Source organism: Methylocapsa sp. S129 (assembly GCF_009765995.1).
GTDB lineage: Bacteria > Pseudomonadota > Alphaproteobacteria > Rhizobiales > Beijerinckiaceae > Roseiarcus.
In genome coordinates this window covers 45117-102637 of the sequence record NZ_LMUI01000027.1, presented here as the reverse complement: position 1 = coordinate 102637, position 57521 = coordinate 45117, and the positions used below count along the sequence as shown (strand labels likewise).

Annotated in this window: 53 protein-coding genes (1 of these 53 only partly in view); 28 read left to right on the top strand and 25 right to left on the bottom strand. The window is 62.2% G+C overall.

What is annotated here, in order from left to right; all coding sequences use genetic code 11:
* The 4 genes in view from GSQ90_RS16795 to araD1 are tightly spaced (at most 23 nt apart) and all read left to right on the top strand, a layout consistent with a single transcriptional unit that may run on beyond the window.
* Positions 1–593, top strand: partial view of a GntR family transcriptional regulator gene (locus tag GSQ90_RS16795; protein ID WP_158816002.1) — the 3' portion only. 85 nt of this gene lie to the left of the window's left edge; the window shows 593 of its 678 coding nt (coding positions 86–678); its start codon lies beyond the left edge, outside the window; it ends in the stop codon at positions 591–593.
* Between the two features lie 23 nt (positions 594–616).
* Positions 617–2137, top strand: a complete 1521-nt coding sequence (locus GSQ90_RS16790) for a UxaA family hydrolase (protein ID WP_158816001.1) — start codon at positions 617–619, stop codon at positions 2135–2137.
* On the top strand, positions 2113–2826 hold the full coding sequence (locus GSQ90_RS16785; protein WP_246731639.1) for an HAD family phosphatase: 714 nt from the start codon (positions 2113–2115) through the stop codon (positions 2824–2826). The genes GSQ90_RS16790 and GSQ90_RS16785 overlap by 25 nt, the downstream gene beginning before the upstream one ends.
* A 15-nt stretch (positions 2827–2841) precedes the next feature.
* Complete coding sequence (gene araD1, locus GSQ90_RS16780) at positions 2842–3828, top strand: AraD1 family protein (RefSeq protein ID WP_158815999.1); 987 nt, start codon at positions 2842–2844, stop codon at positions 3826–3828.
* Between the two features lie 13 nt (positions 3829–3841).
* On the opposite strand, the gene GSQ90_RS16775 is transcribed toward araD1, so the two are convergent.
* The 11 genes from GSQ90_RS16775 to GSQ90_RS16725 form a co-directional block, all read right to left on the bottom strand.
* The gene (locus tag GSQ90_RS16775) at positions 3842–4786 is read right to left on the bottom strand and encodes a glyoxylate/hydroxypyruvate reductase A (protein ID WP_158815998.1); all 945 of its coding nucleotides are present in this window, start codon (positions 4784–4786) and stop codon (positions 3842–3844) included.
* The gene (deoA, locus tag GSQ90_RS16770) at positions 4783–6108 is read right to left on the bottom strand and encodes a thymidine phosphorylase (protein ID WP_158815997.1); all 1326 of its coding nucleotides are present in this window, start codon (positions 6106–6108) and stop codon (positions 4783–4785) included. The genes GSQ90_RS16775 and deoA overlap by 4 nt, the downstream gene beginning before the upstream one ends.
* Positions 6108–6926: a purine-nucleoside phosphorylase gene (locus tag GSQ90_RS16765; protein WP_158816026.1), complete on the bottom strand. Its 819-nt coding sequence runs from the start codon at positions 6924–6926 to the stop codon at positions 6108–6110. Before GSQ90_RS16765 ends, deoA begins: the two co-directional genes overlap by 1 nt.
* Positions 6927–6935: 9 nt before the next feature.
* Complete coding sequence (locus GSQ90_RS16760) at positions 6936–7352, bottom strand: cytidine deaminase (RefSeq protein ID WP_158815996.1); 417 nt, start codon at positions 7350–7352, stop codon at positions 6936–6938.
* Positions 7336–8307: an ABC transporter permease gene (locus GSQ90_RS16755; protein ID WP_158815995.1), complete on the bottom strand. Its 972-nt coding sequence runs from the start codon at positions 8305–8307 to the stop codon at positions 7336–7338. The genes GSQ90_RS16760 and GSQ90_RS16755 overlap by 17 nt, the downstream gene beginning before the upstream one ends.
* A 6-nt stretch (positions 8308–8313) precedes the next feature.
* Complete coding sequence (locus GSQ90_RS16750) at positions 8314–9441, bottom strand: ABC transporter permease (RefSeq protein WP_158815994.1); 1128 nt, start codon at positions 9439–9441, stop codon at positions 8314–8316.
* The gene (locus GSQ90_RS16745; protein WP_158815993.1) at positions 9438–10982 is read right to left on the bottom strand and encodes an ABC transporter ATP-binding protein; all 1545 of its coding nucleotides are present in this window, start codon (positions 10980–10982) and stop codon (positions 9438–9440) included. The genes GSQ90_RS16750 and GSQ90_RS16745 overlap by 4 nt, the downstream gene beginning before the upstream one ends.
* Before the next feature lie 141 nt (positions 10983–11123).
* Entirely contained in the window at positions 11124–12140 is a 1017-nt protein-coding gene (locus tag GSQ90_RS16740) for a BMP family protein (RefSeq protein WP_158815992.1), read from the bottom strand.
* Between the two features lie 208 nt (positions 12141–12348).
* On the bottom strand, positions 12349–13281 hold the full coding sequence (locus GSQ90_RS16735; protein ID WP_158816025.1) for a ribose-phosphate pyrophosphokinase: 933 nt from the start codon (positions 13279–13281) through the stop codon (positions 12349–12351).
* A 161-nt stretch (positions 13282–13442) separates the two neighbouring features.
* On the bottom strand, positions 13443–13979 hold the full coding sequence (locus tag GSQ90_RS16730) for a hypothetical protein (protein WP_158815991.1): 537 nt from the start codon (positions 13977–13979) through the stop codon (positions 13443–13445).
* Between the two features lie 105 nt (positions 13980–14084).
* Positions 14085–15233, bottom strand: a complete 1149-nt coding sequence (locus tag GSQ90_RS16725; protein WP_158815990.1) for a Xaa-Pro peptidase family protein — start codon at positions 15231–15233, stop codon at positions 14085–14087.
* A gap of 57 nt (positions 15234–15290) precedes the next feature.
* Between GSQ90_RS16725 and GSQ90_RS16720 the strand changes: the two genes are divergently transcribed.
* Complete coding sequence (locus GSQ90_RS16720) at positions 15291–17174, top strand: chloride channel protein (protein ID WP_158815989.1); 1884 nt, start codon at positions 15291–15293, stop codon at positions 17172–17174.
* 34 nt (positions 17175–17208) lie between these two features.
* Here the strand turns inward: GSQ90_RS16720 and ggt are convergent, their stop codons facing one another.
* Positions 17209–18993 carry a gamma-glutamyltransferase gene (gene ggt, locus GSQ90_RS16715; RefSeq protein ID WP_158815988.1) on the bottom strand — a complete coding sequence of 595 codons (1785 nt, stop codon included), beginning with the start codon at positions 18991–18993 and terminating at the stop codon, positions 17209–17211.
* A gap of 117 nt (positions 18994–19110) precedes the next feature.
* Here ggt and uvrC point away from each other — a divergent pair, with 117 nt between their 5' ends.
* Together uvrC and GSQ90_RS16705 are read left to right on the top strand one after the other, a co-directional pair.
* Complete coding sequence (gene uvrC / locus GSQ90_RS16710) at positions 19111–21111, top strand: excinuclease ABC subunit UvrC (protein ID WP_158815987.1); 2001 nt, start codon at positions 19111–19113, stop codon at positions 21109–21111.
* A gap of 21 nt (positions 21112–21132) precedes the next feature.
* Positions 21133–22047, top strand: coding sequence for a 50S ribosomal protein L11 methyltransferase (locus tag GSQ90_RS16705; protein ID WP_158816024.1), 915 nt, complete (start codon positions 21133–21135; stop codon positions 22045–22047).
* 36 nt (positions 22048–22083) lie between these two features.
* Here GSQ90_RS16705 and GSQ90_RS16700 read toward each other — a convergent pair whose 3' ends face one another.
* Positions 22084–22902 (bottom strand): uracil-DNA glycosylase, encoded by an 819-nt coding sequence (locus tag GSQ90_RS16700; RefSeq protein WP_158815986.1) that lies wholly within the window; start codon positions 22900–22902, stop codon positions 22084–22086.
* A 186-nt stretch (positions 22903–23088) separates the two neighbouring features.
* On the opposite strand from GSQ90_RS16700, the gene GSQ90_RS16695 reads away from it, so the two are divergent.
* The 3 genes from GSQ90_RS16695 (at position 23089) to GSQ90_RS16685 (ending at position 27568) form a co-directional block, all read left to right on the top strand.
* Entirely contained in the window at positions 23089–24765 is a 1677-nt protein-coding gene (locus GSQ90_RS16695) for an electron transfer flavoprotein-ubiquinone oxidoreductase (RefSeq protein ID WP_158815985.1), read from the top strand.
* Between the two features lie 152 nt (positions 24766–24917).
* Positions 24918–26675: a tetratricopeptide repeat protein gene (locus tag GSQ90_RS16690; RefSeq protein ID WP_158815984.1), complete on the top strand. Its 1758-nt coding sequence runs from the start codon at positions 24918–24920 to the stop codon at positions 26673–26675.
* A 5-nt stretch (positions 26676–26680) separates the two neighbouring features.
* Positions 26681–27568, top strand: a complete 888-nt coding sequence (locus tag GSQ90_RS16685; RefSeq protein ID WP_158815983.1) for a 4-(cytidine 5'-diphospho)-2-C-methyl-D-erythritol kinase — start codon at positions 26681–26683, stop codon at positions 27566–27568.
* Between the two features lie 8 nt (positions 27569–27576).
* Here the strand turns inward: GSQ90_RS16685 and GSQ90_RS16680 are convergent, their stop codons facing one another.
* Entirely contained in the window at positions 27577–28590 is a 1014-nt protein-coding gene (locus tag GSQ90_RS16680) for a polyprenyl synthetase family protein (protein WP_158815982.1), read from the bottom strand.
* Between the two features lie 150 nt (positions 28591–28740).
* On the opposite strand from GSQ90_RS16680, the gene GSQ90_RS16675 reads away from it, so the two are divergent.
* The 5 genes from GSQ90_RS16675 (at position 28741) to GSQ90_RS16655 (ending at position 34025) form a co-directional block, all read left to right on the top strand.
* Complete coding sequence (locus tag GSQ90_RS16675; protein WP_371418392.1) at positions 28741–28953, top strand: DUF2007 domain-containing protein; 213 nt, start codon at positions 28741–28743, stop codon at positions 28951–28953.
* The gene (locus GSQ90_RS16670) at positions 28946–29779 is read left to right on the top strand and encodes a tRNA1(Val) (adenine(37)-N6)-methyltransferase (protein WP_158815980.1); all 834 of its coding nucleotides are present in this window, start codon (positions 28946–28948) and stop codon (positions 29777–29779) included. The genes GSQ90_RS16675 and GSQ90_RS16670 overlap by 8 nt, the downstream gene beginning before the upstream one ends.
* Positions 29780–29842: 63 nt before the next feature.
* On the top strand, positions 29843–30802 hold the full coding sequence (locus GSQ90_RS16665) for a glycine--tRNA ligase subunit alpha (protein ID WP_158815979.1): 960 nt from the start codon (positions 29843–29845) through the stop codon (positions 30800–30802).
* Positions 30803–30877: 75 nt separating this feature from the next.
* Positions 30878–33391 carry a glycine--tRNA ligase subunit beta gene (gene glyS, locus GSQ90_RS16660; protein WP_158815978.1) on the top strand — a complete coding sequence of 838 codons (2514 nt, stop codon included), beginning with the start codon at positions 30878–30880 and terminating at the stop codon, positions 33389–33391.
* A 166-nt stretch (positions 33392–33557) separates the two neighbouring features.
* Positions 33558–34025, top strand: coding sequence for a DUF995 domain-containing protein (locus GSQ90_RS16655; RefSeq protein ID WP_158815977.1), 468 nt, complete (start codon positions 33558–33560; stop codon positions 34023–34025).
* A gap of 622 nt (positions 34026–34647) precedes the next feature.
* Here the strand turns inward: GSQ90_RS16655 and GSQ90_RS16650 are convergent.
* Entirely contained in the window at positions 34648–34857 is a 210-nt protein-coding gene (locus tag GSQ90_RS16650) for a hypothetical protein (protein ID WP_158815976.1), read from the bottom strand.
* Between the two features lie 37 nt (positions 34858–34894).
* A complete protein-coding gene (gene irrA / locus GSQ90_RS16645) occupies positions 34895–35323 on the bottom strand; it encodes an iron response transcriptional regulator IrrA (RefSeq protein WP_158815975.1) in 429 nt (142 codons plus the stop codon).
* 297 nt (positions 35324–35620) lie between these two features.
* On the opposite strand from irrA, the gene fabA reads away from it, so the two are divergent.
* The 3 genes from fabA (at position 35621) to fabI (ending at position 38286) form a co-directional block, all read left to right on the top strand.
* On the top strand, positions 35621–36145 hold the full coding sequence (gene fabA / locus GSQ90_RS16640) for a 3-hydroxyacyl-[acyl-carrier-protein] dehydratase FabA (protein WP_158815974.1): 525 nt from the start codon (positions 35621–35623) through the stop codon (positions 36143–36145).
* Between the two features lie 61 nt (positions 36146–36206).
* Entirely contained in the window at positions 36207–37433 is a 1227-nt protein-coding gene (fabB, locus tag GSQ90_RS16635) for a beta-ketoacyl-ACP synthase I (RefSeq protein WP_158815973.1), read from the top strand.
* A 37-nt stretch (positions 37434–37470) separates the two neighbouring features.
* Complete coding sequence (gene fabI / locus GSQ90_RS16630; protein WP_158816023.1) at positions 37471–38286, top strand: enoyl-ACP reductase FabI; 816 nt, start codon at positions 37471–37473, stop codon at positions 38284–38286.
* A gap of 647 nt (positions 38287–38933) precedes the next feature.
* On the opposite strand, the gene GSQ90_RS16625 is transcribed toward fabI, so the two are convergent.
* Entirely contained in the window at positions 38934–40709 is a 1776-nt protein-coding gene (locus tag GSQ90_RS16625; protein ID WP_246731636.1) for an ABC transporter ATP-binding protein, read from the bottom strand.
* A 207-nt stretch (positions 40710–40916) separates the two neighbouring features.
* Here GSQ90_RS16625 and GSQ90_RS16620 point away from each other — a divergent pair, with 207 nt between their 5' ends.
* The gene (locus GSQ90_RS16620) at positions 40917–41972 is read left to right on the top strand and encodes a glycosyltransferase family 4 protein (protein WP_158816021.1); all 1056 of its coding nucleotides are present in this window, start codon (positions 40917–40919) and stop codon (positions 41970–41972) included.
* Positions 41973–41986: 14 nt separating this feature from the next.
* On the opposite strand, the gene GSQ90_RS16615 is transcribed toward GSQ90_RS16620, so the two are convergent.
* Both GSQ90_RS16615 and GSQ90_RS32710 read right to left on the bottom strand, forming a co-directional pair.
* Positions 41987–43279, bottom strand: a complete 1293-nt coding sequence (locus tag GSQ90_RS16615) for an MFS transporter (protein WP_158815972.1) — start codon at positions 43277–43279, stop codon at positions 41987–41989.
* A gap of 13 nt (positions 43280–43292) precedes the next feature.
* Positions 43293–43847, bottom strand: a complete 555-nt coding sequence (locus GSQ90_RS32710) for a PRC-barrel domain-containing protein (RefSeq protein ID WP_256366612.1) — start codon at positions 43845–43847, stop codon at positions 43293–43295.
* Between the two features lie 306 nt (positions 43848–44153).
* On the opposite strand from GSQ90_RS32710, the gene GSQ90_RS16605 reads away from it, so the two are divergent.
* From GSQ90_RS16605 to secB, 3 genes are all read left to right on the top strand, one after another.
* Entirely contained in the window at positions 44154–45446 is a 1293-nt protein-coding gene (locus GSQ90_RS16605; RefSeq protein ID WP_246731635.1) for a lytic murein transglycosylase, read from the top strand.
* Between the two features lie 37 nt (positions 45447–45483).
* The gene (locus GSQ90_RS16600; RefSeq protein WP_158815970.1) at positions 45484–46704 is read left to right on the top strand and encodes an SGNH family hydrolase; all 1221 of its coding nucleotides are present in this window, start codon (positions 45484–45486) and stop codon (positions 46702–46704) included.
* Between the two features lie 262 nt (positions 46705–46966).
* The gene (gene secB, locus GSQ90_RS16595; protein WP_158815969.1) at positions 46967–47449 is read left to right on the top strand and encodes a protein-export chaperone SecB; all 483 of its coding nucleotides are present in this window, start codon (positions 46967–46969) and stop codon (positions 47447–47449) included.
* Between the two features lie 67 nt (positions 47450–47516).
* Here secB and dnaQ read toward each other — a convergent pair whose 3' ends face one another.
* The 5 genes from dnaQ to GSQ90_RS16570 form a co-directional block, all read right to left on the bottom strand.
* Entirely contained in the window at positions 47517–48218 is a 702-nt protein-coding gene (dnaQ, locus tag GSQ90_RS16590) for a DNA polymerase III subunit epsilon (protein WP_158815968.1), read from the bottom strand.
* Complete coding sequence (gene coaE / locus GSQ90_RS16585; RefSeq protein ID WP_158815967.1) at positions 48211–48822, bottom strand: dephospho-CoA kinase; 612 nt, start codon at positions 48820–48822, stop codon at positions 48211–48213. The genes dnaQ and coaE overlap by 8 nt, the downstream gene beginning before the upstream one ends.
* Positions 48819–49709 (bottom strand): shikimate dehydrogenase, encoded by an 891-nt coding sequence (locus GSQ90_RS16580; RefSeq protein ID WP_371418391.1) that lies wholly within the window; start codon positions 49707–49709, stop codon positions 48819–48821. Before GSQ90_RS16580 ends, coaE begins: the two co-directional genes overlap by 4 nt.
* Positions 49676–50260, bottom strand: coding sequence for a Maf family protein (locus tag GSQ90_RS16575; protein ID WP_246731634.1), 585 nt, complete (start codon positions 50258–50260; stop codon positions 49676–49678). The genes GSQ90_RS16580 and GSQ90_RS16575 overlap by 34 nt, the downstream gene beginning before the upstream one ends.
* Before the next feature lie 96 nt (positions 50261–50356).
* Positions 50357–51190, bottom strand: a complete 834-nt coding sequence (locus tag GSQ90_RS16570; RefSeq protein ID WP_158815965.1) for a pyruvate, water dikinase regulatory protein — start codon at positions 51188–51190, stop codon at positions 50357–50359.
* 509 nt (positions 51191–51699) lie between these two features.
* Here GSQ90_RS16570 and hemJ point away from each other — a divergent pair.
* The 6 genes from hemJ (at position 51700) to GSQ90_RS16540 (ending at position 57324) form a co-directional block, all read left to right on the top strand.
* Positions 51700–52125: a protoporphyrinogen oxidase HemJ gene (gene hemJ / locus GSQ90_RS16565; RefSeq protein WP_158815964.1), complete on the top strand. Its 426-nt coding sequence runs from the start codon at positions 51700–51702 to the stop codon at positions 52123–52125.
* 329 nt (positions 52126–52454) lie between these two features.
* A complete protein-coding gene (gene rho / locus GSQ90_RS16560) occupies positions 52455–53720 on the top strand; it encodes a transcription termination factor Rho (protein ID WP_158815963.1) in 1266 nt (421 codons plus the stop codon).
* Between the two features lie 79 nt (positions 53721–53799).
* Positions 53800–54642, top strand: coding sequence for a chorismate mutase (locus GSQ90_RS16555; protein WP_158815962.1), 843 nt, complete (start codon positions 53800–53802; stop codon positions 54640–54642).
* A gap of 30 nt (positions 54643–54672) precedes the next feature.
* Positions 54673–55791 (top strand): histidinol-phosphate transaminase, encoded by a 1119-nt coding sequence (hisC, locus tag GSQ90_RS16550; protein WP_246731633.1) that lies wholly within the window; start codon positions 54673–54675, stop codon positions 55789–55791.
* Positions 55781–56743, top strand: coding sequence for a prephenate/arogenate dehydrogenase family protein (locus GSQ90_RS16545; RefSeq protein ID WP_246731632.1), 963 nt, complete (start codon positions 55781–55783; stop codon positions 56741–56743). The genes hisC and GSQ90_RS16545 overlap by 11 nt, the downstream gene beginning before the upstream one ends.
* A gap of 50 nt (positions 56744–56793) precedes the next feature.
* A complete protein-coding gene (locus GSQ90_RS16540) occupies positions 56794–57324 on the top strand; it encodes a gamma-glutamylcyclotransferase (protein ID WP_158815961.1) in 531 nt (176 codons plus the stop codon).
* Here GSQ90_RS16540 and GSQ90_RS16535 read toward each other — a convergent pair.
* The coding region (locus GSQ90_RS16535) for a hypothetical protein (RefSeq protein ID WP_210254914.1) at positions 57306–57521 on the bottom strand (216 nt) is incomplete at its 5' end. The genes GSQ90_RS16540 and GSQ90_RS16535 overlap by 19 nt on opposite strands.

The following is a 57521-nucleotide window of genomic DNA, read 5'->3' as shown; positions in this document are numbered from 1 at the left end:
AGCCAGGGGGTGCGATTGACAAACTGGCGCTTTGCGAGCGGCTCGGCGTATCGCGCTTTCCGGTTTCCTCCGCCATCAGCCGGCTCGCCTATGAACGGCTGGTGACGATCGAACCGCAACACGGATCGTTTGTCGCCAAGATTTCTGTTGACGATGTGCGCGAACGTCTGTTGGTGCGCCGGGCGCTCGAATCCGAAGTCGCGGCGCAGGCGGCGTTACGGATGCCGCGTGAGGGCATCGAGGAACTGGAGCGCAATTTGCGCTACCAGCAAGCGGCCGTCGATGGACACGACGTTGCGGGATTCTACGCATTGGATGTGGATTTTCACCGTTTGCTCCCGTCGTTGCTGGCGCTCGGCCATTGCGGCGAGATTCTCGACGGGCTGCGCTCCCATCTGGAGCGGGTCAGGCGCCTGCTGCTGTCGCCGACGGGGCGCATGCCCAAGACTCTTTCCGAACATAGCGCCATCGCCAAAGCCGTGACGAGCGGCGACGCCGCCGGCGCCCGCGCGGCCATGCATTACCATCTGCAACAAACGACCGATCTGTTCGAGACTTTCGCCAGGGAACGGTCGAGCCTGTTTTCCAAATAATTCTCACCCCTCGGAAGCAAACGATGAACAGCCCACGCGCTTTACGGCTCAACGCCCAGGATAATGTGATGGTCGCCGTCGACGAGATTCGCATCGGCGACAGCCCTGCAGGCGGTCCAAAAGCGTCCGCGCGCGTGCCCAAAGGCCATAAGCTCGCCACGACGCTGATCGAGACAGGCGCGCCGATCCTCAAATTCGGACAGATCATTGGCTTCGCCTCAAGACCAATCGAACCGGGCGAGTGGGTGCATGAACATAACGTCGTCATGCACGAGTTTTCGCGGGACTATCATTTTTCCGAGGGCGCGAGGCCCGAAACCATCCTGCCGTTGTCCCAGCAGGCGACATTCCAGGGTTATCGCCGCACCAACGGCAAGGCAGGCACGCGCAATTATCTGGCGATTCTGACCAGCGTGAATTGTTCGGCAACCGTCGCCAGGCTGATCGCTCGTGAATTCGAACGTTCGGGAAGGCTGGACGACTATCCCAATGTCGACGGCGTTATCGCGCTTGTTCATGGCACCGGCTGCGGCATGGCCGCCAAGGGCGAGGGCTTCGACATTTTCAAGCGCACACAATGGGGATACGCGGGCAATCCCAATATTGCCGGCGTGGTGCTGGTGGGGCTCGGCTGTGAAGTTTTCCAGATCGGCCGCATGAAAGAGGAATACGGCCTCAGCGACGGCGAGCTTTTCCAGACGATGACGATCCAGGCGACGGGCGGCACAAGGAAGACGATCGACGCGGGCGTCGAACGCATCGCCGCGATGCTGCCGATCGTCAACCGGGCACAGCGCGAGACGCTGCCGGCGAGCGAGTTGATGCTCGCCTTGCAATGCGGAGGGTCGGATGGCTATTCCGGCATCACCGCCAATCCCGCGCTCGGCGCCGCCGTCGATGTTCTCGTGCGGCACGGGGGCACCGCGATCCTGTCCGAAACGCCAGAAATCTATGGCGCCGAACATTTGCTGACACGCCGCGCTGCGACGCCGGAAGTCGGCCAGAAGCTTGTCGACCTCATCCATTGGTGGGAAGATTATACCGAGCGCAACCATGGCGAGATGAACAACAATCCTTCGCCTGGCAATAAGGCCGGCGGCCTCACGACGATCCTTGAAAAATCGCTTGGCGCGGCGGCCAAAGGCGGCACGACCATTCTCAACGACGTCTATAAATATGCCGAACGCGTGACGGCCAAGGGCTTCGTCTACATGGATACGCCTGGCTACGATCCCGTCTCGGCGACAGGCCAGGTCGCCGGCGGCGCCAATGTGCTCGCCTTCACTACCGGACGCGGTTCGGCTTATGGCTGCAAACCGACGCCGTCGATCAAGCTCGCGACCAACAGCGACATGTATCGGCGGATGAGCGAGGACATGGACATCAATTGCGGCGATATTCTCGACGGCGTTTCGATCGAAGAAAAGGGCCGCGAAATATTCGAGAAAGTTCTGAGCGTCGCCTCGGGTGAGAAGTCGAAGTCGGAAGCGCTCGGCTATGGCGACGCCGAATTCGTGCCGTGGCAAGTCGGCGCGACGATGTAAGCGGCAATTTCGTGCAGACCGCTCTTTTGTTCGATCTCGACGGCACGCTCGTCGACACCGACGCTCTTCATCTTATCGCCTTTCAAAACGTCCTCGCGGCGCACGGCATAAAGCTGACCAAGGCGCAATATGTCGAGACGATCATGGGCTCGTCCAATGCGATGATCGGCGCAGCGTTCCTGCCGCATCTGTCGCCGGCGGATCGCGACGCGATCCTTGCGACGAAGGAAGCGGCGTTTCGCGACATGCTCGGCGAATTGAAGCCGGTCGCGGGCGTGATGGCTTTGCTTGATTACGCCGACGCGCAGGGCGTCAAATGCGCCGTCGTGACCAACGCCCCGCGCGCCAACGCCAAGGTCGTGCTTGACGCTTTGGGCCTCGCCGCGCGCTTGCCCATCCAGATCATCGGCGGAGAACTCGCGCGTCCCAAGCCGGATCCGCTGCCCTATCTCACCGGCCTTGCGCTGACGGGGGCGGACGCAGCCCATTCGCTGGCTTTCGAAGATTCTCTGTCGGGGCTTCGCGCCGCGGTCGGCGCGGGCCTGACCGTCGTCGGCCTGACGACGACGCTGGACGAGACGACGCTGACGCGCGCGGGCGCGACGATCGCCGCGGCCGATTTCACCGATCCGCGCATCCGCGAATTGATTCGACAAAAGATGATCTATACGAGAAGCAGCGCTCGCTGATTCCAGGAGATTGACATGCGGCTCGCTCAAATCGTCGACGAAAATGACAAGCGCGCGCTTGTCGTCACCGCGCGCGGCGAAAGCCGCCTCGTGAAGGGCGCGCGCACGACCTATGAGCTCGCGTTTCAAGCGATCGCGGCGGGCGAATCGATTCGGAAAATCATCGCCGATCGCGGCATCGGCAAGGTCGTCGACCTTGCGGCGGCTTTCAAAGAGAAGCGCGTGCTCAACCCGATCGACCATAAGGACGCCGCCCATCTGCAAGTGACCGGCACCGGCCTCACGCATCTTGGCTCCGCCGAGGGACGCGACAAGATGCACAAGAATCTGGCCGACGCGGACACGCTGACCGATTCGATGCGCATGTTCAAAATGGGTCTGGAAGGCGGCAAGCCGAAGGGCGCGGCGCAAGGCGTCCAGCCCGAATGGTTCTACAAAGGCGACGGCTCGACGATCGCCGCGCCGGGCGGCGACCTCATCTCGCCGCATTTCGCGCTCGATGGCGGCGAGGAGCCGGAGATCGTGGGCGTCTATGTCATCAGCCCCGAGGGCGCGCCGGTGCGGGTCGGCTTTTCACTTGGCAATGAATTTTCCGACCACGTCACCGAGCGGCAGAATTATCTTTATCTCGCCCATTCCAAGCTAAGGGCCTCAAGCTTCGGGCCGGAACTGTTGCTGGGCGATCTGCCCGCCGACGTGCAGGGCGCTTCGCGCATCCGCCGCGGCAAAGCTGTGCTGTGGGAAAAACCGTTCATCTCGGGCGAACAGAACATGTCGCATACGATCGCCAATCTGGAGGCGCATCATTTCAAATATGATCTGTTCCGCCGCCCGGGCGACGTGCACGTGCATTTCTTCGGCACTGCGACGCTGTCTTTCTCGGACGGAATCAAACCCGAGAAGGGCGATGTCTTCGAGATCGAAGCCGAGGCTTTCGGCCTGCCGTTGCGCAACCGGCTGACAATCGGCAAGGCAGCGAAGGTGAAGGTGCGGGCGCTCTGAGGGAGCGTCGCGCTCAATAGCCCGTCGCCCGGTCGACGACATTGCGCAGCTTCTCGCCGCGCTCATAGGCGGCGATCTGATCCGCGATATAGCGCACGATCGCGTCCGGCGTTGAGACCGCCGCATTATGCGGGCTGATCGTCACGCGGGGATGGCGCCAAAGCGGCGAAGCCTTTGGCAAAGGCTCGACCTCGAAAACATCCAGCGAGGCCGCTTTGAGAACGCCCGTGTCGAGCGCCGCCAGAATGTCCGCCTCGACCTGCAAGCCGCCGCGCCCGGCATTGAGCAGAATAGGCCCGCCAAGGCGGCCGTCCGTCGCCAGTTTCGCAAAAAGAGCGGCGTTGAGAATGCCGCGCGTCTGCGGCGTCAAAGGCAGAAGCGCGACGAGAATATCGGTGCGGGCAAGCATCGCCTCAAGGCCGTCAGCGCCATGGAAACAGGCGATGGTTTCAACATCGCGAGGACTCCGGCTCCAGCCGGCGACGTCAAAGCCGATCGTCGCGAGTTTGCGCGCCGCATCCGCTCCGAGCGCGCCAAGGCCGAGGATTCCGACGCGGATGTCCGCGGCTGCGGGCTGGTCAATATCCTCGTCCCAGATTTGCTGATCCTGCTGCCAGTCGTACATGCGCTGCTGGCGCAGATGGATGAGTGCATGAAGCACGACCCATTCGCTCATCCGGTCGCGCAAATCCGCGTCAACGACGCGCACGATCGGAACATCGGGAAGACCGGAATCGTGAAACACGTGGTCGACGCCGGCGCCGAGCGAAAAGATCGCCTTGAGATTGGGCAGATCAGCGAGCGCGCCCGATGGATGGCGCCAGCTCAGGGCGTAATCGACGGCGGCGCGATCGCCAATCGTCTCCGGCGTGACGATTTCGCGCCCCGGCAAGAGCGCATGCAACCGCGCCAGCCATGGCTGCAGATCCCATCCGCTGACGGCGAGGAGGATTGTCATGGCGTCCCGGCGATACGCTCGACGACAGGATCGCGCGGCGGCGGCGGCGCATCGCCGATGCGGTAGGCGGCTGCAAGCTGCCCCGCCGCCGCCTGGGCGCGCGCGTCGTCTCGCGCGTGAACCAACGCCAGAGGCGCGGCGGCGGAAACCTCGGCGCCAAGTCCTGCAAGCCGCGTGAAGCCGACGGCCGGGTCGATCGCGTCGGCAGCCCGGCTCCGACCGCCGCCGAGGGCGACGACCGCCATGCCGATAGCGCGTGCGTCGATCGCTTCGACAAAGCCGCGGCGCGCGGGCGCGGCGGCGACAATAACCGGCGCGACGGGCAGAAGCTTGGCCGCCTTATCGAGAAAGCCGCTCGGGCCGCCCAACATCGCAACCATGCGCTCGAAGCGCTCGGCGGCGGCGCCGCTCGCCAGCGCGCGCTCCATCGCCGCGCAGCCAAGCGCCGCGCTCTCGGCAAGGCCGCCGAGCGACAGCAATTCCCCGCCGAGCGCGATGGTCACAGCGTGCAACCGGGCGTCGCGCTTTTGCCCGGTGAGATAGTCGACGGCGTTTCGCACTTCGACCGCGTTGCCGGCCGCAGTTGCGAGAGGCTCGTTCATATCGGTGATGAGCGAAGTGGTCGGCAGGCCGGCACCGGTGGCGACGCTCGCAAGGCTTTGAGCAAGATCGCGCGCGCCCGAAAGGCTCGTCATGAAGGCGCCCGAACCGGTCTTGACGTCCATCACCAGCCCTTGCAGGCCGGCCGCCAGTTTCTTCGACAGGATCGAGGCGGTGATCAGCGCGATCGATTCGACCGTCGCAGTGACGTCGCGAATCGCGTAAAGGCGTTTGTCGGCGGGAGCGAGATCGGCGGTTTGGCCGATGATCGCGCAGCCGGCCTCTGCGACCGTGCGCTGGAAGAGCGCGAGGTCGGGCTGGGCGACATAACCGGGAATCGAATCGAGCTTGTCGAGCGTGCCGCCGGTATGACCAAGGCCGCGCCCCGAAATCATCGGGGTGAAGGCGCCGCAGGCCGCCAGCATCGGCGCAAGCATCAGGCTAACGTTGTCGCCGATGCCCCCCGTCGAATGTTTGTCGAGGATGGGGCCGGGCAGACGGGCGTCGCGCCAGTCGAGCACCGAACCCGAATGCATCATCGCACGGGTCAGACCCACCCGCTCGTCAAGATTCATCCCCTTGAAGAACACGGCCATCGCGAAGGCGGCGGCCTGGCCCTCCGTGACCGCGCCCGAGGTGAGGCCAGCGATGAAGCTCTCGATCTCCGGTGCGGCGAGCGCCTCGCCGTCGCGTTTCTTGCGAATGATTTCCTGCGGCAGCATCAGGCGTGCGCCGGGTCATACGCCCTGATGAAGGCGCGCAGCAATCGCTTGAAATTGGCTGAGCCTTCGGCCGCCACCTCCTTGGTTTCGGCATGGGTCGGATCACCCCCCGCCAGTCCCGCGCCAAAATTCGTCACCAGCGAGACGGCGACGCAGCGCAGCCCGTTGAGGCGCGCCAGAATGACTTCAGGAACTGTGGACATGCCGACAAGATCGGCGCCCAGAATCTTCGCCGCGCGGATTTCGGCCGGCGTCTCGAAGCTCGGTCCGGAGAACCACATATAGACGCCCTCGTGCAATTCGATTCCCTGGTCCAGAGCTGCATGTCTCAAGAGGGTTCGCAAATGGGAATCATAGGCATGCGTCATCGGCACGAAGCGATCGTCGGAATTGACGCCGATGAGCGGGTTCGCTCCCGCGAAATTGATGTGATCGGCAATCGCCACCAGCGCGGGCGGACGCCAATCGGTGTTGAGGCCGCCGGCGGCGTTGGTCAGAAACAGCGTCCGGCCGCCGAACGCCTTGAACGTCTCGATGGCGACCGCCATTGCGCGGCAATCGCCGCGCTCATAATAGTGGCCGCGCCCCTGGAACAGCACGACGCGCCTGCCTTCCAACCGACCGACGACAAGGCGGCCGGCGTGTCCCGACACGGTCGGGACGGGAAAACCCGGCAGGTCTTCATAGGCTATCGAAACGGCGTCCTCGACCTCGTCGGCGAGCGAACCCAGACCCGAGCCCAGCACAACGCCGAGTGGGGCGAGTTCATTGAGGCCGCGCTGGCGCAGGAGCGCGATCGCTTTTTGGGTGTCGGTCATCATGGCGCGTTACGTTTTCAAATTTTCCGGACCGAAGGAATAGGGCAGAAGCTCGGCGAGCGACAGCGTGAGCCGCACGCCGTCTGGTCCTGCGATATGCACCGGCGTCTGTGGCGACGCAAATTCGCGAATGCGCTGGCGACAGCCGCCGCACGGCGTGCACAGACCCTCGCCATCGCCGATCACCAGCATTTCCGCGATACGCGTCTCTCCGGCCAAAGCCATCGCGCTGATCGCGCCGGTCTCCGCGCAGGCGCCTTGCGGATAGGCGGCGTTTTCGACATTGCAGCCCGCGAAAATGGCGCCCGAAGGCGTGCGCAACGCGGCGCCGACGTTGAAATGCGAATAGGGCGTATAGGCCCGTCGTTGTGCCGTTTTGGCCGCGTCGAACAGCGCTGCGATTGAGGGTTCAACGCTCTTTGACATAGGGAATTCCCGATGCTTTGGGGGGAATCGCCTTGCCGATGAAACCGGCCAGCAGAATGACGGTCAGCACATAGGGCAAAGCTTCGATCGCCTGCACCGGGACTTCGCCGAGGCCCGGGATGACGAAGCCCTGCAGGCGGATCGACAGTGCGTCGAGAAAGCCAAACAGCAAGCAGGTGGCGAGCGCGGGCAGCGGGCGCCATTTGGCGAACACCAGCGCCGCGAGCGCGATGAAGCCTTTGCCGGCGCTCATATGCGGCTGGAAATAAGCGGCCTGCGCGACCGAAAGATAAACCCCGGAAAGACCGACGAGAACGCCGCAAATCACCACGGCGCCGTAGCGCAAAGCGCGCACGGAAATGCCGGCGGTGTCGACGGCGGCGGGATTTTCGCCGACCGCGCGCAGGCGAAGGCCGAAACGAGTCTTGTAAAGAACCCAATAGGTGATCGGCGCCAGCGCGAAGGCGGCATAGGTCAGGATATCATGGCCGGAAATCAGATGCTGATAGATCGAGCCCAGAATCGGCACGCCGCTGAAGCTTTGCGCAAAGGGCAGATCAATCGGATTGAACATGGCGGAATCGTCGAGCTGAGGCGTGCGCCCGCCTTGCCCCCACCAGGCGTTGCCGATCACAGCCGTCATGCCGTCGGCGACCATATTGATCGCGACCCCCGATACAATCTGATTGGCGCGCTGGTCGATCGACGCATAACCGTGGATGAGCGATATGATGACCGTGGAGAGGACGCCGGCGCACAATCCCATCCACGCGCTGCCGGTCAGGGTCGCAGCCGCGGCGCCGGCGAACGCCCCGGTCAGCATCTTGCCCTCCAGGCCGACATCGACGATGCCCGAACGCTCGGACCACAGACCGGCGAGGCAAGCGAGGATCAGCGGTACGGCGAGACGAATGCCGGAACCCAAAATAACGATCGCGGCGTCGAAGGTTTCCACGCTCGGTCACCCCCGCTCGACGGCTGGCGCATCGACCGGGCGCGCGGCGAATTTCGCCAGCAGATTCGCGAGCGGTGCCCGGAACATATGTTCCAGCGCGCCTGCGAACAGCACGACGAGGCCCTGGATGAGGACGATCATGTCGCGGCTGATCTTCGGCTTGTCGAATGCGAGCTCGGCGCCGCCCTGGTAGAGCATGCCGAACAGGATCGCCGCCAGAACGATGCCAGCCGGATGCGCGCGCCCCATCAAGGCGACCGCGATGCCGACAAAGCCAAAGCCGCCCACATATTCCAGGATCAGGCGATGTTGCTCGCCCAGAATGACATTGACCGCCAGGCCGCCCGCCAGCGCGCCCGACATCAGCGTCGTGATCATCGTGATGCGCGCGGGCGATATGCCGCCATAGACGGCGGCCGTCGGATTGGCGCCGACGGTGCGGATTTCAAAGCCGAGGCGCGTGCGCCAGATCAATATCCAGACCGCGAAGGACGCGATCAATGCAAGGAAGAACGACAGATTCAGCGGCGTTACCGGCCATTTGACGCCAAAATAGGTCAGAATCGCATGAAGCTGCGGCACCCAGCCGCCGGGCGGAAAAACATGTGTTTCCGGATTCATCTGGCTGGGCTCGCGCAACACCCGGACCAGAAGATAGCCCATGAACGCCGAGGCGATGTAGTTGAACATGATCGTCGTGATAACGAGGTGGCTGTCGCGCTTGGCCTGGAGATAGCCGGGAATGGCGGCGAAGGCGGCGCCGAACAAAGCAGCGGCGGCGATCGCGACGACCGCCAGTGTGTAGCCCGGCAGAAAGCCGAGATAGAGACAGGCGAGTGCGGCCCCTAAGCCCGCCACATAGGCCTGGCCCTCGACGCCGATGTTGAACAATCCCGCCTGGAAGCAGATGGCGACGGCAAGGCCCGTGAAAATAAAGCTCGTCGCATAATAGAGCGTGAAGCCGATGCCTTCGAGATCGCCCAGCGCGCCCCCTAACAGCAATTTCACGGCCTCAAAAGGATTCTCCCCGATCGCGATGACGACAAGGCCGGAGATCACGAACGCTGCGGCGACGTTGATGAGCGGAATCAGCCCGACATCGGCCCATTTGGGAAGCTCGACGGGCGCGCTCATGCCGCGTGCTCGCTGACACCGGCCATCAGCAGGCCAAGATCCTGCTGGTTGGTGTCCTCGGGGCGCCTCTCGCCGGTGATGCGCCCCGCGCAGACGACGAGAATGCGATCCGAAAGCGCCATGATCTCGTCGAGCTCGACCGAAACCAGCAGCACCGCTTTGCCTGCGTCGCGCAAAGCGACGAGACGTTTGTGGATGAACTCGATGGCGCCGATATCGACGCCGCGCGTCGGCTGGCCGACCAGGATCACATGCGGATTGCGCTCGATCTCGCGCGCCAGGACAATCTTCTGCTGATTGCCGCCCGAGAAATTCGCCGTCTTCAGCAGCGGCGCGCGCGGGCGGATGTCAAAAGCTTCCATCTTGCGCGCCTGATCGGCGACAATAGCGGCGCGGTTGAACAGCAAACCGCCACCATAAACCTTGTCGTCCTGGAACCCGAGCATCGCGCTCTCGCAGGCCTGGAACGGCATGACGAGGCCCATGCGGTGCCGGTCTTCCGGCACGTGCGAAACGCTGAGCGCGCGCATCCCCTTGGGGTTTCGCAGCTCTACGGCCGGCTTCTCGCCATTGAGGAGAATTTCCCCCGATGTCAGTACGCGGATGCCAGCGAGCGCCTCGAGCAGCTCCGACTGGCCGTTGCCCGCCACTCCGGCGATGCCGACGATCTCGCCTCTGCGGAGCGTGAAGGAAACATCGTCGACGCGCGTCACGCCGCGGTCGTCGCGCACGACGAGATTGCGCGCCTCCAGCGCGATCTCGCCGGGATGAGCGGCGCCTTTCTCGATGCGCAGGATGACTTTGCGCCCAACCATCGCATCGGCGAGTTCAGGCGGCGAAGTCTTCGCGGTCTCGAAAGTCGCCACCATTTCGCCGCGGCGCATGACGGAGACGCGGTCGGTGAGGCGCATGATCTCGCGCAGCTTGTGGGTGATGAAAATGACCGTTTTGTTCTGCGTCTTGAGCAAACGCAGCATTTCAAACAATTGGTCGGCCTCGGCCGGGGTCAGCACGGCGGTCGGCTCGTCGAGAACCAGGATTTCGGCGCCGCGAACGAGCGCTTTCAAAATCTCGACGCGCTGCTGCAGGCCGACGGATAATTCGCCCACGATCGCATCGGGGTCGACTTCGAGCCCATATTCGCGTTCGAGCTCCGCCAGCTTGGCGCGAAGCGCGTCGGCGCCGCGCGCCAGCAAGGCGCCGCCCTCGGCGCCGAGCATGACGTTTTCGAGAACCGTCAGCGTCTGCACGAGCATGAAGTGCTGATGCACCATACCGATGCCGTGACTGATCGCCTCGCGCGACGAGGAGATGCGAACCGGCGCGCCGTTGACGCGAATTTCGCCGGCGTCCGCTTCGTAGAACCCATAGAGGATCGACATCAGCGTCGATTTTCCGGCGCCGTTTTCGCCGACGATGCCATGGATGATTCCGCGCTCGACGCGCAGATTCACATTGTTGTTGGCGTGAACCGAGCCAAAACGCTTATCGATGCCAATAAGTTCAATGGCGGGCGCCTGATCGCGGGCCTCGTCTGTCAAACAAGCCCCCCAAGGCTCTGATGGATGAACGCATTCTCGAATACGAAATCGTAGGCCATGCTTCGGCCTCGTCTTTGCGAAACGCCCCTCCGGCCAGTCACAATCCGGCCGCAGGGGCGAATTCGATCAAGCGCCCCTAGCTCAGATTGGACACTTGTTGTCGCTCATGTAGTCATGAATCTGGATCTTGCCGGCGACGATGTCGGCGGAAGCCGCATCGACGGCCGCCTTCGTTTCAGGGGTGATCAGCGCCTTGTTAAAATCGTCAAGCGCGTAACCGACGCCGCCTTCCTTGATGCCGAACACGTTGAATCCGGGCTTCCAGGAGCCCTCTTTGGCGGTGTTGAAGAAATTATAAGTGGCGACGTCGACCCGCTTCAGCATGGAGGTCAGCACTTTGCCGGGGAACAGGCCGTTCTGATCGGAATCGACGCCGATGCCCAGCTTGCCAGCGTCGGCGGCGGCTTTGAGAACGCCTTGGCCGGTCGCGCCCGCCGCGGCATAGACGACATCCGCGCCGCGACCGATCTGAGACTTGGCCAATTCGCCGCCCTTGACCGGATCGTTCCAGGCCGCCGGGGTCGTGCCCGTCATATTGGCGAACACTTCATCCTTGCCGTCGACATATTTCACGCCCTGAGCGTAACCGCATTCGAATTGCGAAATGAGCGGAATGTCCATGCCGCCGACAAAACCGACCTTGCCGGTCTTGGAGGTTTTAGCGGCGATGACGCCGACCAGGAACGAACCTTCCTGGGCCTTGAACAGCATCGATTGAACGTTCGGCTTGTCGACCACCATATCGATGATGCCGAATTTGGTGTCCGGAAATTCGCCCGCGACCTTATCGAGCGCCGACGCCCAGGCGAAACCGACCGTCAGGATCGGACTGAAACCGTCCTTGGCGAATTTACGCAGATCCTGCTCGCGCTGCGCATCATTCTGGATCTCGAGATCGCGAAACTCGATGCCGGTGTCTTTCTTGAATTTCAGGGCGCCGTTATAGACGCCTTCATTGAAGGATTTGTCGAACTTGCCGCCGAGATCATAAATGACCGCCGGCTTGATGTCCGCGGCCAAGACAGCGCTCGAAGCCAAAAGCGCGAGCCCGAACGCCGCGCTGACGCCCGAACACAAATACGCTGATTTCCGACTCATCATACCATCCCCCGATACTGCCGACGTTGCACCCGCGCATTGCAACAAAGATGCCAGGCGGCGCCGCGCGGCTAAACGGCCTAGCGAGAAGTCTTGACCAATTGGTCAAAACGATTGCTTGGCTCCTGTGCGAAGTCAAGCGAATTTGTGGAGTTCGCGGCGAGCGCTTCGACAGGCGTTCGCTTGAGTCGATGACGAGAAAACGTTCTCAATCGAAAAGAACCGAGACGCTCTCTTCCTTGACGATGCGCGCGATCGCCTCGCCGACCAGCGGTGCGATCGAAATGACGCGGATGTTGCGGGCCACACGCACCGCCTCGGTCGCCGCGATCGTGTCGGTCAGCACCAATTCCTTCAGCTTGGAGGCGGCGATGCGCGCCACCGCGCCGCCCGACAGCACGCCATGGGTGATGTAGGCGGACACGCTCAGCGCGCCCTTGTCGAGCAGCGCGTCGGCGGCGTTGCACAAGGTGCCGCCGGAATCGACGATGTCGTCGAGCAGGATGCAATTGCGCCCGCGCACGTCGCCGATGATGTTCATCACCTCGGACTCGCCCGCCCGCTCGCGCCGCTTGTCGACGATGGCGAGCGGCGCGTCGAGGCGCTTGGCGAGCGCGCGCGCGCGCACAACGCCGCCCACGTCGGGCGAGACGACCATCACGTCCGCGACGGCCTCGCGCGCCTGAATGTCGCGCACCATCGTTGGGGCGGAAAAAAGATTGTCGGTTGGAATATCGAAAAAGCCCTGGATCTGACCCGCGTGAAGGTCGACGGTCAGAACGCGGTCGGCGCCCGCGCGGGTGATCAGATTGGCGACGAGCTTGGCTGATATCGGAGAGCGCGACGCCGACTTGCGGTCCTGGCGGGCGTAACCAAAATAAGGCATGACAGCGGTGATGCGCTGGGCCGAGGCGCGCCGCAGCGCGTCGATCATGATCAACAACTCCATCAGATTGTCATTGGTCGGATAGGAGGTCGATTGGATGATGAAAGCGTCGCGCCCGCGCACGTTTTCCAGGATTTCCACGAATATCTCGAGGTCAGCGAACCGACGCACATGACATTTTGTGAGGGGTTCGCCCAGATAGGCGGCGATTGCCTCGGCGATGGGCCCGTTTGAATTGCCCGCCAGTATTTTCATCGCGCCGATCATTCAGAACTCCCGCCCGCGGTCGCCATTTGCCGGAACCTAGAAAAGCGCCAAGCCCCGACGCGCCCGGCATCGAGGCAGGCGCGTCATAGCAGCCGAGTCGGCGGCGAACAATATGTCGGGCTCATGACGATCGCGGGGAGGCGGCCGCTTCAATTGACCGGTGCGTAACTCAAGGGTTTGGCTTCCGAACCCGCCAGCGGCTGCACCGCGGCGACCGCCTCGGGCGTATTGGACAGGAATGCGGCGAGATCGTCGGCGCTTTTGGCCGCGACGCTGGCCAAGGCGGCTTCTCCGACGATGCGCCAGGGATCGGAGCCATCGCCCTTGACGTCGAGGACGTCGTCGACCCGTTGCGTGCGCTGTCTATCCTTCGTGAATACGTCCCAGACATATTCGACCGCCGCCCCATCCGCCGTCGCATAGGCCGAGAGATAACCGCGCACGAGATAGCGCGCCTTTTTTGCGTCGGCGATGACGATGTCGTGCGCCGCCGCCTCCCGCGCCATAATTTGGGAGAAGCTTGCCGAAACCGCGGCAGGCGGGCCGTCGACCGAGACGAAGGCGACGCTCGCGCCCGCGAGGCTGACGTCCGGGCGGCGGACGAATTGGGGATGAGCGTCGGTATTGGGCGTCATCTCCGCAACCGTCTCGACACAGCCGGCAAGCGGAAACGCTAGCGCCAACACGCTGTACGCGGCGAGAGCCGGGCCGGAACGCCGACCGCCTTTCGCGGAGAAAAAATGCGCCAACAGAAAAACCTTACGCTTTACCATTCGTTAAGACAGCTACCCCTATTTCACGACGAGGTCCAGATCGGGGGCGTTGATCGGCTCGGCCCGCGACGCGCCCACCAGATAGGTCCGCCCGAGACACATCGCCGTCTGGCTGTCGCTGTCCATCAAGATCATGTGCAGGAAATAGACCTGCGACGGGGCGATCACGAATTCATTGCCCTCGTAAAACATGGGTGTATCCATCCAGGACGGGGTGAATTTGGCGCCGAGCGCATAGCCGCAGGCGTTCAATCGATGACGCGACAGATCATGCGCGTCAAAAACGCGGGCGTGCGCCTGAAAGACGTCGCCAGCCGTCCGGCCGGGACGCAGTTCGGCTTCGCAGGCTTCAAGGGCCGCGCGCGCGGCGGCATGATAGGAGCGATGCAAGGCGCTGGGGCGCCCGACGATATGCGTGCGCATGATCGCGGCATGATAATGCCGGTAGACGCCGGCGAATTCGAGTGTGATCTGATCGCGCTCGTCGAGCTTGCGCCGCCCGCTCTTATAGCGGCACAGCAAAGCGTCGGCGCCCGAGCCGATGATGAATTCATTGCCGGGATAATCGCCCCCGCCCGCGAAAATCTCGCTATGCATGGCGGCGAGGATCGCGCCTTCGTCCACGCCCGCCCCGGTCCGCTCGATCGCCGCGCCGTCGGCAAGATCGGAGAGCCGCGCCGCTTCGCGCACGAAAGCGATCTCGGCGTCCGATTTCGTCGCGCGCAGTTCGGCGACGAGGCGCGAAGCGTCGGTCTGCGTCACAAAACCATCCAGCGCCGCCTCAAGCCGGCGACCGTTGAAATGGGTCAGGCCGTAGCTGTCGTTTTCAACGCCGAACCGGCCGCGCGCGCCGAGGTCCTCAAGCATCGCTCTCAGATCTTTAGCCGGATTGGCGCTCACGCCGTCCTTCCAAACGCGAATGTCTGAGATATCGGATGTATGCTGGGCCTGCCGCAGATCCGCCGAGCGGGTCAGCAAGGCGATGGCGCCGTCTGCGCCGACATAAAGGCATTGGAAAAAGCAAAAGCCGAACGTGTCATAGCCTGTCAGCCAGAACAGGCTTTCCTGCGCAAAGAGCAACATACCGTCGAGGCCGTTGGCAGCCATCGCCGCCCGGAGACGCTGCTTGCGCGCGGACATTTCGTCGGCTGTGAAATGGACGGACATATGTCCCTTTGTTAAATGAAAAGTGAGAGGATCGGCGCTCGACATCTCGCATAGACAATGCTGATCGTCAAAAATGACCGGATCGGGGAGCGCGCGGAAATTACGAAAGAGAGTACGGTTTTCCAGCGCTTCTGGCGGCGCGATCAGGCAAACTCCACCTCGGCGGCGGCAGACGCGCCGCGGCTGCGCCCGCTGCAACTGGATCGATCCTTCCCGCTCTGGATGCGGGCTTTCGTGCGCGGGCGCGAAAGCGGGCTGCTCGTCATCGCCGCGATCATCGGGGCGCTCAGCGGACTGCTGGTCGCAGCGATGAGCGTCGCATCGCAAGAAATGCATGAGATTTTCTTTCAGATCCCCCATGCCGCATCGCTCAGCGTCACCCTTGTCCGCGATTCCTGGCGCGTCGTCGCCTTTCCCTTCCTTGGCGGCGCAATCCTCGCCCTCCTCGGGCTTTGGGCGAAGGACAGATTCCGCGGCCGCCTCGCCGATGCGATCGAGGCCAATGCGCTGCATGGCGGCCGGCTATCGGCCAGAGGAAGCCTTTACATCAGTGCGCAAACACTGATTTCCAATGGTTTTGGCGCTTCGGTCGGGTTGGAGGCCGCCTATACCCAGATGTGCGGGATGATCGCCTCGCTGCTGGGTCGCGGGCTGGGCGCCCGTCGCGTCGATATGCGCTTGCTGGTGGGATGCGGCGCGGCTGGCGCGATCGCCGCCGCTTTCGATGCGCCGTTCGCCGGCGCCTTCTATGCTTTTGAGGCGATCCTGGGCGCCTATAGCGTCTCCTCGCTCATGCCGGTCGCGATAAGCGCAGTTCTAGGAACCGTGGTCGCCGACCGGCTGCTGGTTCATAAGCCGATCCTTGCGGAAGCGCTGCTCTCCGTCACCACCCCCGCCTTGGCTGCGCACGCCATTATCATCGCCTTTATCGCCTCGGCGGCGAGCGTCGTGTTGATGGAAGGGGTGGCGTTGGTCGAACGCAGCCTCGACGCCCTGTCGTTCCCCAAGAATCTGCGACCGATCGCTGGCGGGCTGCTGGTCGGCGGCCTCGGACTGCTTGGCCCGGAGGCGCTTGGCGCCGGCCATGGCGCGCGCGGCATGGTCTTGACGGACAACCTGGTCGTGACCCAGCTTCTGTTCGTTCTGGCGCTCAAAGGGCTGGCGTCGGCGGTTTCGCTCGGAGCCGGATTTCGCGGCGGCCTTTTTTTCGCTTCGCTGCTGATCGGGGCGCTGGTGGGGCGTCTATATGGGGAAAGCCTCGACGCGCTTTCGCCCCTGATCGGGGTCGATCCGACGTTGCTCTCAATCCTCGGCATGGCCGCGGTCGGCGCCGGCATCATCGGCGCACCGCTTGCCATGACTTTTCTCGCCCTCGAGGCGACAAGCGACTTTCGCATCATGGTCGCCGCATTGTTGGCCAGCGCGCTCAGCGGCCTGATCGTGCGTGAGACTTTTGGCTATTCCTTCGCCACCTGGCGCTTTCATCTGCGCGGCGAGGCGATTCGCGGCCCCCAGGACATCGGTTGGGTGCGCGATCTCAAGGTGGCGCGCCTTATGCGCAAGGACTTCCGCGCGGTCGCAGCCGATCGAACGATCGCCGCCGCGCGCATCTTGTTTCCCGTCGGGATCGTCAAGGAATTGTTCCTGACCCAAGCAAACGACGCTTATGTCGGCACCGTGCTGGTCAGCGATCTGCACGCGGCGGCGTCTGAAGATTCAGGACGCATCGATTCGCTCGCCCATTGGGTGGACGATTTCCTCGTCCCTCAATCGACGATCCGCGCCGCTTTGGACCTGTTCGAAAAGAGCGAGGCGGACGTGCTGCCCGTCCTCGCCGACGCGCAATCGCGCCGAATCGTCGGGACATTGTCGGAAGCGCACGCCCTGCGCGCCTATGGACGCGAGCTTGAGAAACGCAACCGGGAGCTCATCGACCGTTAGATCGACGCGCGCTTCAAGAGCCAAGACGACAGCGTCAAAAGCCAGACGCTGAACCGGCCGGGCCGCGATCGTCATTGGCGCCGAATAATTTGTAGTCGCCGGCCGCCTGGGTGCCAAGACTGAGCGGCTGCGCGTCGCCGCCGCCCTGCGCCGGCAAGGCGATGCTCGGGCCGCCGAGCAGAATGCCCTCCGCCAATCCCCAGGGCTCGACTTCCTTGATTTGGTAGCCCATCGCCTCCACGACGGCTTTCGTATCGGGCGACAAAGCCATGCGCTCGGCGAGGACGACGTCGGGCAACCATTGCTCGTGGATGCGCGGCGCATCGATGGCCTCCTGCACCGTCATGCCATGATCGATGACGTTGAGGATCGCTTCGAGGGTGATGGTGATGATGCGCGAGCCGCCAGGGCTGCCGATCACCATGACCACCTTGCCATCCTTGGTGACGATGGTCGGGCTCATCGAGCTCAGCGGCGTCTTGCCCGGCGCGATCGCATTGGCCGCGCCCTGTACGAGCCCGAACATATTGGGCACACCGGGCTTGGCGGTAAAATCATCCATCTCATTGTTCATCAGAATGCCGGTGTCGCCGGCGACTTTCTTGATGCCGAACCAATCGTTCAGCGTGTAGGTCACCGCCACGGCGTTGCCCTGCGCATCGGCGATCGAATAATGCGTGGTCTGGGCGCCCTCGTGCAAATCTTTTCCAGGTCCCAGATCGGCCGAAGGCGTCGCCTTCGTCGCCGGAATGCTGTCGCGGATTTTTGCGGCATAGCTCTTGTCGAGCAATTGCGCGATAGGATTCTGCACGAAGTCGGGGTCGCCGAGCTTGTTGTTGCGGTCGACATAGGCGTGTCGCGCCGCTTCGACCAGAACGTGGAACTCCTCCGCCGAATGGAAGCCCATGCGGTTGAGATCGTAGCCTTCCAGAATGTCGAGAATCTCGCAGATGATGACGCCGCCGGAACTTGGCGGCGGCGACGAATGGATCTCGTAGCCACGATAATTGCATTCGACCGGCTTCATCTCGCGGACCTTATAGCCTTCGAAATCCGCCTTCTGGAAGATGCCGCCGCCCGCGCGGCTCGCCCCGACGATTCCATCGCCGACACCGCCGTGATAGAACGCATCGGCGCCGTCTTTGCTAATGGCCTCCAACGTCTTGGCGAGATTGGTCTGCACGAGCCGGTCACCGACCGCGTAAGGCTTGCCGTCCTTCAGGAAAATCGCCGCGGCAGCTGGATCTTTAAGAAAGCCTGCGGTCCCCTCGTGGAGCAGCGCGACGTCGCCCTGGCCCAAGATAAAACCTTCCCGCGCCAGCTTGATGGCGGGCGCCATCACCTGCTGGCGCGTCAACGCGCCATATTCGCGGAGCGCCGTCTCAAATCCGGCGACAGACCCAGGAACGCCGACAGCCAGCCAACCGTCCGTCGACAACCCCGGCACCACCTTGCCGCTCGCGTCCTGATACATCTTCTCGGTCGCCGAGAGCGGCGCTTTTTCGCGAAAGTCCAGGAACACCGAGCGGCCGTCCGCGAGGCGGACGTTCATGAATCCGCCGCCGCCAATGTTTCCCGCCGCCGGGTAAACGACCGCCAGGGCGTATCCGACCGCGACCGCCGCATCCACGGCGTTGCCGCCTTCCTGCATGATCTGCGCACCGACGTCGGAGGCCAGGTGCTGTCCCGTCACCACCATGCCGTGGTTTGCGCCGACGGGGGCGGGCGAAACAGCGAATGCGGCGGTCGCGCCGCAGGCGACAGCGATTGCTGCAAGAGCACAGACTCTTCTCACGGCGCACCTCCCTTGGGAAAACATTAGTTTTGGATGCTGGCACAGCCGGGCGCGACGGTCAAAACGCGAATTGTTAACCGATGGCGGCGCTTGAGAAACGCGCTTTGCAAAGGCCGCCTCAAAGCTTAAATGAGACATATCATGAACGACATTCCCAAAGACCCGCCAGCGCCCGAGGCGCCGCCCTTCGACGGGCCGGAGGACGACGAGGAGGACGCCTTCCCCGGCGTCGAACTCGACCTCGGACAGGAGGATTCCGGGCCCGCCTCGCTCGCCCGCGGCGCGGCGGTCATCAAATCCTTCTGGCGGCATGCGCCCAACGGCCCCGGCGTCTACCGCATGTTCGCGCAGGACGGCGAAGTCCTCTATGTCGGCAAGGCGCGCAGCATCAAGAAGCGCGTGGCCAGCTATACAAAACCCGAACAACAATCGGTCCGCATTGCGCGCATGATCGCGCAGACCGCATCGATGGTTTTCGTCTCGACGGAGACAGAGGCCGAAGCGCTTCTGCTCGAAGCCAACTTCATCAAACAGATGAAGCCGCGCTACAATGTGCTGCTGCGCGACGACAAGAGCTTCCCCTATATCCTGATCAGCGGCGATCATGAGGCGCCGCAATTGCTCAAGCATCGCGGCGCAAGGACCGGCAAGGGCAATTATTTCGGACCTTTCGCCAATGTCGGCGCGGTGCATCGCACGCTCAACGCGCTACAGCGCGCTTTCCTATTGCGGACCTGCTCCGACAGTTATTACGAGAACCGGACGCGTCCCTGTCTGTTGTATCAGATCAAGCGGTGCGCGGCGCCGTGCACGGGTGAAATCTCGCTTGACGATTATAGCCAGCTCGTCGGCGAGACCCGCGATTTCCTATCAGGACGCAGCCGTGCGATCCGCCATCGCCTCGCGGCGGAGATGGGGGAGGCGGCTGAGGATTTAGCGTTTGAGAAAGCCGCACGTCTGCGCGATCGCATCGCCGCGCTTTCGGCGATCCAGGGCGAACAGAGCATCAATCCCAAGAGCATTCCAGAAGCCGACGTCTTTGCGGTGGCGGAGGAGGCAGGACAGTTCTGCATCGAGGTGTTCTTCTTTCGCACCTACCAGAACTGGGGTAATCGCGCCTATTTTCCGCGCGCTGACCGCAGCCTCGGACCCGCCGAAGTGCTCGACGCCTTCCTCGCGCAATTCTATCTGGAGCGGCCCGCGCCTCGCCTCGTGCTGCTTTCCCATGACATCGAGAGCCATGACGCTTTATGCGAAGCGCTCAGCGTGCGCTCCGGGCGCCGCATCGCCGTCGGCGCGCCCAAGCGCGGCGAGAAGCGGGAACTGGTTGAAAATGCGATGCGCAATGCGCGCGAAGCGCTGTCGCGTAAGCTCGCCGATACGGCGACGCAGGAGAAATTGCTGGGCGCGCTGGCGAGCGCTTTCGGCGTGGATCATCCGATCCGCCGCGTCGAAGTCTATGACAATTCGCATATCATGGGGACCAACGCGATCGGCGCGATGATCGTCGCGGGCGCCGACGGCTTTGTGAAAAACCAATATCGCACATTCAACATCAAGAGCACGAATCTGACGCCCGGCGACGATTACGCGATGATGCGCGAAGTGCTGGGACGGCGCTTTGCGCGCCTTGCCGAAAAGGACTATAGCGTGCCGGCGCCCGATGCGACCGCCGCCTTTCCCGACCGGCCCGATCTCGTTCTGGTCGACGGCGGACGCGGGCAATTCGAGGAGGCGCGGAAGATTTTCGCCGAATTGGGCATTGAGGGCATTCGCCTCGCCGCGATCGCCAAGGGTCCGGACCGCAATGCGGGCCGCGAGACTTTTTTTGTCGAAGGCCGCGAGCCCTTCCGGCTGGCGCCGCGCGACCCCGCGCTTTATTTCGTGCAGCGATTGCGCGACGAAGCGCACCGGTTCGCCATCGGCACGCATCGCGCCAAGCGAAAGAAGGAATTTGTCAAAAGCCCGCTCGACGAAATCCCGGGCATCGGCCCCGCGCGCAAAAGGGCGTTGCTGAACGCCTTTGGCACCGCCAAGGGCGTAGCAGGCGCGGGCCTGACCGATCTCGAAAAGGCGCCGGGCGTCAATGCGGCGACGGCTAAGATCGTTTATGATTTCTTCCATGAAGTCGACAGGAACTAACGCCGTGTGGTAGCAGGCCGCATGCTCGAAGGCCTGCCCCCCAATAATGCCGCTTATATGATGCGTCTCGTCTGCGATGAGGCGCGCGCGCGCGCAATCGCCGATCTTGTCGTCGAAAGTTTTGAGCCGGCCGAGACGGCGGCCTCGGCTTTCGAAACCGATGCGCCGCTGGCGAACGGCAAAGCCTGGATGGTCGAGGTCTATTTCGGCTTCGCGCCCGATGAAGATCTCTTGCGCGAACTCGTCGCCGCGGCGGCCGGGGAAGCGGCCGCCGCCGCGCTCGAATTTGGCCGCACGCCGGAACGCGACTGGGTCGCCAATGCGCTGGCCGGTCTTTCTCCCGTGCGCGCCGGACGCTTTCTCGTACATGGCGCTCATGATCGCGCTCATGTCAAAGCCAATGACATCGCGATCGAGATCGAGGCGGCGCTCGCTTTCGGCACCGGCCATCACGGCACGACGCGCGGCTGTCTCCTGCATCTGGAGCGCGTGCTGCGCCGCTGGCGTCCGAGACGCATTCTCGATGTCGGCTGCGGTACCGGCGTGCTGGCGATCGCCGCCGCCAAAGCGCTGCGAACCAAAGTTGCGCTTGGCGACATTGATCCCGTCGCCGTCGCCATCGCGCGGGAAAACGCGCGCCTCAATGGCGTCGGCGCCCTACTACATCCGTTGGTCTCGCGCGGCGTCGAGCGGCGGGAATTACGGTCGGGGGCGCCCTACGATCTCGTCTTCGCCAATATCCTCGCCAAGCCTTTGCGGGCGCTCGCGCCCTCGCTGAGCGCCGTGATCGCGCCGGCGGGCGAGGCGATCGTCTCGGGGTTGCTCGGTTCCGATGTTCCAGGCGTTCTGGCCGCCTGGCGCGCGCAAGGCTTCTTCCTGGCGGAACGCATGGACCTCGAGGGCTGGGCGAGCTTGCGGTTGCGGCGGGGCGGCTAAAGCCGAGATGACCTTCACGATCCATGCGGGGGCGGTTCACCCCATCTCCCTGACCGCCCGCGCCAGCGTCCGCAAGTCGCGCCAAGCCGCTCGTTTTTGCGCCGGTTGGCGCAAGAGATAGGCGGGATGAAGCATCGGCAGCGCCTTGATGACGGCGTCGCCCATTGCATAATCGTACCATTGCCCGCGCGTGCGCGTGATCCCTTCTTTCATGCCAAGCAGCGTCTGCGCGGCCGATCCGCCCAGGCACACGAGCAGTCTGGGCGCGACAAGCTCGATCTGGCGGCGGATGAACGGCAGGCAGATCGTCGTCTCCTGCGGCGTCGGCGTGCGATTGCCGGGCGGGCGCCAGGGCACGACATTGGCGATATAGACTTTCGACCGGTCGAGATCGATTGAGGCCAGCATGCGATCGAGCAATTGGCCGGCGCGGCCAACGAACGGGCGCCCGATTCGGTCCTCGTCCGCGCCCGGCCCCTCGCCGACCAGCATGATGCGCGCATCGGGCGCGCCATCTGCGAAAACCAACCGCGTCGCGGTCGCCTTCAGGCCGCAACCGTCGAACTTCTCCAGCGCCTCGCGCAATTCATCGAGATTTTTGACGGCCGCCACTATGGAAGTCGCCGAACGCCGCGCATCGTCCGGCGCCGCGGCGGCGTGCTCTATCCGCGTCGGCGGCAACGTGGCGACAACGGGCGCGGCTTTAAGTTGCGGCGCGGGGCGCTCCACGAATCGATCGTGCGGCGCCTCGTCAAGCGCCATATCCACCCCCGCCTCAACCCACCACCGCAGCGCCTCCGCGGCGCCTTGCCTTGTGAGGAGGTCCAAAGGAGGGTTCGTGGCTTTTGGCGGCATGAAAAAAGCCTTGAAAGAGCGGCGAAATGCGGAACGGCCGGACCTGGTGCGCATTTAGCACGACGCTTCTAGCCTTCGAAAGGGCAGTCGACATTTCGGGGGCCCCGGTCCAAAACAGCGCTTGTCATCAGGAAGCGAAATGTTTTTCCTCGCTTCCTCACGCTCATTATTCCTTAGGGGACAGGAATGGCCGGCGAATCCGAACTGCCCGCGCGCGAATCGATGGATTTCGACGTTGTCATCGTCGGCGCCGGCCCCGCGGGGCTTGCGGCGGCGATCAGGCTGAAGCAGCTCAACGCCGATATGACTGTGGTGATCGTCGAAAAGGGCTCCGAGGTCGGCGCGCATATCCTGTCGGGCGCAGTCATCGACCCGATCGGACTGGACCGGCTGATTCCCGACTGGCGCACCGATCCGGACCGCCCGCTCAAGACGGAGGTCAAAAAGGACCGCTTCATGGTGCTTGGCCCGTCAGGGGGCGTAACGCTGCCCAACTGGCCGATGCCCAGGCTTATGAGCAATCATGGCAACTTCATTGGATCGCTCGGCGCGACGACCCGCTGGCTGGCCGCCCGAGCGGAGGCGCTCGGCGTCGAGATCTATCCCGGCTTTGCCGCGACCGAAGTGCTTTTCGGCCTCCATGGCGAGGCGGTCGGCGTTGCGACGGGCGATATGGGCATTGGCCGGAACGGCCAGCATAAGGCCAGTTTCACGCGCGGCATGGAGCTTCGCGGCAAATATGTGCTGCTCGCCGAAGGCGCGCGCGGCTCGCTGACCAAACAGATCGTCGCCCGTTACAGGCTCGACGAGGGCCGCGATCCGCAGAAATACGGCATCGGCATCAAGGAGATCTGGCAGGTCGATCCGGCAAAATTTCAGCCCGGCCTCGTCCAGCACAGTTTCGGCTGGCCGTTAGGCGCGGGATCGAGCGGCGGCTCCTTTCTTTATCATTACGACGAGAATCTGGTCGCCGTCGGCTTTGTCGTCCACCTCAACTACACCAATCCGACGCTTTCGCCCTTCGACGAATTCCAGCGTTTCAAGACACATCCTCTGATTGTCGATACGTTTTCAGGTGGCAAGCGCCTCGCTTATGGCGCGCGGGCGATCAGTTCGGGCGGTTGGCAATCGACGCCAAAACTCAGCTTTCCCGGGGGCGCGCTAATTGGCTGCGCCGCTGGATTCGTCAATTTCGCGCGCATCAAGGGTTCGCATAACGCGATTCTTTCGGGAATGCTGGCCGCCGAGAAGATGCATGAAGCGCTTGGCGCGGGCCGCGCCAATGACGAACTGACCGCTTATGAGGAGGCGTGGCGCGCTTCCGACATCGGCCGCGATCTGTTCAAGGTGCGCAACGTCAAGCCGCTCTGGTCGCGGTTTGGCCTCGCCATCGGCGTCGCTCTCGGCGGCCTCGACATGTGGACCAATGAACTCATGGGGTTCTCGCTGTTCGGAACCCTGAAACACGGGAAACCCGATAGCGCGACGCTTAAGCCGATCGCTGAGGTCAAGCCGATCGTCTATCCCAAGCCCGATGGGCGCGTGTCCTTCGACAAGGCTTCGTCGGTGTTTCTGTCCAACACGAATCACGAAGAGGACCAGCCGGTCCACCTGCGTCTGAAGGACCCGACCATTCCGATCCGCGTCAACCTCCCCGAATATGGCGAGCCGGCCCGGCTCTATTGTCCGGCCGGCGTCTATGAAGTGGTCTATGGCGACGAAGCGGCCCATAAAGATCCGCGCTTCGTCATCAACGCGCAGAACTGCGTCCACTGCAAGACATGCGACATCAAGGACCCCGAGCAGAACATCAACTGGACCTGCCCCGAAGGCGGCGGCGGCCCCAATTATCCCAACATGTGACCAAATCCCTGTCGTCAAAATTTCTCATTTGCTCAAAACCGCCACTTTTCGCGGCGACTGATTGGCCTATAAGGCTTTAAGAGGAAATCATGCCGCCGGAGCCGCTCATCTCTCAGCGCAGGCGGGGAAAGAAAGTCGAAGCAGTGACTCCAATGATTCGCCACTCCCTGATTCGCGGCCGATCGGCCGCCCGCATCCTCGCCGCCGTATCCCTGGGGCTCTCCCTGTCGGCCGGCGCGGCTTTGGCGCGAGACGGCCTTGCCTTATCGACGTCGGTTGAAGTGGGCGAGAGCCAGTCCGGAAATTATCTCGCCGCGCTCGTTGCGGGCGCGGATCGCGACACGACCGCGGCGGCCGCCTATTTCCGCGAAGCGTTGCGCGCCGATCCGCGCAACCCCGAACTGATCGAGCGCGCCTTCGCGGCGGCGCTGGCGAGCGGCAATATGCCGGACGCGTTTCAACTCTCCGACCGGCTGCTGACGCGTGATTCCAACAATAGCCTCGGCCGCCTGACCCTTGCTGTTCGCGCGATCGCGGATGGCCAATACGCCGTCGCGCGCGTGCAATTGGCCGCGGGCGACGCCGGCAGGGCGCATGACGTGACGACGACGCTGCTCACCGCATGGAGTTTCGCCGGACTGAACGACGGCCACGATGCGCTTGCCGCCCTCGATCGCATTCGTGATCCCTCTTTCGCGGTTTTTCGGGACTATCACGCCGGCCTGATCGCCGACCTGACGGGCAATGCGCCCGAAGCTCTCAAGCGGTTGAAGGCCGCCTATGACGGCGAGAAAAATACGCTGCGGCTCGCCGATTCCTACGCTCGCTATCTCGCCCGGCACGGCGACCGCGACGGCGCGAAAAAGGTCTATGAGGATTTCGCGCATGTCCTCCCGCACCACCCACTTGTCGACGGCGCGTTGGCCGATCTGGCCGCCGGCCGGCCGCTCGACCCAATCGTGCGCAACGCCAAGGACGGCGCCGCCGAAGTGCTTTATGGGCTTGGGGGCGCGGGCAGCCGGCAAGGCGACGAACTGGCGGCGCTGATTTATCTACGCCTGGCGCTTTACCTGCGGCCCGACCACGCGCTGGCCGCCGTCACGGTCGCCGATCTCTATGAGCAGCTCAAGCAGAATCAGGCGGCGATCGACGCCTATGATCTGGTGCCTGAAACTTCGCCGATGCGCGCAAGCGCGAATATCCAGGCGGGCCTCTCGCTTGACGCGCTTGGCCGCTCCGACGAGGCGGTCAAGCGGCTGCAGGAGATAGTCGATTCCCATCCTAACGATGTCGACGCTTTGAGCGCCCTAGGCAGCTTGCAACGTTCGGCCAAGAAATTCGAGGACGCCGCGCAAACCTACACGAAGGCGATCGACCTCATCCCCAAGCCCGAGCGCAGCAATTGGACGCTGTTCTATTTCCGTGCGATCTGCTTCGAGCGCAGCAAGCAATGGCCGAAGGCCGAAGCCGATTTCAAGAAGGCGCTCGAGCTTTTCCCCGACCAGCCGTTGGTGCTCAATTATCTCGGCTATTCCTGGATCGACCAGGGCGTCAATCTTGATGAGGCGTTCAAGATGTTGCGCCAGGCGGTCGATCTGCGGCCGACCGACGGCTATGTCGTCGACAGCCTGGGCTGGGCCGATTACAAACTCGGCCATTACGACGACGCGACGCGCGAGCTCGAAAAGGCGATCGAGCTGAAGCCAGCCGATCCGGTCGTCAACGACCATCTCGGCGACGCCTATTGGCGCATGGGTCGCAAGCTCGACGCGCATTTCCAATGGAATCATGCGCGCGATATGGGACCCGAGCCCGAGGATCTGCCGGCCATCTTGAAGAAGATCGATTCCGGCCTGCCCGACGATGCGCCCGCCGCGACGCAAACGGAGCCCAAAAAGGACGGCGGCTGAGCCGGATGGGTCTTTGGCCGGGGAGAAGCCGGATCTGGCGCGCGCCCGCGAAGGTCAATCTGACGCTGCATATCCTGGGCCGCCGCGCGGACGGATGGCACGATCTCGACAGCGTCGTCGCCTTCGCGGGCTGCGGCGACTGGCTGTCCTTCGAGCCCGCCGAGACCCTTTCGCTTGAGGTCGACGGGCCTATGGCGGCGGCCGCCGGCGCGATCGGCGACAATCTCATTATGCGGGCCGCACGCGCGTTGCAGGACCGCTCGCCGGGGATTCGGCTGGGCCGGTTTCATCTGCGCAAGAACCTGCCCGTCGCGGCCGGCCTTGGCGGCGGCTCGTCCGACGCGGCGGCGGCGCTGCGCGCGCTGGCGCATGAAAATGCTCTGGCCGCCGACGATCCCCATCTTTGGGCGGCGGCGCAGGCGACGGGTTCGGACGTCCCCGTTTGTCTCGATCCTCAATCGCGGACCATGAGCGGCCGCGGCGAAAAGCTGGGACCCCGATTGCAATTGCCGCCTCTGTTCGCGGTGCTCGCCAATCCGCGGGTCGCCGTCGCGACGCCCGCGGTCTTCGCGCGCCTCGGCCTCGCCAAAGGCGCTTCTTCGGGACTCGGCGCATCGCCCCTGCCGGGAGCCGGCGCGGATCGGTCGGCTGCGACAAGCGCTCTCCGGCAGGGCCGCAACGACATGCAAGCCGCGGCGTGCGCGCTGGAACCTGCGATTTCCGAGGTTCTCGAAGCGCTCGGCGCGCTTCCCGGCGTTTCGCTGGCGCGCATGTCGGGCTCGGGCGCAACATGCTTCGCGTTGTTCGACCAGCGCGCCGCGGCCTCGCGCGCCGCGGCGTCCCTGGCGCGCGCGCATCCCGGTTGGTGGGTGAAGACGACCGTTTTACGGTAGCGGCGCGCCTAATGCGCGCGGCTGATCGCGAACTCAACCGCGTCGAGCAGCGCGTGTTTCCAGGCCGAGGCGGGGAACAATTCGAGCGAATCCCGCGCCATCGCGCCGTAATGGCGCGCCCGCTCGATCGTATCCTCAAGCGCCCGGTGCTTCTTCATCGTGGCGAGCGCGATCTCAAGATCGCCGTCGCGGACCTCGCCCTGCTCAAGCGTCCGGCGCCAGAATTCGCGCTCGACGCTGGCGCCGCGTCGGAACGACAGAACGACGGGCAGCGTGATCTTGCCTTCCTTGAAATCGTCGCCGACATTCTTGCCGAGTTTGGCGGAGGAGCCGCCGTAATCGAGCGCATCGTCGATGAGCTGGAACGCGATCCCCAGATTGGCGCCAAAGCCGCGGCAGGCGGCGATCTCGGCCTTCGGGCGTTCGGCAAGGATCGGCCCGACTTCGCAAGCCGCTGCGAACAATGCCGCTGTCTTGGCGCGGATGACAGCGAGATAGGCGTCCTCCGTCGTCGCCGTATCCTTGGCGGCCGAAAGCTGCATGACCTCGCCCTCGGCGATCACGGCGGCGGCGCTCGACAACACATCGAGGCATTGCAACGAGCCGACCTCGACCATCATCTTGAAAGCTTGGCCGAGTAGGAAATCGCCGACCAGCACGCTGGCTTCGTTGCCCCAAAGCACCCGGGCCGCGAGCTTGCCGCGCCGCATGTTGCTCTCGTCGACGACATCGTCGTGCAGCAACGTCGCCGTATGCATGAATTCGACGGAAGCGGCGAGCTTGATATGTCCCTCGCCCGAATAATGGCACAGACCCGCCGTCGCCAGCGTCAGAATCGGCCGCAGGCGCTTGCCCCCCGACGAAATCAGATGATTGGCGACTTCGGGGATCATGCCGACATCCGACCCGGTGCGCGAAAGAATCGTCTGATTGACGGCGGCCATATCGGTCGCGACGAGAGCCGTGAGCCTGTCGATGAGGCGCTCGGACGACTTTTCTTCGAGCGGAATGACAATTCCCACAGGCTCTTCCCTTGTCACTTCAAGACGGCTTGACCATAAAGAGGGGCCGCCGCACGGGCAAGCGCGATACGTCGCAGGGAGCCAGGCTCAAATCGCGGATGGACTTTTTGCTTTTACGTTCAACGCCATAGGTCGACCTTGATTGAAATCGTGCGCACCAACGATCTGGTCATGATCTCGGTCATCGAGAGCCTTTTGACGCAGGAAGGCGTGCCCTATTTCGTCGCCGACCAGCATATGAGCGCCGTCGAGGGCTCGCTCGGCTTCCTGCCGCGCCGCATCATGGTCGACACGGAGCAGAGCAACCGCGCGCGGCGCCTGCTGCAAGAAGCGGGTCTGGCCGCCGAATTGCGCCATGAGTGACCCGGCCGACAGGCCAGGGGATTTTGCAACGAGCGACGACACGCTGCTTGGCGGCCGTCTGAATATTCGCCAGCCGGTCAAGGGGCATCGAGCAGGCAGCGACGCGATCCTGCTGGCGGCGGCGGCGCCCCGCGACGGGGTCAGCCGCCTCGTCGATGTTGGCGCGGGCGTCGGCTCGGTCGGGCTGGCGGCGCTGCAGCGCATAAGCGGCGCAAGCGCCGACCTCGTCGAAAAGGACGCCGATCTGGCCGCCCTCGCCGAGCAGAACGCCGCGCTCAACGGCCTGGAAAGGCGAACGCGCGTCTTGCGCGTCGATATTACCCAGGCCCGCGACCGCCGGAGCGCCGGCCTTATCGATGACGACGCCGATCTTGTCCTGACCAATCCGCCGTTTTTCGACGCGCAAAGCGTGCGCGCTTCGCCCGACGCGAGGCGGGCGACCGCCCATGTCTTTGACAAATCGCCAGCCGGCGCCGGCGCAGCCCTGGAAGGCTGGATTGTCGCGTGCTTTGCTTTGCTGCGCGCCGGCGGCCGTTTCGTCATGATCCACCGGCCCGACGCACTCGCGCAAATTCTAGGCGCTTTCGGGCGGCGGATCGGATCGGTCGCGGTTCTGCCCATCCACCCGAACGCCCAGGCGCCCGCCCATCGCCTTCTCGTCACCGGCGTGAAGGGTGCGCGAGGGCCTATCAGCCTGCGTCCCGGCCTGATCCTCCATGATGACGCCGGCGCCTTCACGCCAGCGGCCGAGGCTATCCACCGCGGCGAGGCCTTGATCGATTGGGGCGAGGCGGGGCCGCGAAAGGAAACGCGAACGCCGCGTTGACCGACGCGGCCCGTCTCACTAGGGTCCGCGCGCTCAATCAAAATACCAGAGTCGCCAGCCGTTATGTCCGCTGTTTCCGCATCCAAGGCCGCCCAGGAAGCCGACGCGTCACTCGATCCGACGCGCTCGTTTCAGGCGCTGATCCTGACGCTGCAAGCCTATTGGGCGCGGCAGGATTGCGTCATTTTGCAGCCCTATGACATGGAGGTCGGCGCCGGCACTTTTCATCCCGCCACGACGTTGCGTTCGCTTGGGCCGACGCCTTGGAAAGCCGCTTATGCGCAGCCTTCGCGCCGTCCCAAGGACGGCCGTTATGGCGAGAACCCCAATCGTCTCCAGCATTATTATCAGTTCCAGGTGATCCTGAAGCCCTCGCCAGAGAATTTGCAGGACCTTTATCTCGGCTCGCTCAAAGCGATTGGCGTCGATGAGGCGCTGCACGACATAAGGTTCGTTGAAGACGATTGGGAGAGCCCGACCCTGGGCGCCTGGGGGCTCGGCTGGGAATGCTGGTGCGACGGCATGGAAGTCTCGCAATTCACCTACTTTCAGCAGGTCGCCGGCTTCGAATGCGCGCCGGTGTCGGGCGAATTGACCTATGGACTGGAGCGTCTCGCCATGTATGTGCAAGGCGTCGACAGCATCTATGATCTCAATTTCAACGGCCGCGACGGCGCCGCGCGCATTTCTTATCGCGACGTCTTTCTGCAGGCCGAGCAGGAATATTCGCGGTTCAATTTCGAATATGCCGATACGGAAATCCTGTTTCGCCATTTTAAGGACGCCGAAGGCGAGTGCCGCGCGCTGCTGGAAAAAGGCGCGAGCGGGACCCGTCACCTGATGGCGCTGCCGGCCTACGACCAGTGCATCAAGGCGAGCCACGCCTTCAACTTGCTCGACGCGCGCGGCGTCATTTCCGTCACCGAGCGCCAGAGCTACATCCTGCGCGTGCGCGAGCTCGCCAAAGCCTGCGGCGCCGCATGGCTGAAGACGGCGGGCGGCGGCGCGGGGCCGGGTCAGTAAATCGTTTCCCCCTTGCGGGAGAAGGGGAAGCGGGCGCTTTGAATTAAGATCGAACGATGCCATTTGTGAGACGCAATGCCCGACCTCCTGCTAGAATTCTTCAGCGAAGAAATCCCCGCGCGCATGCAGCGCCAGGGCGCCGAGGATTTGAAACGTCTCGTGACCGGCGCGCTGGTCGAGCGCGGCCTGCTCTATGAGGGCGCGCAGAGCTTTGTCACGCCGCGCCGACTCGCGCTGCATATCGTCGGCCTTCCCGCCGAACAGACCAAGAGCATGGAAGAACGCAAGGGTCCCCGCGTCGGCGCGCCTGACGCCGCGATCCAGGGCTTTTTAAAGAGCGCCGGGCTCGCGCGCATCGAAGACGCCAAGATCGAGAAGGATCCGAAGAAGGGCGAGTTCTACGTCGCGCTGATCGAGAAGCCGGGCCGCGCGACGACGCAGGTGATCGCGGAGATCTTTCCCGCGATCATCCGCGGCTTTCCCTGGCCCAAGTCGATGCGCTGGGGCGCGGCATCCGTACGTTCGGACGCCCTGCGCTGGGTGCGGCCGTTGCGCGCGATCGTCTGCACCTTCAGCAGCCAGCATGAGACGCCCGAGATCGTAAAGTTCGATGTCGACGGTCTCGCCTCGGGCGACACAACCTATGGTCATCGCTTCATGGCGCCCGACGCGATCAAGGTTCGGCGCTTCGAGGATTATGTCGACAACCTCGCTAAGGCCAGGGTCGTGCTCGACGCCGAGCGACGCAAGCAGATCATTCTGGCCGACGCGCGCTCCCTGGCGCTTGCGCATGGGCTCGCGCTGGTCGAGGACGAGGGTCTGCTGGAGGAGGTCGCCGGCCTCGTCGAATGGCCCGTCGTGCTGATGGGCGAATTCGAAGCGGCTTTCCTTGAAATTCCCTCCGAAGTCATTCGCGCCACCATCCGCGCCAATCAGAAATGCTTCGTACTGCGCGACGCGAGCGGCAAGCTCGCCAACAAGTTCATTCTCGTCGCCAATCTCATCGCCAGCGACGGCGGCGCCGCGATCGCGGCGGGCAATGGGCGCGTCGTGCGCGCGCGGCTGTCGGATGCGCGCCATTTCTGGCTGACCGATCTGGCGTCCTTACCCGATTATAAAGGCAAGGCCGGCAAGCCGCTCGATCAGCGGCTCGCCAAGCTGCGCGCGCTCGGCATTGTGTTTCACGAGAAGCTGGGGTCGCAGGGCGAACGCGTCGATCGGATCGCGGCCTTGTCGTACAAATTGGCGCCTTTGGTTGGCGCCGATCCTGCCCTGGCGCGGCGCGCCGCGATTCTCGCCAAGGCGGATCTCGTCACGGAAATGGTCGGCGAATTCCCCGAGCTTCAGGGGCTTATGGGGCGCTATTACGCCGCCGGGCAGGGCGAAGACGCAGCGGTCGCCGCCGCGCTTGAAGATCATTACAAGCCGCAAGGGCCAAACGATCGCACGCCGGGCGCGCCGATCTCGATCGCCGTCGCTCTGGCCGACAAGCTCGACGCGCTTGTGGGCTTCTGGATCATCGACGAGAAGCCGACAGGGAGCAAAGATCCCTATGCGCTAAGGCGGGCGGCGCTGGGAATCATCCGACTTATTTTGGATAATAATCTTCGGCTTTCCATTGCCGATTGCGTTCGATGGTCTCTCCTCGCCTACATCCTGTACGGGCTCAGGCCTGACGCGTCCTACAGATCGCTTGCCAAGGAATACGATCCGCAATTGACCGAGCCGACCGAGCGCTGGTGCGACCCGTCCTATACAATGCTGCTGAATTTTGACGGCTTTATCGATAAACGCGGAGAAGACGCGGGTCTGTTCCAGATCGGCCATCCCGATCATTCGCCAGGCGTCCATGGAGAAGAGATCGCTCGTTTCGCGGCGGCGCACCACGAGCTTCATCGTCGGCTGGAAGAGCTGGACCGCCTAGCGGATAGTTTAACCGCAATTGGATTTTCCGGAGAAGATAATCCGACGGCCCTAGGTCTGTCTGGCGACGTGGTGGGGTATTATGAAGGGAGCCCGGATCTGCGTCCCATTTACGCCCAGCCGGCGTTGCCGCTCGGCAAAAGCCTTCTCGCCTTCTTTGCCGATCGCCTCAAAGTCTATCTCCGCGACAAGGGCGCGCGCCATGATCTGATCGACGCGGTCTTCGCTTTGCCCGGCCAGGACGATCTCCTGATGATTGTGCGCCGCGTCGAAGCGCTCGGGCGTTTTCTCGAAACCGACGACGGCAAGAACCTGCTGGCTGGCTATCGCCGCGCCGCCAACATCTTGCGAGCCGAGGAAAAGAAGGACGGCGCCGGCGCTTTTTCGAGCGCGCATGACGAGGATGCGCTGGTCCTGCCGCAAGAGAAGGCGCTGGCGAACACGCTTGGCGCCGCCAGCCGCAGCGCCGCCGAACATGTCGCGCGCGAGGATTTCGAGGGCGCGATGCGCGCCCTGGCGCGCTTGCGCGCGCCGGTCGACGCCTTCTTTGTCGACGTCACCGTCAATGCCGACGAACCGGAGCTACGGCTCAATCGCCTGCGGCTTCTGAATGAATTGCGCGAGGCCGTTCACACGGTCGCGGATTTTTCGAAGATCGTGGGGTGAAGTCCGTCGTCGCCCATTGGGAGTGGGAGCGTTCGCCCGACCTCGCTGGCAAGGACGACGAAGCGCGTTAATAACTCTTTATATTATGATGACGCCTCACAGCATTGACAGCTATCGCGGTCGATGATCGATTCAAGCTCTCCAGTCTTTGGAGGAGGACGCGTGTGTGCGTTGGATATTGAGAATTGCGTCTGTTATATTTTTTGGCGGCATGCTGTCTCTATCCGCATTGGCTGATAGCCTACCAAAAACTGCCGCGCCGATGAATAGTGAGTCGGTAAAGAAAATATACTCTGGCAATACGTTAATATCTAAATATTACGATATTTACTTTGCGGCAGACGGATCTATTAAGGGGATATTCGGCAAGCCATCCACTAAAGCTCTTATACAGGGTTCATGGAGCGTTAGCGGCAACGAAATATGCATGTACACATTCAGAAGCAAAGAGCCCAATTCTTTCCGTGATTGCTATCAATATTGGCAGGACGGAAGGCGTATTATCGCCCTTTGGTCGGTGCATTCTGACGGTTCAACAGTAGACCAAAATGGCGGATATAGCGTCGGCGAAGATAGAAACCTGAAATCAGGCGATCTTATTTCCGCGAGATATTCCGCGGCGCCAGCGATGTGACGCTAAAATTTTCCATTCTGGGCCCGCGCCGGTTTCTCATTGGCGGTAAGCGTTGCGACCCACCGTAAGCGCATCGGCGCGAGACGCCTCACTCGGCGCCTATGGTTTCTGACCTGTCGCGGCGGGGACCTTCGATGGGCTCGCAGGCGAGGGAGTGAGCGGTGGCGTCCGCGGCCCATTGAACTCGCTTCCGGGCTGCATTTCCAGACAGGTCAACAATTCGACGTAACTGAATGTGACGCCTTTCGGCTCGGCGCAAGTTTCCCGCGCATTGCCCGAAAAATGGCTCCACTTTTGTTGGAGCTCATCTCTCGCCGCTTTCTCGTCCTGAACGCAGCTTTGGAAAGCGCTCGTCTGATCCTGGCCCGGAAGCGCCGCCGCCTTGGCGCTTTGGCACATGCTATCAAGATTCGTCGTCGGCATGGACGCCGAGAGCGCTACCAAGAAAATCACCGGTGTCATCGCTACGCCCTCCATGCCATTCGCCGGGCTGCGAAACCCAACCGGAATCTACACGAGCGTGTGGAGGAGCGCTGTTAAAATCGGCGTGAGACAGCTTATTCCAACGCCTTCGTCCTGCCGCCGCAGAAAGTCTATAGGGGCGTAGGCCGTTGAATCTTCGTCATGTGGCGATGATGCCGACGGCAACCGCCGCGACGGTGACGATTCCGCCAATCGAGACCATCCCGATAAACAACGCCCCGACGCTCAAAATGCTCTTAAACATAAACGCCACCCCAGCCGCGATTTGCCGCCGAAAAATGATGCCATGCGGATGGTGAATCTGAAGTGAAGAACCGAACGCGGACAGCCATGGGCTGGCGCCGGTCATAAGGTTAGGGCAATTCCAAGATTGCGGGATGACGCCGTCAGCGCGCGGCGACGGCCGTCCGCTTGATCCGCACGATCACATCCACCCGCGCGATTTCCGTTCCCTCGGGCGCCTGCGGCAGACCGGAGACGGCGACTTCGCCTTTGGGAATATCGACGAGCGAATTCGTCTCTTCGATCAGGAAATGGTGATGCGGCGTGATGTTAGTGTCGAAATAGGTGCGCGACCCGTCGACTGCGATTTCGTTGAGCAGACCGGCTTGCGTGAACTGATGCAGCGTATTGTAGACGGTGGCGAGCGAAACCGGCACTTTCATCGCCACCGCTTCTTCGTAAAGCGTCTCGGCGGTCACATGCCGGTCGCCCTTGCCGAATAGCAGCCAGCCCAAGGCGATGCGCTGGCGCGTCGGGCGCAGGCTGGCGCGGCGCAATTTTCCGCGCAGCAGATGGACCGGACAGGCGTTCATAGCCTCGCCGGACTGCGCGCTCCGCGGCGGGAAAATTTGTGTATCAGGCAATCTCTTCGACTTCCATCGTCCAGGGGCCGCGCGGCGAGGACGCCGCCGGTCGGCAACTTATGCACATATAATACGAAACCGGGTCGCCGTCTGCAACTTGCATCGCGATGCGTCACTTTGGTCGAAATGCCGGGCGCCGCCGCTTCCGGGATGGCACCGCCTGTGTTAGGAAGCGCCAAATGTCTGGCGCGCGGCGCCGCGCATGCTTGTCCCGGGGGACTTTGTGCGAAAAGGGATTTGGCGTTGATGAGCGAGAGGCGCACCAGTTTCGCCTATGAGGAGCTTCTGGCCTGCGGGCGCGGTGAATTGTTCGGCGCCGGCAACGCGCAATTGCCGCTGCCGCCGATGCTCATGTTCGATCGCATCACCGACATTTCCGAGGCAGGCGGGGCCAATGGCAAGGGCGGCGTGCGCGCCGAATTCGACATCAAGCCGGAACTCTGGTTTTTCTCCTGTCATTTCAAGGGCGATCCTGTCATGCCGGGTTGCCTCGGGCTCGACGCCCTGTGGCAATTGACCGGGTTTTTTCTGGGCTGGCTCGGCCTGTCCGGGCGCGGACGCGCGCTTGGCGTCGGCGAGGTGAAATTCGTCGATCAGGTGCTCCCCACGGTCAAGCGCGTGATTTACGGCGTCGATGTGAAGCGCGTGTTCAGGGGCAAATTGGTGCTCGGCATCGCCGACGGTTGGTTGGAAGCGGACGGCCGGCGCATATATGAGGTCAAGGACATGCGCGTTGGCCTATTCGGCGCCGCCAAGCCCGCGGAAGCCTGAATCCAGCGCTCTGCCCCGTCCGATTTCATCGCCCTTCGGCGCAAGCGTTCAGGAGAATGGCATGAGGCGTGTCGTCGTTACCGGTATGGGGATCGTCTCTTCGATCGGCAATAACACGCAAGAAGTGGTGGCGAGCCTGCGCGAGGGCCGGTCCGGCGTGACGCGCGCGGAAAAATACGCCGAACTGGGCTTTCGTTGCCAGGTGCAGGCGGCGCCGACCTTGAAAGCCGAAGAAGTCGTCGACCGCCGCGCGATGCGGTTCCTGGGCGGCGGCGCCGCCTGGAACCATGTCGCGATGGAGCAGGCGATCCGCGACAGCGGGCTTGAGGAAAACGAGATTTCCAATCTGCGCACTGGCCTTATCATGGGCTCGGGCGGTCCTTCGACGCGCACCATCGTCGAAGCGGCCGACATTACGCGCGCCAAGGGGGGTCCCAAGCGGATTGGTCCGTTCGCGGTTCCCAAGGCGATGAGTTCGAGCCCATCGGCGACGCTCTCGACCTGGTTCAAGATCAAGGGGGTCAATTATTCGATCTCCTCGGCTTGCGCGACCTCCAATCATTGCATCGGCAACGCCTTCGAAACGATTCAGTGGGGCAAGCAAGACGTCATGTTCGCCGGCGGTTGCGAAGATCTCGACTGGACGCTGTCTTCGCTGTTCGATGCGATGGGCGCGATGTCGACAGGCTACAATGACAATCCCAGCGTCGCCTCCCGCGCTTATGACAAGAATCGCGACGGCTTTGTCATTTCGGGCGGCGCCGGCGTGGTCGTTCTTGAGGAACTGGAGCACGCGCGGGCCAGGGGCGCGAGGATCTACGGCGAGATCGCCGGTTATGGCGCCTCGTCGGACGGCCAGGACATGGTCGCGCCCTCGGGCGAGGGCGCGGTGCGCTGCATGCGTCTGGCGCTGGCCAGCGTGAAGGCGCCGATCGATTACATCAATCCGCATGCGACATCGACGCCGGTCGGCGATCTCCGGGAAATCGAGGCCTTGCGCGAAGTGTTCGGAGCAGGCGACAAATGCCCGCCGATCGCGGCGACCAAATCGCTCGCCGGCCATTCGCAGGGCGCGACCGGCGTGCATGAGGCGATCTATTCCCTGCTGATGATGCAGAACGGCTTTATCTGCGAGAGCGCTCATATCGAGGAGATCGACCCCGCCTTCGCGGATATGCCGATTGTGCGCGAGCGCCGCGATAATGTTAGGCTGGGGGCGGTGCTGTCCAATTCCTTCGGCTTTGGCGGCACCAATGCGGCAATTGTTCTCAAGCACGTGGACGCTTGAGCAAGGGGGGCGACCGGGCGTGAAGAAATCGGGATTGATGAGCGGCAAGCGCGGCCTCGTGATGGGCGTCGCCAACGATCACTCGATTGCCTGGGGCGTCGCCAAATCCCTCGCCGATCAGGGCGCGGAGCTTGCTTTCACCTACCAAGGTGAAGCGCTCGGCAAACGGGTGAAACCGCTGGCGGGCAGCCTTGGCTCGTCGATCGTCCTGCCTTGCGACGTCGAGGACCTCGCCTCTGTCGACCATTTGTTCGAGGCGCTGAAGGCGCAATGGGGATCGATCGACTTTCTCGTCCATTGCATCGCCTATTCCGACCGCAGCGAATTGAAGGGCCGCTACGCCGACACTTCGCGCGAGAATTTCACGCGCACGATGGTGATCTCGGCCTTTTCCTTCACCGAGATCGCCAAACGCGCCGCCGCGATCATGCCGCGCGGCGGATCGATGGCGACCTTAACCTTCGGCGGGGCGACGCGCGTCATGCCCAATTATAATGTGATGGGGCTCGCCAAGGCGGCGCTGGAGGCGAGCGTGCGCTATCTTGCCGCCGATTTCGGACCGGCCGGCATCCGCGTCAACGCCATTTCGGCCGGGCCGATCCGCACGCTGGCTGGCGCCGGCATCGCCGACGCCCGCTTCATGTTCAATTTCCAGCGCGACCATTCGCCTCTGCGCCGCACCGTGACGATCGAGGATGTCGGCGGCGCCGCGCTTTATCTGCTGTCGAACCTGTCGTCGGGCGTTACCGGCGAGGTCCATTTCGTCGACGCCGGCTATAATATCATCTCCATGCCGCGCCCCGAGGACATCAAGACGGCGGAGAATGGGCCAAGCGAACTGGCGGCGGAATAAAGGGGCGAAAGCCCGCGCGCGACCTATCTCAGAATTTGAACCCGGCGCCGGGCGCAAGCCCGTTTCCCCCGCCCAGAAAGACGCGACTGCTCTCGCCATTGTCAAAGCCATCGGACTGCTCGAAGAATTTCTTTCGCGCCTCGGCAATATGCGCGGCCCTCTCAGCCTCTTCTGAGGATAGCCGCGCAGTTGGCGGCGCGAAGCGTCCGCTCTTGTGAATGCGTTTCTCAGCATGCGCCCTCGGGGACCCGCCGGCTGACGGATCGGCGCCGGTCGATGCCTGGCCGTTTTGCGCGAAACTTGCCGAACCAAGCATAGAGAAGGAAAGGGCGACCAGGAAACCCATGCGAAATCGCGCCACGCGAACCACCCTGCATATTTTCGAGGCAGACACGGAAGACGAGGAATCTGGCGTCTTGATGGCGTATGCGTGCGTCGAGGCGATGGCGCGGAAATACGCGGCGACCTTAGCGCTTTCCAGTTGCGTCATTTCTATCGTCGGCACCTAGCGAGGGTCGGGAAACGAAACGCGCCAATCTCGTAGCGACAAAGCCAAGCTGATTTCGGCGAGCTCGCTTATGAACTTCAGAAGAATGCGCCAGAAGCTGCTTGGTCGCAGGGCGACGAAGCAAACTTGATCAGCGTGTTCAAGCGGTTTGCTCGACCAGTCGGCCGAGTTCGCGGCTGACAAGGTCGTAGTAGACGCCTTGGCTGCGCATCAGCATTTCCGGCGTTCCATCCTCAACGAGCTTGCCACCTTGCAGCACAAGAATGCGATCGAAGTTGCGTAGTGTCGAGAGGCGATGAGCAATCGTGATCACGGTGCGACCCATCATGAGATTCTCCAGCGCGTCCCGGATCGCCTCTTCGGATTCGCTGTCCAAAGCCGAGGTTGCTTCGTCGAGAATCAGCAAAGGCGCGTTTTTCAGAAAGGCGCGGGCTATGGCGATCCGTTGGCGCTGACCGCCCGATAGCTTCACGCCGCGGTCTCCGACGATCGTATCGAGGCCTCGCGGCAGGTTATCGATAAAAGGCTTGCATCGCGCCGCCGTCGCGGCGTCCCAGACCTCTTCGTCGCTCGCATCCGGGCGACCATAGCGGATGTTTTCCAGCAGTGTGCGATTGAGGAGAGCTGTGTCCTGCGGCACGACAGCGATCGCATTGCGCAGGCTTGCCTCGGTTGCACGTACAATGTCGTGTCCATCGATAAGAATGCGGCCATTCTGGACTTGATAAAAGCGCTGCACCAGCGCAACGAGAGTCGACTTGCCGCCACCGGAGCGGCCGACAAGGCCGACCCGCTCCCCTGGCTTGATGTCTGCGCTGAAGCTGGCGAAAACCCGCTTCCCATCGGGATAGCCGAATGAGATCTTCTCAAAGGTGACGCGAGCGCCATTGGGAACGAGAGCCGACGCCTCGGGATGATCCTCCAGTTCGTGTGGCGAAAGGAGTGTCGAGAGCGCCTCCGCCAAGCGCGCCATATGTTGCGTGACATCGACAAGAGCGACCGCAAGATCGCGCGTGGCGCTGAGCACCGATAGGCCGAGCGTGCAGACCAACACAACGTCCCCGGCTGTCGCGCGCTTCTCGCGCCACAGCGCGATCGCCCATGCGAGAAGCGCCAGGGTCATAACGACAACGACAAGCGCATGTGTGAGGCGCAGCTTCTCCAGATAAAGGAGACTGCGCCGGCGCGCCGTCATCTCCTTGGCGACCGTCGTGTCGAAGCGGGAATGCTCGCGGGCGATTCCGCCGAACGCTCTCACGAGCGCCATATTGCCGATCACATCGACCATTTCTCCATCGACGATCGCCGCTTTGCTCGCAAAATCGTGATGTAGGGGCCGCCCTCCCGCCGCGAAACGAAACATCGCCATCATCACAATGGCGGCGACGACAATCAGGGCCGCGGCCATTTTGACGCTAACCATGGTGAGGAACGCGATTGCGCCTATTGTCGCGACGCAGGGCGGCAAGACATTCCACACGAACATATTTTCAATCTGGAACACCGCATTCGACGTCGCGGTGATGCGGCTGGTGAGCATGCCCGGCAAACGGTCCGCGAAATAGCCTGGCGCATGACCGGTGAGATGGCGGAAAAGCTCAGACCTCAGATCGCCGGTCACCTTGACGAAGGAGTGACTGGCAACCCAGCTTGCGACGCGCCAAAGCAAATTATCAGCGGCGACGAACGAGACGAGGATCGTGAAGGCGAGCCAGGGGCCCCCGCCTTGTCCGGGGCCTTGAGACAATGCGTCGACCAAGCGTTTGACGCCGTATTGCGTGCTGACAGAACAGGTCACGGCGCCGAGCACGGCTAGAAGAATGACCGCGTGAGCCAGCGGGCGCCGCCCGACGTAACGCGCGAAAAACCGCAGCGGCTGATCCCGATAACGGCAAATATCTTCCGTCGTTGGCAAATCTGCCCTCCGATGGGATGTTGAGCGGGATTGTCACCTGAAGTCCTGCGTGAACATTCAAACGGCATTTGGTCACGGCCTATTTGCCGCAACATGGCCAAGATTGCCGTTGCAATATGGCGTCGGTTGGGCGGCTTCGATCGATATCCACGCTACCGGGTTTGGAGACACGGTCCGAGCTTAACAGCGAATGAGGAGATTCGTTTCATGAGGATCGCGCAAATCGCCCCCCTGACCGAAGCTGTGCCGCCAACGCTTTACGGCGGAACCGAGCGAGTCATTTCCTGGCTGACCGAAGAACTCGTCGCGCTCGGACAAGACGTTACGCTCTTCGCAAGCGGAGATTCAAATACCACCGCCAAACTGGAGCCGATCTGGCCGCGCGCCTTGCGACTCGACGGCACTGTACGTGATGCCAACGCGCTGCACATGATGATGATCGAGCAGGTCTATCGGCGTTCACATGAATTTGATCTTATGCATTTTCATCTCGACTACTTTCCTTTTTCGCTGATGTCGCGGCAGCCAACGCCCCTCATTACGACTCTTCATGGGCGCCTCGATCTACCCGAACATCACCCGGTATTCGCAACATTTTCATCCATTCCCATCGTTTCAATCTCGAATGCGCAGCGCCGCCCGATCCCGAAGGCGAACTGGGTCGCGACAGTGCCCCATGGATTGCCGGTCGATTTGCTGCAGCCGCAGCCGATACAGCCCTCTTATCTCGCCTTTCTCGGACGGATATCTCCTGAAAAACGCGTGGATCTGGCAATCCGCATCGCGCGGCGCTGCGGGATGCCGTTGAAGATCGCAGCCAAGGTCGATCGCGCTGACGAGGATTATTTCGATGAGATGATCCGCCCGCTACTTTCCACGCCTGGCGTAGAGTTCATCGGAGAGATCGGCGATGAACAAAAGTCGGAGTTCCTGAGCGGCGCAATCGCCCTGCTGGTGCCGATCGATTGGCCCGAACCATTCGGGCTCGTCATGATTGAAGCCATGGCCTGCGGCGCTCCGGTCGTGGCCTTCAATCGTGGATCCGTTTCCGAAATCGTCGAAGACGGCGTCACGGGCTTTGTGGTGGAGGACGAAACGAGCGCGGCAGGCGCCGTACGCGAAGTCGCGGCGCTATCTCGAAGCGCGATCCGTCGACGATTCGAAGAGCGGTTTACGGCCCGCCGCATGGCCGAAGACTACATTCATCTCTATCGCAAACTGATTGACGGAAAGCGCGCTCGACCGCGTCTCGCGACAGTTTAGAGCCTCCGGGCGCGTTAGGCCTCCAGCCTCGGCTTCGTCTCCGGCATTGCCAAAGCTACCGCGACGAAACCGACGGCCGCAAGCGCCGTCAGCATATTGAAGGCGGCATGACTGCCGAAATTATCGCTGATATAGCCGGTCAGGGTCGTGCTTATCGCTGCGCCGATGCCCATCGCGCAGCCGACGGCGCCTTGCGCCAAGTTGAAATGCCCGCGTTCTCGGGTGAGATCAACAATTGTGAGCGGTACGAGGACGCCGAGCGCCGCGGCCGATACGCCATCGAGAACCTGAATGATGACGAGAAAATGCGGTTCGCTTGTTACGGCGAATAGAAAGCCGCGAATGCAAAGCGCGCCAAAGCCGAACAGTAGAAACGGCCTTCGACCCCAGCAGTGCGCCATTCGGCCGACCCATGGTGAAAGCAGCGTCACGGTAAATTGGGGGACCACCATCGCCGCGGCGACCATGATCGTCGCAATTTCGCTTGACCGGAGCGTCAGCATGCTCGCCGCTAGCGGCAGCATAGCCGCATTGGCGAGATGAAAAAGGGCGACGCAGAGTGCAAAGACGACAAGCGGCCGGCTGTGGGCGATCTCGCTGAGGCCGACTGCAAGCGCCTTGGGATTCGTCGGCGCCCCGCGGGCCGCGTCGGACGCCGGTCCGATCTCATTGGCCCGGATGCGGGACAGCGCAATAATGGCTGGCAAAACCAACGCGCCGGCGAGAAAAAATACAGCGCGGTTCGACAAATAATAACCACAAGCGCCCATAATCGCCGCAGCAATCCCCGTGCCCGCCGAAGCGAAGGCGGCGTTGCGTCCGAGCCGCTCGCTCACGCCGCTTTCTCCGGTAAGGCCGAGACTGATCGAGACCAGCGCAAGCCCGAGCATGCAACTTGCCGCTGCGTGAATCACGCGCGAGGCCAGCACCACCGGAAAGATCGGCCAAGCCGCGAAGGCGAACGCGCTAGCACCGATCGTGACAAGCGCGACAACAGCCACAGCGCGCAGCGAACGGGCGGCATCCACTAGCGCCCCAAATGGAACCTGGCCGATCAGACTGACAAGACCGCTGACGGTAAGGACAAGCCCGATGTCGACCTGCGTCCATTTCTGGGTTGTCAGAAAAACGGCGACGAAGGGGCCAAATCCGGTTTGGATGTCGGCGACAAAGAAAACGAACCAGTCCAGGCCCCGGCGGCTCCGCGCGGAGACCGGCGCGGCGCGGTCCTTGTTAGAGTTTCGCTGCAGCGAGACGTCATCAGGCTGGTCGGCCTGAACGATCGGCGGGGCCGCTCTCGACTGCATGGCGCCAGGCCCGTCACGGCTTGGGCGCAGGCGAGCCCGTGTCCGGCCGCGTGGTCGGAGCCACGGGGGACGAACCCGGTGCGTCTGAGGAAGGAGCCGGCGGCGGGGCCGCGTTCGCCCTGCCCATGATGACGGCGGGTTCACCGTCCTTGAACACCGGCGCCTTTCGCAACCGATCCCGCGGCAGATCCGCGATAAGCTTGTCCATGCCGCCGTCTTGCGGAAAGTGCAGCACATGCCAATCGACCGCGATTTTTCGCGTGCCGACGCCAAGGAAGCCGCCGAAATCAATGATGGCGGCCCGCACCGTGCCAGTGCGGTCGACGATGACGTCGACAATGCGGCCCAAATCTTCGCCTTTCGCGCTCTGCACCGGCTTGCCGAGAAGCGTTTCAGCCGCATTCCCGTCAGCGACGACGGCTGGCGTTTCGGTTGCGGGGGGCGGCTTGGCCGCCTCGGGCGCTGTCGCAGCCGGCGGGGAGTCGCTCGCCGGCGCCTGAGCTAACACGCGATGTGGAAAAGCCAAGGGGAAGGCGACCAGACAAAGGGCTATACAGGCGCGCGACATCCTTGCGGGCATCGGGACAAAAGCTCCTTTCCTGATCGAGACGATTAGCGTCGCACCGCTTCGTGTCCATGATGAGGCGGCGCCGCCTCATCATTCCAATTGCGCGTTCCTTTTAATATGAGCCTTGCGAACGATGGCTTGATCGGCGCGTTCGGCGCGTAAGCGCTCATTGTCAATTGTTCCCTTTTGTTAGGCGCAGATGGGCGCGGCCCCTGAATTTCAACCGGGCCGGCGCCCAAAATCATAGTAACTTCTTCGTAAACGGCGCAATTGTAGACTTGGCGCAGATCGCCGAGAGAATCCGCCATGAATTTCGCCGAGGGCGCCGCCCCGACATTATTTCGAGCCGCCAGGGCGACAAGGCTCGTGCGGACGTTTTCCATTCTGGGCGCGATGCTCCTGCTGCTGCCGGCGGCGGCGGCGCTAGCGGCTTCGCACGCCAAGACAAAGGTCGCCTCCCACGTCAAAACGACCGCCGCCGATCATTCCTTTCAGCTCTTCATCGAGAGCGTTTGGCCCGAGGCGCGGGCGCATGGGGTTTCGCGGAAAACCTTCGATCTTGCGTTCCGCGGCGTGACCTATGACGCCAAAGTGGTCGCCAACACCAACGCGCAGGCTGAATTCGTCAAGCCGATATGGGAATATCTCGCCTCCGCCGTCTCGACCAATCGCATCGAGCGGGCTGAGGCGGCAGCGCAACAATACCAATCCTGGCTGTCGAAAGCGCAGCATAAATTCGGCGTCGACGCATCCGTTGTGACCGGCATCTGGGGAATGGAGACGGATTTTGGCGCTTTCGCAGGCTCGGACTATGTGATCCGCGCGCTGGCGAGCCTCGCCTACGTCCATTATCGCGGCGATTATTTCAAGGACGAACTCATCGCCGCGCTGCAGATTCTGGAGGAGGGCGACATTACGCCGGCGCGGATGAAAGGCTCCTGGGCCGGGGCGATGGGACAGACCCAGTTCATGCCTTCGAGTTTTCGTGAATATGCCGTCGATTTCGACGGCGCCGGCCGGCGCGACATTTGGACCAGCGCCCCTGACGCGATTGGTTCGACCGCCAATTATCTGGCCAAACACGGCTGGATCCTCGGCCAGCCCTGGGGCTTTGAAGTGATCCTGCCGGAAGGCTTCGACCTCAAGGACGCCGATTCCTCCCATTACGCCTCGTTCAGCGCTTTTGCCGAGCGCGGCGTCAAACGCGCCGACGGCAAGGCGATGCCGCAATCGGGCGAGGCGGAGCTTCTGATCACAGCGGGGCTGAAAGGGCCTATATTTCTGGTGACGCCTAATTTTAAAGTGATAAAAAGCTATAATAATTCAACATCCTACGCTTTAGGCGTCGCCTTGCTCGGCGATCGCGCGATGGGCGGCGGCCCCCTCCAAGCCGCCTGGCCTATCCACGATCCGCAGCTCAGCGCCGCCCAAATGCGCGAAATGCAGACTCGACTGAAGAAAATGGGCTATGATGTGGGCGAACTGGACGGGAAGATTGGCGAATCCGGCCGGGCGGCCCTGCGCGCCTACCAGGAAAAGACAGGGTTGATCCCCGACGGCTATCCGACGCTTGTTCTCTTGTCGAAAATGCGTAAATAGCACTGACCTTCTCCATCAATTCATGATTGAGATCAATGTGATAGCCAAAGCCATCGCCGCCGCGCTGAAGCAAATCCGCATCCCCGGCCCCTGCAAAATCGTCGCCGTCGCGCTCTTCCTCTATGCGACGGGCGGCCCTGCGGTCTTTGCCGGAAGCCAGAGCCCGGTGGACTTCTTCGTTCAGCAGCAGCAGCAGCAATCCGATCAAGCCGCCCAGAAACCCAAGGTTGTTCAATCGCGCCCCGCCCACAAATCGGTGCGTGATTTCGTGCCCTCCGAAGCAACGCGAGCGCCGGGCTCGATTGGCGGAACGCCGATCGAGCCGACGTTTTTCATCAATGTGCTGGGCGACAGCCTGGCGGTCTATGCCGCCGACGGATTGAGCCAGGCCTTCGCCGACAGGCCCGAAATTGCGGTTGTCGGACGCGCGCATGAATCCTCCGGCCTTGTCCGCGACGATTTTTACGACTGGTTAAAGGTCGGGCATGACCTGGCCGCCGCCAAGGACAAGCTTGATTTTGTCGTCATTATCCTCGGGATCAACGATGTTCAGGCCCTCAAAGACGGCGCTGGCGCGCTCGATCCGCTGAGCGATAAATGGCGCGAACTCTATGGGCAGCGCATCGAACGTCTGGTTGCGCCATTCAAACTCGCTCATGTTCCGGTCATCTGGGTTGGCTTGCCGCCAATGCGCAGCGAATTGTTCAACGCGCAGGTCATCAAGCTCAACGAATTGTATAAAGAGCGAGCCGAAAAGACGGGCGCCCAATACATCGACATTTGGGACGCATTTGCCGACGAAAGCGGCGCATATAACGCCTACGGCCCGGACATAAATGGTCAGAACGCAAAACTGCGGGCGACCGATGGAATACACTTTACAAAGGCCGGCGCTCGCAAGCTGGCGCAATTCCTCGAAACCGACATCCGGCGGGCGGTTGACGCGGCCAGGCCACAGAGCGACATCGCCAACCTGCCTCCCGACATCGAGCAGGCCGCCATCGACATTAACGCGCAGATCCGCCGCGAAATGGGCGTCGCCTCCCCCGCCGGCGCGCCAACATCGCCTGAGCCCGAAAGACCGCTGGCAGGTCCGATTCTACCGCTGACGGCAAGGCCATTGTCGCCCGGCGGCGTGCTGATTACCCGTCAATCCGCGGCGCGGGAAGGCGGCCCGCTCGAACGGATACTGGCGCAAGGCGCTCCGATCGAACCCAAATTGGGCCGCGCGGATAATTTTGTCTGGCCTCGCCTTTGACGCCCCTGTGATCATCGCGCCCGCAATTTGAATTGCATCGCTCGCACAACTTGAAACGCCATCATGCGTTCTTGTTCGACCGCTAATGACGTGCTAGGCGACCAGCCAGAATATCGTCGCCATCGTCGCTGAAGGGGCCGGAAAAGCGCTTTCTGTTCTTTCGGGGCCATTCACGCGCCAATGTTCGAATTTTGATGCAATTTGTGGCGCAAACCGGCAGCGCTTTCGTTTGGAAAACGCTTACGGGCGGGGAGAGAATCGGATGGTCGACCAAAACGGCAATGGCGCGGCTCCAGCAGCCAATAATACGCCCAGATTGACGGTGCTGGTTCAGTATTCCAAGGACTTTTCCTTCGAAAACCCGAATGCGCCGCGCACGCTCGGCCCGCAGCAGCAAAGCCCGAACATTTCAGTCCAGATCAACGTCAACGCTCGCCAGCTTGCACCGACCGATTATGAGGTCAATCTGGTGATGGAAGGCGGCGCGGGCGAGGGCGAAAATACACTGTTCAAGTTCGAACTCAATTATGCCGGCGTTTTTCGCATCGAGAACATCCCGGCCGAGCAGGTCCAGCCCGCCATTATGATCGAGGGCCCAAGGCTTCTCTTCCCGTTTGCCCGGCAGATCATCGCCGACGCGGTGCGCAATGGCGGCTATCCGCCGCTCTATATCGACCCGATTGATTTCCAAGCGTTATTCGTGCAGCGCGTCGCCGCAGCGACGGCTCAATCCGGAGCCGCCTGACTTAACGCTTAGTTAAGCGTATGGCTTAAGTTGAGAGCTATCCGGCTGCGGCGAGCGTCCGGCGCTTTCAACGTCCCGCTGCCATATAGCGGCGCCAAAGCGCGCCTTCGCCAAGTCTAGCGATATGGTCGGCATGCGCCACGCTCTCTCCATTCGTCAGGAGGGAGGCAAGCGGCGCCGATCTGGACTTTCGCTCCACTACCGGCGCTACTCCCGACCGATTGGCGCGCTCGTTGCCGGAAAAGACCAGAGAACGCTGGCGACCGCCAAGCAGCTCGCCATAAACCTCCACCAGGATTTCGGCGTCGAGCAGCGCGCCATGCTTTATCCGTCGCGATCGATCGATGCGATAGCGATCGCAAAGCGCGTCGAGGCTATTGGGAGCGCCAGGGTGCTTTCGCCTTGCCAAGGCGAGCGTGTCGATGACGCGACTGTTCGAAATCGGATCGCGGCCGGTCTTGACCAGTTCCGCGTTGATGAAGCGCATGTCGAATTCGGCATTGTGGATGACCAGTCGATCTTCGCCAATGAAAGCAAGAAATTCGGTCACGACTTGCGCGAAAACTGGCTTATCGGCCAGAAACGTCGTTGAATGACCATGGACGCGATAGGCCTCGTCCGGCACATCGCGCTCGGGATTGATGAGGACATGATAGGTGGCGCCGGTCGGGATCTGATTGACGATTTCCAGACAGCCGATCTCTACGAGCCTGTGTCCCTCCGCCGGGCTGAGGCCGGTTGTTTCGGTGTCGAGAATGATTTCACGCATCTGGATTCGCTCTCTTGCCGATCATGCTTGAAGCGCAGCGCAAGAACCCCCGCAACTGAGCGCGGGTCGCATCCATCGCGCCACTCGTGTCGATAACCACATGGGCTCTGCGCCGCTTTTCCCGATCCGGCATCTGCCTCGCGATGATCTTGGCAAATCGCTCCAAAGTCATGCCTTCTCTGGCCAGCGCCCGGGCCTTTTGCACAATTTCCGACGCGCTGACGACAATAATAATATCGACCGACTTTTCGCTTCCCGATTCGAACAGCAACGGAACGTCGGCGACGACAAGGCGCACGCCCCGCGCGGCGGCGCGCGATAGAAACTCTTCTCGCGCCTTCGCAACCATCGGATGAACGATGCCTTCGAGCCGCGCGAGCGCGGCGCCATCGCCCATCACGCGTTGCGCCAGGCGATCGCGATCGATGGCGCCCTGCACGAGAACGCCTGGAAACGCCATCTCGACCGCCTGTGCGCCAGAGCCGCCATAAAGAGCATGGACCGCAGCGTCGGAATCGAACACCGGAGCGCCCTCCGCCGCAAGCATCGCGGAGGCAGTGGATTTGCCCATAGCGATTGAGCCGGTCAGTCCAACGACAATCACTTTTTCCCCTCGCCCGACCGACGAATGTCCTCTTCGATCAGCGCCCGCAATTCCTGCGTGACAATGGGGCGAACGCCAAACCAGCGCTCGAAACCGGGCGCCGCCTGATGCAGCAACATTCCCAATCCCTCAACCACGCACAAGTCGCGCAATCTCGCCGCAGCCAGGAGCGGCGTCTCCAACGGAATATAAACGATATCGGCCACGATCGCGCGTGCATTGAGCGGCGCGAGATCGATTTCCAGGGCGGGTTGGTCAACCATGCCCAGCGAACTCGTATTGACGAGCAGATCGGCGTTCGCCAGCAGCCGCGGCAAGGCGCTCCAAGGCGCCGCTCTTGTCGCGCCGCCAAATTGCAGGGCGAGGCGGTCCGCGCGGTCGAATGTGCGATTGACGATGATGATCCGCTCGACGCCAGATGAAATCAATCCTCGCATGATCGCGCGCGCCGCGCCGCCCGCTCCAAGCACGATTGCGCAGTGGACGCGCTCTCTCCATCGAGGCGCTTGCTCGTCAAGATTGGCGAGAAATCCTGCGACGTCGGTATTGTCCCCACACAGCTTGCCGTTATCGCGCCAGAGGGTGTTGACCGCGCCCAGATCGGCCGCGTGCGCGGTGACCCAATCGCAGGCGGCGAAGGCCGCCTCCTTATGCGGTATTGTCACGTTGGCGCCGATAAGGCCGCCCTTGCCGATTCCTTCTACGAAGGCGGCGAATTCCAGCGGAGGCGCCGCGACTCTGTCGTAAGACCCGTCAATCCCCAGGCTTTTCAACCAATAGGAGTGGATAAGCGGCGAGCGCGAATGCGCAATCGGCCAGCCGACGACGCAGGCTCGAGGCCAGACATGCCGGCTCATGTCGCGAGAAACCTTTGCGATCGGAGCCACTTCATCAGCGCCATCAACGGCAGGCCCAAAATGGTCGCGTGGTCGCCTTCAATCGTCTCAAACAAATGAATGCCGATTCCCTCGATTTGATAGGCGCCGACGCTCGACAGAACGGCCGGGCCCGCCGCGGCGAGATAGAGCCGAATGAAACTTTCGTCGAGAGCGCGCATCGTCAATCTGGCGTTCTGCGTCGTCTCAAAAAGCACCGCGCCGTCGCGCGCGACGCAAACGGCGGCGATGAGAGTGTGGGTCCGGCCGGCGAGCTTTTTGAGGCTTTGCTCGGCCGCTTCCATGTTATTCGGCTTATGAAAAAGCTTATCTTCGAGTAGCAGCGTTTGGTCCGCGCCAAAACACAAAACCTGCGGGCGCCGCACGCTGACATCCAGCGCTTTCGCCCGCGCGAGCTGTGGCGCAAGCTCCGATGGAGCGGCGCCGCCTTCTAGAAACGCCTGCTCCAGCCGTCGCTCGTCAATTTCAGCGGCCTCGACTTCGACCTCGATGCCAGCGTTTTCGAGCAGGAGCCGCCGGGTCGCGCTTTTTGAGGCGAGCACGGGTTTAGCCGGACCTATCCATAAGGACGCCTTGGCGGACAAAAAAGACCCTCTGCGATGCGTTCTCGATGCTTGACTGACGTCGATCAGGGCGCATCAAGCCTGAGCGATGAATTTCAACCGATGCTCTTTATAGAGATCGATAATGGCCGCAGCCGTCTCCTCGATCGAGCGCCGGGTCACATCGATGGTCGGCCACCCCTTCTCTGCAAACAGGCGCCGAGACTGGGCGACCTCCTCGGCGACTGCGACGCGATCGACATAGGGCGTCTGATAATCGGCCTTCAGCGCGAGCAGACGGTTTTGGCGAATCTGCACAATCCGCTCGGGCGAAGCCAGAAGACCGACGACGAGCGGATGGCGCACATCTTCGAGCGCAGTCGGGGTCGCGACATTAGGAACAAGCGGAATATTGGCGGTCTTCAAGCCTCGATTGGCGAGATAAATGCTCGTGGGCGTCTTTGAGGTGCGGCTAACGCCAAGCAGCAAGATATCGGCCTGTTCGAGATTTTCGGGCAACTGGCCGTCATCATGCAGCATAGTGAAATTGAGCGCATCGATTCGCTTGAAATAATCCGCGTTCAGCATGTGCTGCGCACCCGCGCGCGGCGTCGAAGTCGTACCGAGATAGGACTGGAACAGGGTAAGAATCGGGTTGAGCACAGACAGGCATGGCGAACCGGACGCTTCGCAGCTCACCTCCAGACGTCGCGACAGTTCGGCATCGACCAGGGTGAAGAGCACGATGCCTGGTGCGTTTTCGATTTCGGCGATAACGCGATCCAGTTGCGAATGCGTGCGTATCAGCGGATAGACGTGTTCGATAGACGCCACGCCCTGATATTGGGCGGCAGCCGCGCGTGAGGCCGCAATTAGCGTTTCGCCCGTCGCGTCGGAAACGAGATGGAGATGGAAATAACTGCGCCCCAATTTGTCACCCTCCGCAGTCGCCAATCCAACCCGAAGCGCTTCTTATAACGGCGGGATGACGCTGTGGACAGGCGTGGACAAATATCGGGGAATCAGAGCGCCGGGATTGGCTCAGGCAAATGCCGTTTCGGCATCCACAATGATGCGCCTGGGGACGAAGAAACGCCTACGGCGGTGAAGATCGGGAACTATGGGGACAGTGCCGCGACATTTCACAACCGATTCGCCGTCTTAGCGACTGAAAAACTTAACAAATGATTAATCAATCCACAGCGCCGCGGGCGCGAGCCGAGCCAAAAAATCTATGAACGATTTGTTAACAGGATGGGGATCGACGCGCTTGGGCCCTATCGAGCCCCAAAGAAGGAGAAAAAAAGAATCCCTCTTTATAAATTGATTGAAAGAGAGCAACGGCTTTGATGTGTGGCCAAGCGCGCGGCATTTGAGAAAAACGGCTAACTCTCCTATCGTCTATCAGTCCTCCACTGAGACACACGGATCAGCACGTGATGATTGAGCTATGGATTAAGGCCTTGCACATTATGGCGGTGATTTCGTGGATGGCGGGAATGTTCTATCTACCGCGCTTGTTCGTCTATCACGTCGATGCGACGCCAGGATCGACGCAATCCGAGACCTTCAAGATCATGGAGCGGCGGCTCCTGAAAATCATCATCAACCCCGCAATGGTCGTTGTCTGGTTAAGCGGCCTCTGGATGGCCTACGCCGGTGGGTTTTTTCAGGCGCCGTGGCTGCACGCCAAACTGGCGCTGGTGCTTGGCATGTCTGCGCTGCACGGCTATTTCGCCGGTCTTGTGAAGACTTTCGCGGCCGACAGGAATGTTCGATCGACGCGCTTCTACCGCCTTCTCAATGAAGCGCCGCCTGTATTGATGGCGATCATCGTTGTGCTGGTGGTGGTCAAACCATTCTGAATGGATGACGAACGCGCGCCTCATGGCTGGCGACGCGGGCCTCCTTTCAACGATAAATACATGAAATAGCTAGTTTTTATACTGCCGTACGCTCCTAAAATGAGAATTGCTTCGCTGTATCGACTTCGCCGTTGAAAGATTCAGCGAAGCGCTCTATAGAGAGGCTTCCCACCCCAGCAGGCGTTCCTGTGACCAGCGGACGATGTGTTCCGCCCGATTTGTGCAAGGTCCAGCGAACCAGCGGCTTATAGAATTAAAGCTTCCGCCAATCCTGCGTTTTCATTCGTTTGCCGAAGCGCCTTGCGCGACTGCCTTTCAAGGACCCCCCAATGCGGGAAATTAAACTCAAAGACCTCAAACAAAAGTCGCCGACCGAACTTCTCGCTTTTGCGGAAGAAAACGAGGTCGAAAACGCCTCGATTATGCGCAAACAGGAGCTGATGTTTGCGATTCTCAAACAACTCGCCAGCATGGATGTCGAGATTATCGGCGAGGGCGTCGTTGAGATATTGCAGGACGGCTTCGCGTTCTTGCGATCGGCGGATGCGAATTATCTGCCCGGACCCGACGATATCTATGTATCGCCTTCGCAGATTCGGCGCCTAAGCTTGCGCACCGGCGACACGGTGGAAGGCGTCATTCGCAGCCCAAAGGAGGGTGAGCGCTATTTTGCGTTGCTTAAGGTCAATCTGATCAATTTCGAGGATCCAGAAAAGGCGCGCCATAAGGTTCACTTTGACAATCTCACGCCGCTCTATCCCGATGAGCGGTTAAAGCTCGAAATCGACGATCCGACGCGCAAAGACCTATCAGCTCGTGTGATCGATATTGTCTCGCCGATTGGGAAAGGCCAGCGTGCTCTGATTGTTGCGCCGCCGCGCACAGGCAAGACGGTTCTGCTCCAGAATATCGCGCAATCGGTCACCGCCAACCATCCGGAATGCTATTTGATCGTTTTATTGATCGACGAGCGTCCCGAGGAAGTCACCGACATGCAGCGCTCAGTGAAGGGCGAGGTTGTTTCCTCAACCTTCGACGAGCCGGCGGTGCGCCACGTTCAGGTTGCCGAAATGGTCATCGAGAAGGCCAAGCGTCTTGTCGAGCACGGCCGTGATGTCGTTATCCTGCTCGATTCCATCACTCGCCTCGGCCGCGCCTATAATACGGTGGTGCCCTCGTCCGGCAAGGTGCTGACGGGCGGCGTTGACGCCAATGCTCTGCAGCGGCCCAAGCGCTTTTTCGGCGCTGCGCGCAATATCGAGGAAGGCGGTTCGCTGACCATTATCGCCACCGCGTTGATCGATACCGGATCGCGCATGGACGAAGTGATTTTCGAGGAGTTCAAAGGCACCGGCAATTCGGAAATCATCCTCGACCGCAAGGTCGCCGACAAGCGCACGTTCCCGTCCATGGACATTACGCGGTCTGGAACGCGTAAAGAAGAACTGCTTGTGCCCGCCGACATACTCAAGAAAATGTATGTGCTGCGCCGCATTCTCAACCCGATGGGCACTGTCGATGCGATCGAATTCCTCATCGGGAAGCTGCGTGAGACCAAGTCCAACGCCGGTTTCTTCGAATCCATGAACACCTGAGAGCGGGATAAGTAGCCAGCGCGGCGCGGCGTCTGTATGAAGAGCCGCTCACGTTGGAGCGCCCTGGAAGCTGAAAGCCGTGCCCAAGTCAGCCGCAATCGAGACGCTTGCCGATCTTCGCGTCGATATCGACAGGATCGACGCGTCGATGCACGAGTTGCTGATGGAGCGCGGCCGGATCATTGACCGGTTGATCGCGATCAAGGCGCGTCAGGGCGGCGGTTCGGCTTTCAGGCCGGCGCGCGAGGCGTCAATGATGCGCGCTTTGGCCGAGCGTCACCGCGGCCTGCTGCCGCTCGACACGGTCGAGGGCATCTGGCGCATCATCATTTCGACCTTCACCTATGTTCAATCGAACTATTCGGTCCATGTCGACATGTCGCGCGGCGACGCGCCGATGCGCGATTCTGCTCGCTTTCACTTCGGTTTCACGGTCCCCTGCGTTCCCCATCACAGCGCCGGCGGCGTGATCGACGCGGTGGCGCGCGGATCGGGGGATCTCGGCATGTTCGCGCTCGACGGCGGAGCCGGCGCCGGGGCATGGTGGACGCGACTATGTCCCGCTTCCGCCCCGAAGATTATCGCCCGCCTGCCCCTGGTTGAACGTCCCGATCATCCCGCGGGAATGCCGGTTTTCGTTATCGCCAAACCTTTGGCCGAGGGCGCGGCGCGCGATGTCGTCATCGATTGCGTGTCCCTCGACCGGTGGCGCGGCGATTACCCCGACGTTTTGGGCGCTTTGGGCGCGGAGATCATCGGCAACGCGGCCGATGGCATGGGCCTGTCGCTGTTGATCGCACGTCCCGGCGCGCTGGACGCCGGCGCCATTGCGAGCGCCTTGCGCAAGGCCGGCGCCAGAGATCTTAAGGTCACGGAAGTCGGCGCCCATGCCGCGCGCTTCGATTCGTCCGTTTCTCCGTAAATCAAACCGCACATTGGAGTGACGCCAATCATGTCCGGGCAAATGCTGTCGCGACCCGTCCCACGCGCCGATGTCATGGCGATCGACGCCTATGTGCCGGGCAAGAGCGGCGCATCGGGCGTCGCCAAAGTCCATAAGCTTTCGTCGAATGAGACGCCGCTCGGACCCTCGCCCCTGGCGATAGAAGCGTTTCGCTCGGTCGCCGATCATTTGGCTCTTTATCCCGACGGGTCGGCTTCGCGCTTGCGCGAGGCGATCGCCCGCCGCTACGGGCTGGATGCGGCGCAGATCATTTGCGGCAATGGTTCGGACGATATTCTGGCCTTGCTCGCCCATGCCTATTTGCAGCCGGGCGACGAGGGTCTCTACACCCAGCACGGCTTTCTCGAATATCCGATTGTCATCCGATCGGCCGGGGCTGCGCCCGTCGCCGCGGCGGAGACTGATCTGACGGCCGACGTTGACCAGCTTTTGAGCAAGGTGACATCGAAAACGAAGGTCGTTTTCCTCGCCAATCCGAACAATCCGACCGGGACCTATTTGTCGTTCGCCGAGGTCAAAAGGCTGCATGCGGGCTTGCCGCCCTATGTGCTGCTCGTCCTCGACGCCGCCTATGCGGAATATGTCACGCGCAATGATTACGCTTCGGGCATTGAGCTGGTTGCGACGAGTGAGAACGTCGTGATGACGCGCACATTTTCTAAAATCTACGGTCTTGCCAATCTTCGCATCGGCTGGGCCTACGGGCCGGCTCATGTCATCGACGCTGTGAATCGGATTCGCGGCCCGTTCAACGTCAATGGTGCGGCGATCGAGGCGGGAATCGCCGCGCTGGCTGATGCCGCGCATACCCAAAAGGCGGTTGCGCATAACGACCATTGGCTGCCTTGGCTAACGAAGTGGATCGCCGCGTTAGGCATCGAAGTGACGCCTAGCGTCGGCAATTTTCTCCTACTGCGGTTTCCCGACGGCGCTCGCACCGCCAAAGCGGCCGACGCCTATCTGACCGCGCGCGGGTTTGTGCTGCGCGCGGTCGTCGCTTATGGATTGCCCGATTGTCTGCGCATGACCATTGGAACGGCGGAGGCGAATGAAGGCGTCGTGGCGGCGCTGACGACATTCATGAAGGGCGACGAGCGTGGCGCCTGATATTTCTGGGGCCTCGCCTGGCGTTCCAATCATCGATCGTCTCGCGATCATTGGACTGGGGTTGATCGGTTCGTCGATCGCGCGCGCCGCGCGGCGGAACAAGGTCGCGACGACGATCGTCGCGGGCGACGCCGACCCCGCCGTTCGCGCGCGGGTCGAGGAATTGGCGCTCGCAGACGAAGTCGCGCCGACGCTCGCGCAAGCGGCGGAGGGCGCCGATCTCGTGATCCTTTGCGTGCCGGTTGGCGCCGATGCCGCCGTCGCCCAGGAGATCGGGCTGCATCTGAAGCGGGGCGCCATTGTTTCTGACGTCGGCTCCGTCAAATCAGCGGTGATTGCCGCAATAGCGCCGCATCTTCCGCCGGGCGTCAGTCTGGTCCCGGCGCATCCTGTCGCCGGAACGGAGCAGTCGGGGCCGGACGCAGGTTTTGACAGCCTGTTCTTGCATCGCTGGTGTATTTTGACGCCGCCTGAGGACGCCGACACAGGGGCGATCGCCCTGGTTCAGGCTTTTTGGGAAGCGTTAGGGTCGAATGTCGAAATCATGACGCCGGCCCATCATGACCTGGTGCTGGCGATCACCAGCCATGTGCCGCATCTCATCGCTTACAACATTGTTGGCACAGTCGCCGAGCTTGAAGAGGCGACGCGATCGGAAGTTCTGAAATTCTCGGCCGGCGGTTTTCGCGACTTCACGCGCATCGCCGCTTCTGATCCGACCATGTGGCGCGACGTCTTCCTGCATAACAAAGACGCGGTGCTGGAAATGCTTGGGCGGTTTAACGAGGATCTGACGGCGCTACAGCGCATGATCCGTCGCGGCGACGGCGAGGGCCTGTTCGATCTTTTCACGCGCACGCGGGCGATCCGGCGCGGGATTGTCGCGCAGGGCCAGGAGACCGCCGCGCCGGACTTTGGACGTCGAGCAGCTGAAACGCCCGCCAAGCCATGACGGCGAGGTTGGAAGCGCCCGGGTCGCCGCCGCGGCTCGGAGGCTCGCAAATGGGGGAACCGGGCGATCTTTGGGTTTTCGGCTATGGGTCGTTGATGTGGCGACCCGGATTCGAATATCTGGAGCGGCAAGTTGCCTTGGTGCATGGCTGGCGGCGTAGCCTGTGCGTCTATTCCCATGTCTATCGCGGCACGCCGGAACGGCCTGGGCTGGTGCTGGGGCTGGATCGTGGCGGCGCCTGTCACGGCGTGGCCTTTCGCGTCGCCGCGTCGCTGCGGGAGCCGACGATAGAATATCTGCGTGAGCGGGAACTGGTGACGGCGGTTTATATCGAACGAAACATTCTCGCGCATCTGGCCGATGGGACCAAAACGAAGGCGATTACCTATGTAGCCGACCGGAACCACCCTCAATACGCCGGCCGCCTCGAACGCGAACTGCTTTTGAGCCTTGTCATGCAGGGCGCAGGACGGTCGGGCCCCAATGCCGACTATGTGCTCAATACAGAGGCCCATCTGCGGGAAAATGGGGTCCGTGATCCTGTTCTCGAATGGCTGGCGGCTCAGCTTCGGCGCGCCTGAGAGAGATCGATTATCACAGCTTCGCGCCCGGCGCGCGAAGTCGCCAGCAAGTGAATGTGAAACTCTATTTCGCGCTTCGTTGCGATTGCTTTTACCGCTTGCGCAAGGGCTGTGTCAGGAAAGCAGCCGGTATCGCCGACGAACATGATTTGTCGCTCGCCATTGGCTTCGATCGCCGCAATCATCATCAGGGCATG

Excerpts from the sequence above, each read along its gene's own strand:
- GSQ90_RS16790 (WP_158816001.1), top strand. The coding sequence starts at position 617 with ATGAACAGCCCACGCGCTTTACGGCTCAACGCCCAGGATAATGTGATG.
- araD1 (WP_158815999.1), top strand. The coding sequence starts at position 2,842 with ATGCGGCTCGCTCAAATCGTCGACGAAAATGACAAGCGCGCGCTTGTC.
- GSQ90_RS16775 (WP_158815998.1), bottom strand. The coding sequence starts at position 4,786 with ATGACAATCCTCCTCGCCGTCAGCGGATGGGATCTGCAGCCATGGCTG.
- deoA (WP_158815997.1), bottom strand. The coding sequence starts at position 6,108 with ATGCTGCCGCAGGAAATCATTCGCAAGAAACGCGACGGCGAGGCGCTC.
- GSQ90_RS16765 (WP_158816026.1), bottom strand. The coding sequence starts at position 6,926 with ATGACCGACACCCAAAAAGCGATCGCGCTCCTGCGCCAGCGCGGCCTC.
- GSQ90_RS16760 (WP_158815996.1), bottom strand. The coding sequence starts at position 7,352 with ATGTCAAAGAGCGTTGAACCCTCAATCGCAGCGCTGTTCGACGCGGCC.
- GSQ90_RS16750 (WP_158815994.1), bottom strand. The coding sequence starts at position 9,441 with ATGAGCGCGCCCGTCGAGCTTCCCAAATGGGCCGATGTCGGGCTGATT.
- GSQ90_RS16740 (WP_158815992.1), bottom strand. The coding sequence starts at position 12,140 with ATGAGTCGGAAATCAGCGTATTTGTGTTCGGGCGTCAGCGCGGCGTTC.
- GSQ90_RS16735 (WP_158816025.1), bottom strand. The coding sequence starts at position 13,281 with ATGAAAATACTGGCGGGCAATTCAAACGGGCCCATCGCCGAGGCAATC.
- GSQ90_RS16725 (WP_158815990.1), bottom strand. The coding sequence starts at position 15,233 with ATGTCCGTCCATTTCACAGCCGACGAAATGTCCGCGCGCAAGCAGCGT.
- GSQ90_RS16720 (WP_158815989.1), top strand. The coding sequence starts at position 15,291 with ATGCTGATCGTCAAAAATGACCGGATCGGGGAGCGCGCGGAAATTACG.
- ggt (WP_158815988.1), bottom strand. The coding sequence starts at position 18,993 with ATGTTTTCCCAAGGGAGGTGCGCCGTGAGAAGAGTCTGTGCTCTTGCA.
- uvrC (WP_158815987.1), top strand. The coding sequence starts at position 19,111 with ATGAACGACATTCCCAAAGACCCGCCAGCGCCCGAGGCGCCGCCCTTC.
- GSQ90_RS16705 (WP_158816024.1), top strand. The coding sequence starts at position 21,133 with ATGCTCGAAGGCCTGCCCCCCAATAATGCCGCTTATATGATGCGTCTC.
- GSQ90_RS16700 (WP_158815986.1), bottom strand. The coding sequence starts at position 22,902 with ATGCCGCCAAAAGCCACGAACCCTCCTTTGGACCTCCTCACAAGGCAA.
- GSQ90_RS16695 (WP_158815985.1), top strand. The coding sequence starts at position 23,089 with ATGGCCGGCGAATCCGAACTGCCCGCGCGCGAATCGATGGATTTCGAC.
- GSQ90_RS16690 (WP_158815984.1), top strand. The coding sequence starts at position 24,918 with ATGATTCGCCACTCCCTGATTCGCGGCCGATCGGCCGCCCGCATCCTC.
- GSQ90_RS16685 (WP_158815983.1), top strand. The coding sequence starts at position 26,681 with ATGGGTCTTTGGCCGGGGAGAAGCCGGATCTGGCGCGCGCCCGCGAAG.
- GSQ90_RS16670 (WP_158815980.1), top strand. The coding sequence starts at position 28,946 with ATGAGTGACCCGGCCGACAGGCCAGGGGATTTTGCAACGAGCGACGAC.
- GSQ90_RS16665 (WP_158815979.1), top strand. The coding sequence starts at position 29,843 with ATGTCCGCTGTTTCCGCATCCAAGGCCGCCCAGGAAGCCGACGCGTCA.
- glyS (WP_158815978.1), top strand. The coding sequence starts at position 30,878 with ATGCCCGACCTCCTGCTAGAATTCTTCAGCGAAGAAATCCCCGCGCGC.
- GSQ90_RS16650 (WP_158815976.1), bottom strand. The coding sequence starts at position 34,857 with ATGACCGGCGCCAGCCCATGGCTGTCCGCGTTCGGTTCTTCACTTCAG.
- irrA (WP_158815975.1), bottom strand. The coding sequence starts at position 35,323 with ATGAACGCCTGTCCGGTCCATCTGCTGCGCGGAAAATTGCGCCGCGCC.
- fabA (WP_158815974.1), top strand. The coding sequence starts at position 35,621 with ATGAGCGAGAGGCGCACCAGTTTCGCCTATGAGGAGCTTCTGGCCTGC.
- fabB (WP_158815973.1), top strand. The coding sequence starts at position 36,207 with ATGAGGCGTGTCGTCGTTACCGGTATGGGGATCGTCTCTTCGATCGGC.
- fabI (WP_158816023.1), top strand. The coding sequence starts at position 37,471 with ATGAGCGGCAAGCGCGGCCTCGTGATGGGCGTCGCCAACGATCACTCG.
- GSQ90_RS16620 (WP_158816021.1), top strand. The coding sequence starts at position 40,917 with ATGAGGATCGCGCAAATCGCCCCCCTGACCGAAGCTGTGCCGCCAACG.
- GSQ90_RS16615 (WP_158815972.1), bottom strand. The coding sequence starts at position 43,279 with ATGCAGTCGAGAGCGGCCCCGCCGATCGTTCAGGCCGACCAGCCTGAT.
- GSQ90_RS32710 (WP_256366612.1), bottom strand. The coding sequence starts at position 43,847 with ATGTCGCGCGCCTGTATAGCCCTTTGTCTGGTCGCCTTCCCCTTGGCT.
- GSQ90_RS16605 (WP_246731635.1), top strand. The coding sequence starts at position 44,154 with ATGAATTTCGCCGAGGGCGCCGCCCCGACATTATTTCGAGCCGCCAGG.
- secB (WP_158815969.1), top strand. The coding sequence starts at position 46,967 with ATGGTCGACCAAAACGGCAATGGCGCGGCTCCAGCAGCCAATAATACG.
- dnaQ (WP_158815968.1), bottom strand. The coding sequence starts at position 48,218 with ATGCGTGAAATCATTCTCGACACCGAAACAACCGGCCTCAGCCCGGCG.
- hemJ (WP_158815964.1), top strand. The coding sequence starts at position 51,700 with ATGATTGAGCTATGGATTAAGGCCTTGCACATTATGGCGGTGATTTCG.
- rho (WP_158815963.1), top strand. The coding sequence starts at position 52,455 with ATGCGGGAAATTAAACTCAAAGACCTCAAACAAAAGTCGCCGACCGAA.
- hisC (WP_246731633.1), top strand. The coding sequence starts at position 54,673 with ATGTCCGGGCAAATGCTGTCGCGACCCGTCCCACGCGCCGATGTCATG.
- GSQ90_RS16540 (WP_158815961.1), top strand. The coding sequence starts at position 56,794 with ATGGGGGAACCGGGCGATCTTTGGGTTTTCGGCTATGGGTCGTTGATG.